Source organism: Chitinophaga sancti (genome assembly GCF_034087045.1).
Lineage (GTDB): Bacteria > Bacteroidota > Bacteroidia > Chitinophagales > Chitinophagaceae > Chitinophaga > Chitinophaga sancti_B.
The window spans coordinates 2183015-2239211 of sequence record NZ_CP139247.1 but is presented as its reverse complement, the minus strand read 5'-3'; the positions used below and the strand labels follow the sequence as shown (position 1 = coordinate 2239211).

Here is a 56197-nt window from a genome sequence, read left to right as displayed (position 1 = left end):
ACCATTAACTGGTACTACTGCTGAAAAACATGACTCTTTCTTCACCCTGAAGAGTGATGGTACCCCGCTGGAAACATTTGACGGCGACGCTCTGGTACAACAGGAGCCTGATGCTTCTTCATTCCCTAATGGTGGTCTGCGTGCTACATTCGAAGCGCGTGGTTACACTGCATGGGATCCTTCCTCCCCTCCATTCATCCTGGAACAGGGATTTGGTAAGACACTCTGCATTCCTACTATATTCGTTTCATACACCGGTGAATCACTGGACTACAAAGCACCTCTGCTGAAAGCATTATCTGCTATCGACAAAGCTGCTGTAGACGTATGTAACTATTTCGATAAAAACGTTACCAAAGTTACTCCTACCCTCGGTTGGGAACAGGAATACTTCCTGGTTGACGAAAACCTGGCTAACGCTCGTCCTGACCTGGTTATGACTGGCCGTACCGTAGTTGGTCATGCACCATCCAAAGGTCAGCAGCTGGAAGACCATTACTTTGGTTCTATCCCAGAGCGTGCTTACGCTTTCATGCGTGATTTCGAACTGGAATCATACAAACTGGGTATTCCTTTGAGAACCCGTCACAACGAGGTAGCTCCTTCTCAGTTTGAGTGTGCGCCTATCTTCGAAGAAGTGAACATCGCAGTTGACCACAACTCCCTGCTCATGGACGTGATGAACAAGGTTGCTAAACGTCACAAACTGAAATGCCTGCTGCACGAGAAACCATTTGCTGGTATCAACGGTTCAGGTAAACACAATAACTGGTCTATGGCTACCGACACCGGCGTTAACCTGCTGGCTCCTGGTAAGACTCCAAAGACCAACCTGATGTTCCTGACTTTCTTCGTTAATACGATCAAGGCTGTTCATGACTACGCTGACCTGATGAGAGCTTCTATCGCTTCTCCAAGCAACGATTTCCGTCTGGGCGCTAACGAAGCACCTCCGGCAATCATCTCCGTATTCTCAGGTAAATACCTGTACGATGTACTGCAGGAAGTGAAAACCCGCGTAAGCAACAAGTTCGATGAGCAGGATGAAGCTATCCTGAAACTCGACTTGCACCGTCACATTCCAGAACTGATGCTGGACAACACCGACCGTAACCGTACTTCTCCGTTTGCCTTCACTGGTAACAAGTTCGAGTTCCGTGCTGTAGGTTCTTCTGCTAACTGTGCTTCTGCAATGACAGTGCTGAATACTATCGTGGCTAAAACCCTCGCTACCTTCAAGGTTGAAGTGGATGCCCTGATTGAAAAAGGTGAGAAAAAAGAGATTGCGATTATGCAAACTCTTAGAAAATATATTGTAGATTCGGAAAAAGTTTTATTCGAAGGCGACGGTTATAGCGAAGAGTGGGAAAAAGAAGCCGAGAAGAGAGGTTTACCAAATGTAAAAACTACTCCTCAGGCCCTGGATGCTTTCGTAACTGAGAAATCTACTAAACTGTTCACAGAAGTAGGTATCTACACAGAGAAGGAACTGCATGCACGTCATGAAATCCTCCTCGAAGACTATGTGAAGAAGGTACAGATCGAAGCCCGTGTTATAGGCGACCTGGCTACCAACACGATCCTGCCTTCAGCAATCACCTATATGAATAGTTTGATCACTAACATCCGTGGTCTGAAAGAAATAGGTTTAGGCGATGCAGCTGTTAAGGCGCAAACGCAGATTGCTAACAAAATAGCCGAACATGTTAACGTCATCAGTGAGAATGTACAGGCTATGATTGAAGCGCGCAAAGTAGCTAACAAAGTTACTGACAGCCGCCAGAAAGCTATAGATTATTGTGAAAAAATTAAGCCGTACTTTGATGTGATCAGATACCACTCCGATAAACTGGAGTTCCTGGTAGATGACAAACAATGGGCATTGCCTAAGTACAGAGAGCTGCTTTTCTTGCGATAAAACCGTAAGATTGTTTTGGTGTATGATTAGCCCCGGGTATTTACCCGGGGCTTTGTGTTTTAAGGAGGTTGGGGGGCATAAAAAAATCCCGGCAGTTTGTACTACCGGGACCTGGCTAATAAAAATATATTACACTAACTTAAACGTCTCTGTAAACTTAGTTGTAAAGTTACCTTTTCTGAAATTCTCATCTCTCATCAGCTGCTGATGGAATGGAATGGTTGTCTTCACCCCTTCAATCACAAACTCACTCAGTGCTCTTTCCATGGTGCTGATCGCTTCTTCTCTCGTCTGTGCGATCGTAATCAGCTTAGCTACCATTGAATCATAATAAGGAGGAATTACATAGCCTGCATAGATATGAGAATCTACTCTCACACCATGACCACCTGGAATATGCAATACGGTGATCTTACCAGGAGAAGGACGGAAATCATTGTATGGATCTTCCGCATTGATACGACACTCAATTACGTGCATCTCCGGCATATAGTTCTTCCCTGAAATAGGAATACCAGCTGCAATCTTGATCTGCTCTTTAATCAGGTCGAAATTGATCACCTCTTCAGTTACACCATGTTCTACCTGGATACGGGTATTCATTTCCATGAAGTAGAAATTCCTGTGCTTATCCACCAGGAACTCAATGGTACCTACGCTCTCGTAATTGATCGCTGATGCAGCTTTGATAGCCGCTTCACCCATCTTCTCACGCAGCTCAGGCGTCATGAACGGAGAAGGAGACTCTTCTACCAGCTTCTGGTGACGACGCTGAATAGAACAGTCACGCTCACTCAGGTGACATACTTTACCATACTGGTCACCAGCTACCTGGATCTCAATATGTCTTGGCTCTTCCACGAATTTCTCCATGTAGATACCATCGTTATTAAATGCCGCACGGGCCTCATTTTTTGCCATGTTGTAGGCATTCTCCAGCTCTTCGTCTTTCCAAACTACACGCATACCTTTACCACCCCCACCAGCAGTTGCTTTCAGGATGATAGGAAGGCCCATTTCTTTAGCCAGTGTTCTTGCTTCTTCCAGGCTTTGTAATAACCCGCCGGAACCCGGAATAACAGGTACACCTGCTGCAATCATGGTTTCTTTAGCAGTCATTTTATCTCCCATCTTACGGATCATCTCCGGAGTAGGTCCGATAAATTTAATGCCGTGTTCTCCACAGATCTCTGCAAAACGTGCATTTTCTGCCAAAAATCCATAACCCGGATGGATTGCATCCGCATTAGTGATCTCAGCTGCCGCCATTAAGTGAGGGATATTCAGATATGATTCACTGCTCTGCGGCTTGCCTATACATACCGCCTCATCCGCGAACTTCACATGAAGACTATCCTTGTCAGCAGTAGAATAAACAGCCACCGTTTTGATGCCCATTTCCTTACAGGTACGTATAATACGCAAGGCGATCTCTCCACGGTTGGCAATCAATATTTTCTTAAACATGTTTTTTCGATAGGTTAAAGAAAAAAGTTAATAAGCCTAAAAGGTTGGAACAATATGAAGCAGGGGAATCCCTACAATACCTCATAATATTCCAACCTTTTAACTAACAATTTTATGGTTCTACCAGGTACAGAGGCTGATCGTATTCTACAGGAGATGCATCATCTACCAGTATTTTCACGATTTTACCACTTACCTCACTTTCAATCTCGTTGAAAAGCTTCATTGCCTCAATGATACATACCACTTTACCTGCGGATACCTCATCACCTACATTTACAAAGAAAGGTTTATCAGGACCAGGGCTGCGGTAGAAAGTACCGATCATAGGAGACTTAATGGTTACCAGGTTGTCTGCTTTTACATCAGCAGCTGGTTTTGGCGCGTCAGCAGCCGGAGCTGATACAGGAACCTGCGCAGCAGCAACTGCCTGAGGAACTGCCTGTACAGGTGCTGCCATAGTTGGCACTGCAATCACCTGCTGAGTTTCGTTATCCTTTTGCTTTATTGTAATCTTAAACTTGTCCTGCTCAATGCTCAGTTCGCTGATGTTGGATTTGTTGACCATCTTGACCAGCTCCTGAATCTGTTTAAAATCCATGTAGACAGTTTTTGGTTTAGAAATGCTTGAAGTAGATATATAATTGGATGGACTAAAACTATTCTTTTACACGCTCAATGTAATCACCCGTTTTGGTGTTTACTCTGATCAGTTCTCCCTCATTTACGAACAAAGGAACATTCACGGTTGCACCACCTTCTACAGTAGCAGGTTTCAGCGTACGAGTAGCTGTATCCCCCTTCAAACCTGGCTCAGAATACGTTACTTTCACCACGATTTTATCCGGTAATTCCACACTCATTGGCTGGTCGGTTTCCGTATTAATACTAACTCCTACTTCCTGGCCTTCTTTCAGGAACTGAGGTGCATCGATAATACTTGCTGGTAAAGCAATCTGCTCGAATGTCTCGTTATCCATGAAATTGTAACCACTATCGTCCTGATATAAGTATTGGAATGCTTTCTTCTCAACACGCACAGGGTAGATAGTATCACCGGAGTTCCAGGTATGCTCGATGGAACGGCTGTTATCAACACCCTTCAGTTTTGCCCAAACTTTAGCAGCGGCACGGGCTGTTTTGTTCTGACCAAACTCTACAACAGAATAAAGGCTGTTTTCCAGCTTTATTATCAATCCTGTTCTGATATCTGCAGTGGTAGCCATAAAAAGGATACTTAATTTAAAGTTAAAAATTTACGTTAAGGATTGCAAAAGTAATCATTCTGGCAAAACCCAAAACCCGTTGCTTCCTAATTTGTTTTAGTGTATTTAGAGACCTACTGTTACCTATTATTTTTTTTAGGAATGCAAACATAGTGTAAGGGAAGGTAATCTAGTAATTTTTTTATAAAAAAGTGGAAAAGTAAGCGTTTTGAGTCCTTTTTAAGCCAATTTAAGGCCAGAATAACATTGATTTCAGTGTATGAGGCTGGTTCTTCCAGTCATGTAAATGGCACTTTTACGTATGCTTAAATTCGATACCTTTAGCTGTAATATTTTTTCAAATCAAAGAGTTATATGAAGCACTATCTGATCGTACTATTGTTATGTCTGCCAGCCTTGATGAATGCACAATCCAACAAAACTACCGCTACTGCAGCCAAGGACCAACCTCCTTACCTGCAGTTTCCAACACCACCCGCCTTTGAGTTTACCCTCCCTGACGGAAAGGTAATAACTAAAAAGAACCTGAAAAAGAACGTCAAAACCCTGATTTTTGTTTTCAGTGTAGACTGTGACCATTGCAAGCACCTGACAGAAGAAATGCTCAAAAACATCGACAAGTTCAAAAAAGCTCAGATCCTGATGGTGACCCCGTTCAAACGGGAATTGATGAAAGAATATTATGACCATTATAATATTAAGAACTACCCGAACATTACGATGGGCAGCGAACCCACCCGCCAGATCATGTATTTCTACAACCTCCACTACTTCCCCGGCCTCTTCGTATATGATAAGAAAGGTCAGTTTGTAAAAGGTTTTGAAGGTACCGCGAAGATCGAAGAACTCGCCGAGCTCCTGAAGTAGCCTGCAAATCTGCTTCAGCGGGCATTAGTTACATTTATTCATCCTCATATTCTTCACCAAAATAAAAAGTATACGATGAAAGTTACTGTTGTAGGAGCTGGCAATGTAGGTGCAACCTGCGCTAATGTGCTGGCCCACAGAGATTTTTTACAGGAAGTCGTGTTATTGGACATTAAGGAGGGAACAGCTGAAGGGAAGGCGCTCGATACATGGCAGCAGTCGCCCATTGACTATTACAGCACCAGGATATCGGGGGTGACGAATGACTATGAGAAGACAGCCGGTAGCGATGTGGTGGTGATTACGTCGGGACTCCCCCGTAAACCAGGAATGAGTCGCGACGACCTGATCAACACCAATGCCAATATCGTAAAGTCTGTAACAGAGAATATCTCCCAGTATTCCCCTGATGCAATTATCATCGTAGTTAGCAACCCACTCGATGTAATGACGTATTGCGCTTACCTCACTGCCGGCAAAGACAGCAGCAAAGTATTCGGTATGGCCGGTATCCTCGATACCGCCCGCTACCGTGCCTTCCTCGCCGAAGAAATTGGCTGCTCTCCCAAAGACATTCAAGCTATCCTCATGGGCGGTCATGGCGATACTATGGTTCCCCTACCCCGCTACACCACTGTAGCAGGCATTCCTGTCACTGAACTGGTAGCCCCCGACAAACTCGAAGCCATCATCCAGCGCACCAAAGTAGGTGGTGGCGAAATCGTAAACCTACTGGGTACCTCCGCATGGTACGCACCCGGCGCCGCAGCCGCCCAGATGGTAGAAGCTATACTGAAAGACGAAAAACGCATCTTTCCTTGCTGCGCATGGCTCTCCGGACAATATGGCCTCAAAGATATCTATCTCGGTGTACCCGTGATACTGGGTAAAAATGGTATCGAAAAAATTATAGAGCTACAGTTGGACCCAGACGAAACAAATTTGCTTAAAACCTCCGCTGATCACGTAAAAGAAGTGATGGATGTACTTGACAATATGAAAGTTGTAGCCTGATTCCACTTATTAACATCTTAAAATTGGCCTTCCGCCAAAACCACAAATCATCAACGAGGCCGTATCTTAAGTAAGATACGGCCTCGTTTTTATTCGTCGGGTACCTAATGGAGATAGGTCATCCTTTAATCCCTTCTGAGGAGGTTTATTTATTTTTGATACGCTCTCTCTATTTTTAACTACTCAATTAAGTGCCCCCGTTTATTTTCCATTCCCTATACATAATTGAATTATCGTATTTTTAAGCCGATATACGCGCACTTATGTCAAATATAGAAAAACTGATCTCGCAAAAAAGTTGGTCCAGCGAGTATAACAAAGGGTTAATAGGTCTCATCTTCGTAGGTAACTGGCTGGTTTCCCGTCACCAGCACTTCTTTAAAAAGTTTGACATCACCATGCAGCAGTATAACATCCTTCGCATTTTGCGGGGACAATATCCTAAAGCGGCCAATATCAATACTTTGAAAGAAAGGATGCTGGACAAAATGAGCGACGTTTCCCGCCTCGTGGAACGCCTAAGAAAAGCTGGCCTGGTAGAAAGAAAAGCAAGCGAAATTGACCGTCGTGCTGTAGATGTCATGATCACTCCCAAAGGGCTCTCACTGCTCGATGAAGTCGATGTAGACCTTCCCGCCCTGGAAGATTCTCTGAACCTGTCGCTTACTGAAGAAGAAGCGAAACAACTGAACTTACTGTTAGATAAGATCCTGATGAGGTATTAAAAATGAAAAAAGCCCGGATGAGTGAGTATTGATACTCAGTACATCCGGACTTTTTTTTATCAACTAATCTTGTTTTAGATGGTCTCCATGTAATTTAAATCCTTTCCAAATGTCTCCGGCACCAGGTAAGATGCCAGTAACCCTAAGCCTATCGTAATCAGGCCCACGATTCCTGCACTGGTCAGATAACTGAAAGAATGCTGTAACCAGCCAAAAAGTATCGTGATCAACACCAGCATCCCCCTCGCAAAGTTAGGCACCGTAATCGCTACCGTGGCCCGCAGGTTCGTACCAAAACTCTCTGCCGCTATCGTTACGAATATCGCCCAGAACCCGACACTGAAGCCAAGTAAGAAACAAATCGTGAAGAAGAATGTCTGGCTGGTGCCCGATTGATGGAGGTAGACAGCCGTAAAAACGATGGTGAGTAACAGGAACAGGATCATGACCTTTCGCCGGCTTTTCCACAACTGACTCACCCAGCCCGTGACAAAGTCGCCCAATACCAGGCCCGCATAACAAAAGGCAATAGCATCGCCAGGCGCTATCGGGTCCTTCACCCCCATTTCTACCGCAAACTTATTGGAATAAGCTATCAATACCCCTACCACAAACCAGGTGGGTGTTCCCAGCATGATACATTTCAGGTATTTAATAAACCGCTCCCGGTTGTTAATCAGCGCAAATATATTCCCTCTCTTTACCGAATTGTCCGTAGCTGCCGCATGAAACATACCAGATTCCATCACACTGATTCTCAGTAATAACAACACTAATCCCAACCCTCCACCAATGAAATAACAATACCGCCAGTCAGGTACCAGCTTTGCAATCAGATTTGCTGCTATTGCACCGGAAACCCCAACGGTTGCTACGATCATCGTACCATAGCCTCTTTTTTCCTTGGGCAGGATTTCTGCTACCAGGGTTATACCAGCTCCCAGTTCACCAGCCAGACCTACCCCAGCTACAAACCTCCAGAAGGAATACGCCGTTGTAGTCTGTACAAAGCCATTGGCAATATTGGCCACTGAATACAAAAGAATAGAACCGAATAATACCCGGAGCCGTCCTCTCTTATCAGCAATGATGCCCCACATGATACCGCCTAACAGCAGCCCTATCATCTGGATATTCATCAGCCACACGCCGATACCTTTGTCAATCTCATCCTGTGGAACACCCAGTGATTTCAGGCTGGGCACCCGTACTATGGTAAATAGTAATAAGTCGTAGATATCTACGAAATAACCCAATGATGCCACCAATACGGCAACATTGAAGATGGTGGAATTTTTCGAGTCTGGTTTCATGAGGATTTTAAAGATAATTATTCATTCACATCCGCATGCGGTGGCGCATGGTGCTTCGTTTTACCGAAAAATAATTTTATTAAAACAGGCAATGTGGTAATAAGTATAAGTATAATAATGATCAGTTCCAGGTGCTTCTGTAGCCCAGGGAATGCTTTACCCAGGTAATGACCCGCCAGCATCATGGAAAACACCCATACAAATGAACTGACGATGTTGTAAAACATGAATTTCTTCTTGTCCATCTGTACAATACCCCCAACTATCGGAGCAAATGTGCGGACAATCGGCATAAAGCGGGCAAGGAAAATAGCCCCGCCGCCATGCTTGTCATACAATTCCTTGGCCTGGTATAAGTGCTTCTTTTTAAAGAAGAGGGTATCTTTTCTACTAAATAACAAAGGTCCCGATTTCCGGCCAATCCAGAAACCAACCGCATTTCCTAATATACCGGCAACCGCCACCATCGTCATTATCACAACCAAAGGCGTATTATAAAAACTATCGCTCAACATAGTACCGTAAAATCCGGCAAGGAATAACAGTGAATCGCCGGGAAGGAAGAATCCTACAAACAGGCCCGTTTCTGCAAAAATGATAATCAATAACAGGTACAATCCACCATGCTCAATGATCCATGCCGGGTTAATAAGGTGCTTGAATAGTTCTAAAAACTGGTCCATATGTTTTGTATAATCTCCACTAATTTAAGGTCTTGCCCTGCGGAATCGCCGCGGAAGCAAAATAAGGATTTAAACGTTATCTCTATGTTATAGTTAAGGATTAGTTCCTGGCTCCGCCAGTGCACCCTCCCATTTTGATACTACGCCAGTCGCCATCGCATTTCCAATTACATTGGTAGCAGAACGGCCCATATCCAGCAGGTGGTCTACTCCCAGCAGCAGCAATAATCCCTCGTCCGGAATCTTAAACATAGACAGGGTGCCTGCTATCACTACCAGCGACGCCCTTGGGACACCGGCTATCCCTTTACTGGTGATCATCAATACCAGCAACATAGAAAACTGCTGCTCGATGCCCAGGTGCATATCATAGGCCTGTGCAATAAAGAGACTAGCAAAGGTCATATACATCATAGAACCATCCAGGTTGAAAGAATAACCCAATGGCAATACAAAGCTCACAATACGATTGTCAGCACCAAACCCTTCCAGTTCTTCCATCACCTTAGGATACGCAGCCTCACTGCTGGCAGTACTGAACGCCAGCAATACCGGATTCTTGATTCTTTTCAGGAGATCCAAACCACGCTTACCCAATATCAGGCAACCTACCCCTGCCAATACAAGCCACAGGGTTCCAAGCCCCAAATAGAACTCACCGATAAATATACCGTAGGTTTTTAGTATCCCGGCCCCCTTCTCTGCAATCGTGGCAGCCATAGCGCCAAATACGGCAAATGGTGCAAAGTTCATTACATACCCGGTTACCTTGAGCATGATATGTGCTACGCTATCCAGGAACTTGATCACAATCTGGCCCAGTTCCCCTACTGCTGCTGTAGCCACACCAAAGAACAATGCAAATATTACAATCTGCAGGATCTCGTTATGTGCCATTGCATTTACTACGCTATCCGGAAACACATGCTCGAAGAAACCTCTCAGGGTCATATCTGCCGCTTTAATACCGGTATCCGCATGTTTATCTACCAGGTGCATGTCAACACCAGGTTTCAATATGTTTACCAGGATCAATCCCAGAAACAGGGAAACGAAAGTAGCTGTAATAAACCATAACATGGTCTTTCCTCCAATACGGCCTACGGCCTTAATATCCCCTAACTTGGCGATTCCTACTACCAGCGTGGTAAATACCAGCGGAGCAATAATCATTTTAACCAGGCGGAGGAAAACACTGGTCAGTATCGATATGTTTTCTACGAACTTTCCAATAGTAGCTTGCCCACCATCTTTACCCGAATAAGCAATATTCACCAAATAACCTGTCAATATCCCCAGTACCATTGCTAAAAAAATATACAAGGTAAGGCGGTTGGTTTTCTTCATGAAGCGGTGCTTTTTGTATTAGTAAATTATTTAAAGTGATAAAAATCCCTCAAAAATAACGCTGTTCATCTAAAGTTGTGTGTCATTTTATAAAATTGATGCCTATATTTGGCGATCTGTAATGATTTGAAACAACAAATTACTAAACCATTCAAACGTCAACCACAATAGACATACAGTATGGGCAAACTTTTTGTAAAAAAGCCTCTCTCCATTTTATTATCAGAAGCATCTGAATCGGACAAAGGACTTAAACGCACGCTGGGTGCAGGTTCCCTGATTGCATTGGGCATTGGCGCCATCATTGGAGCAGGCCTTTTTGTAAGAACTGCTGCTGCTGCCGGACAACACGCCGGACCTGCAGTAATCTTCTCTTTTATTATTGCAGCTGCAGGTTGTGCATTAGCAGGTTTATGCTATGCAGAATTTGCATCTATGATCCCTATCGCCGGAAGTGCTTACACCTATTCTTATGCTACCATGGGTGAATTTGTCGCCTGGATCATCGGATGGGATCTTGTGCTGGAATATGCACTTGGAGCCGCTACCGTAGCCATAGGATGGGCGCAATACCTGAATAAGCTATTGGAAAAGACAGTCGGATGGACCATTCCTTACGAATGGTGTCACAGTCCATTCGAAGTTTCTGATGCGGGAGCACATGGTATCATGAACCTCCCTGCTATATTCATATTACTGCTCCTGAGCTTATTGCTCATACGGGGTATCGAAGGTTCTGCCATGGTGAATAACATTATCGTTATCGCTAAGGTAGCCATCGTAATCCTGATCATCATTCTTGGCTGGCAGTTCATCAACCCGGCTAACCATACGCCATTCATGATCCCTGCTGATGCCGGTACCGTTACCATGCACAATGGTACAGTGATCGATTATTCTGCTTACGGGTTCCACGGTATATCAGGGGTTCTTCGGGGTGCTGGTGTTGTATTCTTTGCTTTCATTGGTTTTGATGCGGTATCTACTGCTGCACAGGAAACAGTCAATCCTAAGCGCAATATGCCAATAGGTATCCTGGTTTCCCTGTTCGTATGTACAGCCTTATATATCCTCTTCTCTTACGTGCTGACAGGTATCGCTCCTTATCAGGACTTCGTGAAAGAAGGTGGTGAAGCCTCTGTAGCTTACGTAATTGACAAATACATGATTGGGTACGGCTGGCTGTCTACATTTGTAACAGTGGCAATCCTGGCTGGTTTCTCCTCAGTTATCCTCGTTATGCTGCTTGGTCAGACCCGTGTATTCTACTCCATGGCCAACGATGGTCTGGTACCAAAAGTTTTTGCTGAACTGCATCCTAAATACCGTACACCGTACAGGTCACAGGCTATGTTCTTTGTTTTCGTATCCCTGTTCGCAGCATTCGTTCCGGATAGCGTAGTAGGTGATATGACAAGTATCGGTACCCTGTTTGCCTTCGTACTCGTATGCTTTGGGGTGATCGTAATGCGTAAAACAGATCCTGATCAGCCCCGTGAATTCAAAACTCCATGGGTACCGGTTGTGCCTATCGTGGGTGCGTTGTTCTGCCTGGCTATGATTTTCAGCCTTGGCTGGGAAAACTGGTTACGACTGCTGGTATGGCTGTTGATTGGCTTCATTATCTATTTCGGATATAGTGTCAAGAACAGCAACATCAGAAAAATGTAGTAATAAAATATTCTCCAAGTATAAGCAGGAAGGGGCCGGGAAATTCAGTTTTTCCGGCCTTTTCCATTAAATTTGCGTCTCTATTCTTAATAACTAATTACATTACCCAATATGGGAAGGATATTTGAAGTAAGAAAACATACCATGTTTGCCCGCTGGGACAGGATGGCAAAGCAGTTTACCAGGATAGGCAAGGAAATCGCGATAGCCGTAAAAGCGGGAGGTCCTGATCCTGATAATAATCCAGCCCTCCGCAGGTGCTTCGCGAATGCGAAGGGTGTAAACATGCCCAAAGACCGCGTAGAAGCTGCCATCAAGCGCGCGATGGGGAAAGATAAAACTGACTACGAAGAAGTTGTATACGAAGGATATGCACCGCACGGGGTGGCTGTAATGATAGAAACTGCTACAGACAACCCAACCCGTACCGTAGCTAACGTACGTATGCACTTCAACAAATTAGGCGGCTCCCTCGGCAACAGTGGTTCCGTAGGATTCCTCTTCAACCGTGTGGGTGAATTCAAAATTAAAAACGAAGGGCAGAACCTGGAAGACCTGGAGCTGGAACTGATTGATGCCGGACTGGAAGAAATCGGTGAAGACAGTGAGGGAAATATCATTCTGCGTACTCCATTCACTGAATTTGGGAACATGTCCAAAGCACTGGAAGATAGAAATATCATTCCTATCAGTGCTGAATTAAAACGACTCCCTACCACTACTACCGAGCTGAATGAAGAGCAGGCGAAAGAAGTGCTGGAACTGATTGACAGGCTGGAGCAGGATGATGATGTTCAGCAGGTGTTTCACACACTGAAATAATTGCAATCTTTGCATAAAATGAAAAGGGTCTCTCGTAGCAGACCCTTTTCATTTTTTAAAGCTTTTCAGCAACCTTTTCTGGTTCGGTCAGTAACCTTAACCCTTTCCCGTGTATGGTTTCCAGTTTAATGGTACCATCCAGCTTAAAATGCTTCCTGATACGCGTCAGGTATACATCCATGCTTCTGCCGGTGAAAAAGTCGTCATTTCCCCACACACTGAGCAGAATTCCTTCTCTCTTCAGCTTCTTATTCGCATTTTCACAGAGATACTTGAGCAGCTCAGCCTCCTTAGGCGGTAAATTGATATTGGTATTGGTTGGTTGATGATATATTTTGAATTCGCTGTAATTAAACATGAGCGAACCAAGGGTGAACACCACCTGCTTGTCATGCTGTAACAGACGGCTCCGCTTCATAAACACTTCCATACGGCAGAGCAACTCTTCCATATTGAAAGGTTTCACGAGGTAGTCGTCTCCACCAGCTTCAAAGCCATTCAGCTTATCCTGCTCCATATATCTGGAGGAAGCAAAAATGATTGGTACGTTCTCATCCTTGTCGCGGATTTCCCGGCACAGGGTAAACCCATCCATGCCTGGCATAATCACATCCAACAGACAGATGTCAAAGGGCTTTTCCTGAAAAGTTGCCCAGCCCTCTTCGCCATTGGCACAATGTGTCACATCATACCCGGCTTTTTCTAAATGGCTTTTTACCACTTTGGCAAAAAACAAATCGTCTTCAACTAACAGTACTCCTGCTTTCATAAATGGATTTGGGTTGATAATTAAATAATTTAATTACTATTAACCTATCGTAACGTGGTGCTTGTTCAATTCGCCCTCTAAAAAAATACAATACAATTTATATCCTGCGCGCTGATTTTCAAACATTCATTTTATTCATTCCTGATGACTAAGAAAAAATCAATGTCTAATATATTAAGTATCACTCACTACAGAATTATAACATACTTACAGAAAAAAATGTTTAAACATTAGTAATCCTAACTTAATTGTCCTGTTTCGCTCAATTAGGAATTTCTTTTGCCGGAATAATAAATATTATAAAACTATTTATCATATTTGTACCTGTACTACTTGTCATTTCTTAAACCTACAACGATACCAAACAAAAACGCAAGGCCTTTTACTGCCTTGCGTTCGTATTTTAAGCTCAATTACTTTATTTATTCAGCCACCATTTCCAGCACTACTCTCACTACATCTTCCACATTTGGCTTGGAGAAGTAATCCCCATCAGAGCCATATGCAGGGCGGTGGGCCTGTGCGCTCAATGTACGTGGGGCCACATCCAGCCAGCGGTAAGCACCCTGACCTTCAATTACCTGCTGGAACATATAAGCGGTACCACCACCTGGTACATCTTCGTCTACAAACAGGATCCTGTTCGTCTTCTTCAGTGATTCCAGGATCTTATGATTGATATCAAAAGGTAGCAATGTCTGTACATCCACCAGTTCAACTGATACTTCCAGCTGTTCCAGTGTCTGCATCGCTTCTTCTACAATACGCAAAGTAGAGCCGTAAGACACGATGGTGATATCTGTCCCTTCTTTTATCACTTCCGGTACGCCCAATGGTACGGTAAACTCACCCAGGTTGTTAGGCAGTTTTTCCTTCAGGCGGTAGCCATTAAGAGATTCGATCATCAGGGCCGGCTCATTTGCCTGCAGCAGGGTATTGTACATACCTGCCGCCTGCACCATGTTACGTGGTACACACATGTGCATACCTCTCAGGGCACCCATGATCATGCTCATTGGTGAACCGGAGTGCCAGATGCCTTCCAGTCTGTGACCACGGGTACGAACGATGATAGGACATGCCTGAATTCCTTTTGTACGGTATTGCAGACTGGCTACATCATCACTCAATGGTTGCAGGCCATAGAGCAGGTAATCGAGGTACTGGATTTCAGCAATAGGTCGTAAACCACGCAATGCCATTCCTATACCCTGCCCCATGATCGTTAACTCACGAATACCGGTATCAAAGATCCGCTTATTGCCATGTTTTGCCTGTAAACCGGCGAAACCCTGATTTACATCACCAATTTTACCTACGTCTTCACCAAAGGCAAAAACTTTAGGATTACTACCAATCAGCTGATCGAAATATCTGTTCAGGATCTCGTATCCGTTTATGCTTACCGCATCTTCATCATACACTGCCGGTACTGTAGGTACATTCAGTGCAGAATTCACGCCTGTAGCATGCAGGAAGGAGTTGTAATTTTCTTTTTCGCGGCTCAGCAGGTCCTCATAGTAAGTTTTCAGGGCAGCGATAGCCGGTGCCTTGATATTCCTATGACGGAACAGGATGTTAGCAGCAGTTCTCAGGATGTCCTTTCTCCAGGGCTCCCTGTTATTCTGCAACTCCTGCAGCAGGTTATTCACAATTGCTGTATCTGCCTGTGGCAATGCAGCTACTGCCTGACCAAATCCCAACATGGTCTGTACCTCTTTGCGGATAGGCGCGATGTACTTTTCCCATGCACTCTTACGGGATTCCTGTGCAAAAGATTTGGCTTTCGCCTCTATTTCTGCCAGGGTAGCTTCGTCAGAGAGTGCGTTTTCCAGTATCCACAGGCGCATCTGGTGATTACAGTCAAATTCTTTTTCCCAGGTTAGTCGCTCCTTGCTTTTATAACGCTCGTGCGAACCACTGGTAGAGTGGCCCTGTGGCTGAGTCAGCTCCTCCACATGGAATAAGGCAGGAATGTGAGTTTCCCTGATCTTACGGATCCCCGCTTCAAATACTTCACACATGGCGGCATAATCCCACCCTTTTACATTATATATATCAAAGCCGTTGGAGTCTTCTGTTTTACGGAAGCCTTCCAGCGCAACGCTGATGGAGTCTTTAGTCGTTTGGTACTTACGTTGTACGGAAATACCATACCCGTCATCCCATACAAATACCGCTAACGGTACCTGCAATACACCTGCCGCATTCATGGTCTCCCAGAAGTGGCCTTCTGATGTGGATGCATCACCGATTGTAGCAAAACATACCTCATTTCCATTCTTTGACAACCCTTCCATATTCTTCAGGCTTTCTACATCCCTGAATAATTTGGAGGCAAATGCCAAACCAAGGGCCCGTGGCATCTGGGCTGCAGTTGGCGACATGTCTGTTGCGGTGTTCTTTGTTTCTGTCAGATTCAACCAATTTCCATCCTTACCAAGGTTAGGCGTGGTAAAATGCGAGTTCATTTGTCGGCCTCCCGAAAATGGCTCATTGGCCAGGTCGGGATCTGCATACATCTGTGAGAAGAACTGCTCAGGAGTGGCAATACCACTGGCGAAAGCAAACGTCTGATCACGGTAGTAACCGGAGCGGAAATCTCCTGGCTGGAAATATTTGGCCATGGCTACCTGAGCCACTTCCTTTCCATCTCCGAATATACCGAACTTGGCCTTACCTGTAAGGACTTCCTTACGGGCCAGCAGACTAACTTCTCTGCTTTCGCAGGCCAGGCGGTAATCCTCAAGTACTTCTTTCCGAAATTCCTCGAATGACAGCCGGCTTTCCGTATTCATAGTTAGTTCATTGTTTTCTATCATGCCTCGTTGTATATGTCACAAAAGTAAGGTATAAAATACAAGTGAGAAATGATTGTAAATGTATCAGGTAAAATAATTAGAATTTTTTTAATAAGATTTTAATAAATTCTCTATTGAAGCGTTATTTTTGGCTGTAAATTTGTTACTTACGAAACGGTGATCATTTTTTAACCAATCGTCTTAAACCACATTATATCAAATGAAAAAGTTTATCTTATCCCTATTTGCGAGCATGTTGTTAACTACTGCTCTTTGGGCTCAATCTCAGACTACTACACCAGCAAATCCTGTTGATGGTAAAGTGAAATTTGCGAAAGAAACCATTGACTTCGGTAAAACTAAGTTCAACAAACCAGTTTCCGTTGATTTCGAATTCACCAACGTCAGCAAAGAACCAGTTATCATTGAAACTGCACGTGCAAGCTGTGGTTGTACTACTCCAACCTGGACCAAAGAACCAATCCTGCCTGGTAAAAAAGGTAAGATTACTGCAGGTTACAGCGCAAATAGTGTAGGTACACAGAACAAAACTATCTGGGTAAAAGTTAAGGGAGTAGATCAGGATAAAGAACTGCACCTGACAGGCCAAGTTGAAAACTAATTTGTACTGCCATTGCAACGGCCCCCGTTGTATAACTTATTAAGCCTTACAGTTTTTAAAATTGTAAGGCTTTTTTTTTGCTGCCAGGCTCTATCTGCATACCATATTTTTATCCAACCATCAGCATCTGCGAATCCACTACCTTTGTATACGCAATCAAACACAATATATGCCTACCATTAGCAAGAGAGGTGAGGAAATGCCTGCTTCTCCCATCCGAAAACTTGTCCCTTACGCAGAAACTGCTAAGAAAAAAGGGACCAGGGTATTCCACCTGAATATCGGCCAACCCGATATTGAAACACCAAAACAGGTTCTGGATGCGGTACGCCATTCAGACTTCAAAATTCTTGAATACAGTCACAGCGCGGGAAACGAAAGCTACCGCCGCAAACTCGTGACTTATTATGAACGATTTGGTATTGATCTAAACCATCAGCAGATTATTGTCACCACAGGTGGCTCTGAAGCCATTATGTTCGCATTTATGGCCTGCCTGGATGCGGGCGATGAAGTACTGGTACCTGAACCTTTCTATGCAAACTACAATGGTTTTGCTACAGAAGCAGGTGTAACAGTCACTACCATCACATCTTCCATCGAATCCGGTTTCGCACTGCCAGCCATGGAGGAATTCGAAAAAGCCATCACGCCTCGCACCAAAGCGCTGATGATCTGTAATCCCAACAACCCCACCGGCTATCTTTACAGCCATGAAGAACTGAACGTACTGAAACAACTGTGTTTGAAGTATGACCTGTACCTCTTTTCTGACGAAGCATACAGGGAGTTCTGCTATGTAGGAGATCATTTCTCCGCCATGATGCTGGAGGGGCTGGAGCAACATGTCATCCTGATGGATACCATATCCAAGCGTTATAGCGCCTGCGGCGGCCGTATTGGCGCCCTGGTAACTAAAAACCAACGGGTATTGGATTCAGTTATGAAATTCGCTCAGGCAAGATTAAGCCCTCCTTCCTTTGCGCAGATTGCAGGTGAAGCTGCCGTAGACCTGCCACTCAACTACTTCTGGGAGATTAAGGCAGAATACCTTCGCCGAAGAGATCTGCTGGTGAGCATGCTCAACGAGATCCCAGGCGTGTTTTGCCCTAATCCGGGAGGCGCATTTTACGCCATGGCCCGCCTGCCGATCGATAACAGCGATAAATTCTGCCAGTGGCTGCTGGAAAGCTTCGATTACGAAGGCAAAACACTGATGCTGGCACCAGCTACCGGTTTTTATGCAACCCCAGGTTTAGGCCGTAATGAGGTAAGACTCGCCTATGTCATTAATACCGATGATATCCGTCAGGCGATGATCTGTTTAAGAAAAGCCCTGGAAATTTATCCAGGTCGCACCGAAGTCGCACAGGAAACAATGGCTGAAGCCAGGCAATAGATATATTATATAAAATTCTATATAATAGAATTTCTTTTCACAAATAGAAAAAGAGGCCCAAACAGCCTCTTTTTTACATTAAGAAAAAATATATGTACACTTTTTTAAACAGAATGTGCAATATTTCTATAAAAAATGTTGGATTCTTCAATTTAGTTCGTATATTTGAATTGTGAACGACGGGATAGAGAAAGAAAGTAGAGGATAGTGAAACTCGTGGTTTAGCATAAATTTAACCTTAGAAATTTTTCCGAACGTTTTTATCAACCGAACTTTACTCCGTCAACATAAAGGTGTTGCGACTACAGAAAAAAGAAATTTTCAGATTTCTGTAAAAAAGTTTGAAGAAAACTAAAACGTTTTAGCAAAATACCGTATTTTTGTATCAGTTTTTCATAACGTGGAATTTATAAAGGCAAACGGCTCCGTTCACGGAGCCGTATTTTTTTGTCCTATATCCATTTAAACTATTGATAATCAATACTATTTATATCTCACTCAATAAAAAGGGGCTTTTGCATGGTGCAAAAGCCCCTTTCTTTTCAACCAGTATTTTAGCACAAATAGAAACGGCCCGGACATAGCCGGACCGCCTTTTGGTCATATTCTACATACAAACTAATCTTACATGTGCTTCTTAATCATGGTAAAGAAGTCATCGAACAGGTAACGGCTGTCATACGGACCAGGAGTTGACTCCGGATGGTACTGTACGGAGAATGCAGGTTTGTTCTTAATCCTGATACCTTCGATTGACTCGTCGTTCAGGTTTACGTGTGTTACCTCTACATGCTCGCTGGCAGCTATTGCCTTAGGATCTACCGCAAAACCGTGGTTCTGGGTAGTGATTTCGCAACGACCGGTCGCCAGGTTCTTTACCGGATGGTTCAGACCGCGGTGACCGTGGTGCATTTTATAAGTAGGGATGTCGTTGGCCAGTGCCAGCAACTGATGTCCCAGACAGATACCAAACATTGGTTTTTCTGCTGCCAGAATTTTCTTCACTGTATCCACTGCATATTTCAGCGGCGCCGGATCACCAGGACCGTTGGATACAAAGTAAGCATTCGGCTTGAATTTTTCGCACTCTTCAAATGGAGTATCTGTAGGGAATACCTGTAGGTAAGCACCTTTGTCAGACAGGCATTTCAGCATATTACGCTTTACACCATTGTCCAGTACTGCTATACGGATATCAGCGTTAGGATCGCCTACATTATAAGCCTCTTTGGTAGACACTTCCTTGCAGAGGGCCTGACCTTCCATTGAAGGTACTTCCTTCAGCTTAGCTTTCAGCTGATCTACGTCAAGTATTTCGGAAGAAATGATACAGTTCATTGCACCCTGGCTACGGATGTGTGATACCAGCGCACGGGTATCTACATCGTAAATAGCAACCAGGTTATTCTCATTCAGGAAATTCTCCAGAGAACCATCCGCCATTGGACGGGAGTAATTGTATGCAATGTTCTTAGCGATCAAGCCATTAATTTTCACACTTTCACTCTCTACATCATCCTTTTTCACCCCATAATTACCGATATAGCAATTATTCATGATAAGGACCTGCCCTTTATAGGAAGGATCGGTAAATACTTCCTGATATCCCGTCATACCAGTATTAAAACACAGCTCACCGGAAGCGGTGCCTATTTTACCAAAAGCTTTTCCCTGAAATACTGTTCCATCTTCTAACAGTAATATCGCAGGCTGGATTGATCTTGTCTGAGGCATTGCTTATTATTCTTTTTTAAAAAATCGTGCAAAGTTATTGAATAATAGCTTAAGAATTGCGAAAAACACGGATTAATTCTTAGCCCACCTCAGCAGTTACTTAATATGTATCGATTTTATGATACGTAATGCGGCCGTAGATGCATTTTTATCATCATCGCGGTACCTAATTCCAATTTCCCAACGGTGTTGTCCACGGTTCACCAGCAGGTCATAAAATGCGAGTCGAAGGGAACCTTTGTAGTTATAGGTACCCTGCAGCAACAATGCATCCATACCACTTTGTGTAATGTGGCTGGTCGTATATTTCAGATCAGAGATAGCGTCTTCTTTCTGCATTTCATTCGCAGCGGTAGTAGCTGCAAGTTCCAGATCGTTCGAAATGTTAGTCCGGAAGCTGAACATGTTTACCATAACCTGCATCCCTTCCTCCGAGCGGTTACGGTAGCTTTTGGCATATTCGACCAGCGGAGCCAGTTCAGGAGTCAGTGGCTGGTCGCTGACACCCAGGTGCATTGGCGTACTGATTTCGACCGCCTGGCGGCCAATAACAACAGTTTCCCAGGTCGAATAGAGCCATGACTTATCTATTTTAGGGTAGATGATGCTTATGACCATTTTCTTGCCGAAATAGCCCCCGGCTACTGCAGCAAGACCTATTACGAGAATCAGGGATACAAGCGCTCCCCGCCTGCCGGCCCATTTGATATATCTTTCTTTGAGGCTTTCTTTGGGTTCTTCTTCCTTCACATAGATGCCAACTTCCTGTTGGAATGCTTCAAAATCCCCTTCCGGACGTTTTTGTTTCCAGTTAGAGAAACAGTTCTCTATCTTTTTGCCACATTTTTCGCAAAATGTAAGGAATTCAGAGCGTGACGGGTTGTGGTGAGCACAGGCGTTGCACTTTAAATAAATCATAGGTTTCTGAGATTATGGTTAGTTGTCCTGTTAGCAATATTACAAAATAATTTAATTAATTAATTGAATAATACGACAGCTGCCAGAGGTCGTCCCCTATTCTACAAATGAAAAAATCCCGGGATTACTCCCGGGACTCTTTCATTATCTTCAGATACTATATGCTAATTACTCAGCAGTTTTCTCTTCAGTTGCAGTTGCCGCTGCATCATTCTTCTTAGCACCGCCGGCACGACGGGTTTTCTTCGCAGGAGCTGCTTTTTCTTCCACTTTACCACCGTAGATTTCGTTGAAATCAACCAGTTCGATCAGTGCAGTTTCAGCATTATCGCCCACACGTTTGCCAAGCTTGATGATACGGGTATAACCACCTGGGCGGTTTGCGATTTTCTCGCTTACTGCACCAAAGATTTCCTTGATCGCTTCTTTGTTCTGCAGGTAGCTGAACACAATTCTACGGTTGTGGGTAGAATCGTCCTTTGCTCTTGTCAGCAGAGGTTCAACATAAACACGCAGCGCCTTAGCTTTCGCCAGGGTGGTGGTGATACGTTTGTGATTGATCAATTCGATAGCCAGGTTAGATAACAGGGCTTTACGATGAGAAGCAGTTCTGCTTAAGTGGTTCACTTTATTACCGTGACGCATGACATTGTGATTTTAGATTCCTCTGTACCGTGTCAGGAATTACAGAGTACTTATGTTATAAAGTAGTTTAGACTATTCTTCGTCCAGTTTCAGTTTGGAAAGATCCATACCGAAATGCAGACCTCTTTCGTTCAGTACCTGCTCGATTTCGCTCAGGGATTTCTGACCAAAGTTTCTGAACTTCATCAGCTCTTCCTGTTCGTACTGTACCAGTTCGCTCAGGGAGTTGATCTTAGCAGCTTTCAGACAGTTGAAAGCACGTACGCTCAGATCCAGATCTTCCAGTGGTGTCTTCAGGATCTTACGCAGTTGCAGTGTTTGTTCATCAACCACATCTTCTTTCTCAGTATCCTTCGTATCAAAGCTGATATTTTCATCAGTGATGATCATCAGGTGCTGGATCAGGATGCGGGAAGCTTGTTTAACAGCTTCTTCCGGGTGGATGGTACCATCAGTGATCACTTCCATGATCAGTTTCTCGTAGTCAGTCTTCTGCTCCACACGGGTATTTTCAATGCTATACTTTACATTCTTAATAGGTGTAAAGATAGAGTCGATGGCGATGTAGCCGAATACTGCATCCTTTGGTTTGTTTTCCTCAGCAGGCACATAACCACGGCCTTTACCGATAGTCAGTTCGATATCCAGCTTTGAGGATGGATCGAGTGTGCAGATGAGTAACTCAGGATTCATAATCTGGAAAGCACTGGTAGCTTTCTCGATCATATCAGCACGGAACTCGGTCTTACCTTTGATAGAGATCTGGATCTTTTCGTTGCTCACTTCATTCTCTACGATCCTTTTGAAACGAACCTGTTTCAGGTTCAGGATGATCTCAGTTACGTCTTCGGTAATTCCTTTTAAAGTTGCAAACTCGTGGTCTGCTCCTTCTATCTTTATTCCCACAATGGCATAACCCTCCAGTGATGACAACAGGACACGACGAAGCGCGTTACCTACAGTCACCCCATAACCCGGTTCTAACGGCCGGAATTCGAATTGAGCTTCAAAGTCTGTTGACTTTTGCAAAACGATCTTATCAGGCTTTTGGAAATTCAGAATTGCCATTGATATGTTAAGTTTAAATGTTTATGTAAAACTGCCAATAGCCGTCAGCAGGCAATCATTAGATACCAATATAAGAAACTTATATTGATAACCGACGATGCTTCGCTAACGGCTAAAGTATTGTTATTATTTAGAGTACAATTCTACGATCAGCTGTTCCTTGATATTCTCAGGAACTGCTTCCCTTTCAGGATAGGCGATGAAAGTACCTTTCAGTTCTTTCTCGTTCCAATCCAACCAGCTAAACTTAGGGTTTTTACCACGAATGTTGCTGGTGATTGCGGTGTTAGTTGCAGCAGATTCTTTCAGTCCGATGATATCACCTGGTTGCAGTTGATAAGAAGGGATGTTCATTACCTGACCGTTTACAGTGATGTGCTTGTGAGACACCAGCTGACGTGCAGCAGGACGGGAAGGAGCAATACCCATACGGAATACTGCATTATCCAGACGAGCTTCCAGTAATTTGATCAATACTTCACCGGTAACGCCTTTACGACGGTTTGCCTCAACGAACAGGTTAGCGAACTGACGCTCTAATACACCATAAGTGTATTTAGCTTTCTGTTTTTCACGCAGCTGCAGTGCGTATTCACCCAGCTGTTTACGCTTACGGGTTGCACCATGCTGACCCGGAGGGTTACTGTTCTTTCCTAAATACTTACCGTTACCTAAAATCGGCTCTCCAAAAATTCTGGAGATCTTGGTCTTTGGTCCTGTGTACCTTGCCATTTTGTTACTAGATTTTTTAGTTACGATATATGATCTTTAAAAAATCTTAAACACGATCATATACCCACTTGTTTGTTAAAACTTCTGAATTAGAAAATCGAAAGTGGGCAGTGAGAGTTTCCTCTCAGCTATCCACTTTCGAAAATCTTCAGTATATTATATAGATACTATACTCTTCTCTTCTTAGGAGGACGGCAACCATTGTGTGGCAGCGGAGTCACATCCTTGATCATAGTCACTTCGATACCGGAGTTAGCGATTGCACGGATTGCGCTCTCACGTCCTGCTCCTGGACCTTTTACAAAAACATCTGCTCTTTTCAGACCAGCATCCAGTGCTACTTTAGCAGCATCGGAAGCAGCCAGCTGGGCAGCATATGGAGTGTTCTTCTTAGAACCCTTGAAGCCCATTTTACCAGCAGTAGACCAGGAGATTACCTGTCCTTGCTTGTTGGTAATGCTGATGATAATGTTGTTGAAACTAGCAGAAATGTGAACATCACCGTAGTTATCTACTTTAACTACCCTTTTCTTGCTAGCTGCAGCTTTTGTATTTTGTGCTTTTGCCATAATTATATAAAATTCCAGGTTCCAGGTTCCAGATACACCACGTCATCTTTACGACAATTGGAAACTGGAACTTGTTATTTGTATTATCAAGATTATTTCTTAGGCGCTTTTTTCTTACCTGCAACCGTCTTACGTTTACCTTTACGGGTACGGCTGTTAGTACGAGTACGCTGGCCTCTGAGCGGTAAGCCCTTTCTGTGGCGAAGACCACGGTAACAAGCGATATCCAGCAGACGCTTAATATTCATTTGTACTTCAGAACGCAGCTGACCTTCTACCTTAAACTCACCATTGATGATGTTACGGATAGTTGTCTGCTCATCATCGTTCCAGTCTTTTACTTTCTTGTTAAAGTCAATTCCTGACTTTTCCAGAATGTACTGAGCGGTAGAACGGCCAATACCATAGATATAGGTCAGACCAATTTCTCCTCTTTTATTCTTAGGTAGATCGATACCGGCTATACGTGCCATATTTGAATTAAATTTTCTAGTTTATTTAATATGATTAACCCTGACGTTGTTTAAAACGAGGATTCTTCTTGTTGATCACCAACAATTTACCCTTCCTGCGCACGATCTTACAATCTGCACTTCTTTTTTTTATGGAAGCTCTTACCTTCATAAGTTATGAGTTATAAGTCTATGTGTTTATTTATATCTGAATATGATCCTTCCTCTGCTCAAATCATATGGGCTCATCTCGACCCCTACCTTATCTCCAGGAAGGATGCGGATATAGTGCATTCTCATTTTGCCAGAAATGGTGGCCAAAATCTCATGCCCATTTTCCAATTTCACCCGGAACATAGCGTTAGACAAGGCTTCTAGTATTATTCCATCCTGTTTAATGAGTGCCTGTTTTGCCATAAAAATTTTTAGGACTGCAAAGATAGCGAAATCTTCGTAAAAAATAAAATTCTAAAAATAAACCTGAATAATTGTCTGAGAAAACGAATTATAATCGCCCTTACTCATTAACTATCAATACGTTGCGGTTAATGCAGGATTTTCCGCCTCTGCCTTCTCGATACCGGCAAATGACGATAAAAGGTCTGCTTTCCCTTTCATTACTGCCACATTGTGCTCAAAGTGAACGGAAGGTTTTTCGTCGCGGGTGATCACTGTCCACCCATCTTCCATATACTCCACGTCTTTTGTGCCCAGGTTGATCATCGGTTCGATCGCAATCACCAGTCCTTCTTTCATGATAGGACCACTGCCTCTCTTACCGTAATTAGGCACCTGAGGATCTTCGTGCAGGTGACGACCCAGACCATGACCTACCAGCTCACGTACCACGCCATAACCCCTCTCTTTCTCGGTATATTCCTGAATAGCGTGGGCGATGTCACCAATCCGGTTACCTGCCACAGCTTTCTCTATACCTTTATACAAAGCAGCCTTGGTCGCCTTCATTAACTGTAGTACTTCCGGTTTTACATTACCTACCGCAAAGGTGTAGGCACTATCCCCATGGAAGCCGTTCAGCAATACCCCTACGTCTACGCTCACGATGTCGCCATCCTGTACCACGTAGCTGTTAGGAATGCCATGTACTACTTCTGCATTCACAGAGATACAGCAGCTCTTAGGGAACCCTTTATAGTTCTTGAAGGAAGGTACGGCGCCGTTGGCTACGATGAAGTCTTCAACGATCTTGTCGATATCATCAGTAGTCATACCCGGTTTCAGCTTCTTAGCTACCTCTTCCAATGTTGCGCTCACTAATAATGCGCTTTTGCGCATCAATTCGATTTCTTCTTTAGTCTTATAATGCACCATAGTAAAAACGGGTTAGACTTGTGTCTTTTAAACAGTGAAGCCACCAAGCATAAAGCCTGCAGCAGGGTTAACTGCTGTCTGCTTTATGCTTCTGTGGCTACTTACGACCCAGCTGTCTAATGGGAATTAAACATTTGCCGGAGCAGTTCTGCCTTTGATACGGCCAGTGCTCATCAGGCCATCGTAATGGCGCATCAGGAGCTGGCTTTCGATCTGCTGCAGCGTATCCAGAATAACACCCACCATGATCAGCAGTGAAGTACCACCGAAGAAGGTTGCGAAGTTACTATTGATATGCACGGCAGCAGCTACACCCGGCAGGATACCCACCATTGCCAGGAAGAATGCACCTGGAAGGGTGATGCGGTCCATAACTGCACCAATATAATCTGCAGTTGCAGTACCAGGTTTAACACCTGGGATGAAACCATTGTTACGTTTCATTTCTTCGGCCATCTGGGTTGGATTGAAGATCAATGCAGTGTAGAAGTACGTGAATACAATTACCAATACTGCATAGATCACATTATACCAACCATTGGTATGGTCACTGAAGATACGGATGAATCCGGAAGCACTGTCACTGGTAGCAAAACCAATAACGGTAGCCGGGATAAACATGATAGCCTGGGCAAAGATGATTGGCATTACACCTGCTGCATTCACCTTGAGAGGAATGAACTGGCGTACACCACCATATTGTTTGTTACCCACTATACGTTTAGCATAGTTCACCGGTACCTTGCGGGTACCTTGTACCAGCAGGATCAGACCGATAGTAATGAATATGAATACTGCCAGTTCTATCAGGAAGACCAGCAATCCGCCGCCGGCTTCCGCAGTTCTGGAGGTAAATTCCTGAATCAGCGCCTGAGGAAGGCGGGCAAGGATACCCACCATGATGATGATGGATGTACCGTTACCGATACCTTTATCAGTGATTTTTTCACCCAGCCACATTACAAAGAGGGTACCTGCAGTCAGTACGATTGTGGTAGTGAGCCAGAAGAAGAAGGTACCATATTCAGCGATAATAGCTCCGCTGGATTGGCCTCTCAGAAAGGCAACATACGCACTCGCCTGAAAACCGGTCACCACTACCGTAAGGATACGGGTGAACTGATTGATTTTCTTTCTGCCACTCTCTCCTTCTTTCTGGAGTTTCTGGAAATAAGGTACAGCTATGGTCAACAGTTGTATGGCGATAGAGGCAGAGATAAAAGGCATGATCCCCAGCGCAAAGATGGACGCTCTTGAGAAAGAACCTCCGGCAAACATATTAAACAGTCCGAGGATACCCTGATTGGATTTCTCTGAGAACTGATGCAACAGGTTGGCATCGATACCGGGTAACACGATATAGGATCCTACACGATAAATGAGGACAAGAAGCAGGGTTGTCAGGATTCTGCTACGCAGATCCTCGATGCTCCAGATATTCTTAATCGTTTCGATAAATTTCTTCACAGGAAGATGAATGTTTAATATTCAAAATTTCATCCCGGTTGTGGCGGGACCAAATTCCAAACCTGCAATTAGCTGCTCTTCAGTAACTCTGGCCGGGATTTGTGATGTATTATTTCGCTGGCTGAATAAAAGATGAAAAGACGCACTACTCCGTAGGCGTCTCTCCAGTCGTGAAAACTTACACCAGTTCAACTGAACCACCAGCTGCTTCGATCAGCTGCTTGGCCTTTTCACTGATAGCGTTCACTCTTACAGTAACCTTAGCCTTCAGTTCGCCCTGACCCAGTACTTTTACTTTTGCAGTGCGGCTGATTAAGCCGTTCATGTACAGATTTTCCAGAGAGAAATCCTGTAAACCGTATTTTTCTACCAGGGTGTCAAGCTGACCGATGTTGAATACTACATAGGTAGTAGGATCCAGGCTCTTGAAACCACGTTTTGGCATACGACGCTGAATTGGCATCTGACCACCTTCGTGACCTCTTTTGCTGGAGTAACCAGCACGGGACTGACCACCTTTATTACCTTTTGTAGCTGTTCCACCTTTACCGGATGCTTCACCACGACCGAGGCGTTTTTCTTTATGTACGGAACCTTGTGCAGGTTGTAACGTGTGCAGATTCATTGAGTTAATTTTTTTTACTTACGCGGAAATTAACCGCTCGCATTAAATGTATAATGTTATTTGCAAATAATCCACTATAAATGTAGCATTTTTTTCCAGAGGAACGGCAAAAGCCTTAACCCTGTACTTCTTCTACCTTTACCAGATGATTTACTTTACGCACCATCCCAAGGATCTGGGGAGTGGCTTCCACCTCAACGGTGTTGTGCATTTTGTTCAGACCCAGGGCCTTCAGCGTCAGTTTCTGACGTTCTGGACGGTCTATACCACTTTTTACCTGAGTGACTTTAATCTTTGCCATTGTTATTTTGAATTAGCACCTTACAATTACAGGAGCTGCTGCGGTGCAGCAGTCCCTTCACCATAGGGTGTTATTATCCATTAAATACTTTCTTCAGAGATACGCTTCTGGTTTTTGCGATCTGTATCGGCTCACGCAGCAGGCCTAAAGCTTTGAATGTAGCTTTTACCACGTTGTGAGGGTTTGCAGAACCAAGAGATTTTGCCAGAACGTCAGTGATACCTGCGCTTTCCAGCACGGCACGCATAGAACCTCCGGCGATTACACCAGTACCATGAGCGGCTGGTTTGATCAGCACCTTAGCAGCGCCTTCTTTAGCCAGCTGGTCGTGAGGAATAGTACCATGCATTACAGGAACCTTGATCAGGTTTTTCTTGGCATCATCGATACCTTTAGTGATTGCTTCCTGTACTTCTTTGGCTTTACCCAGGCCATGACCTACTACACCGTGTTCGTTACCTACAACTACCAGGGCAGAAAAACTGAAAGTACGACCGCCTTTGGTGGTTTTGGTAACACGGTTGATAGCTACCACTTTTTCTTTCAGCTCCAGGTCACCCGCCTTAACTTTATTAAATGTATTCTTTGCCATTTTATTATTTGCGAATTACGATTTAATCAATTTCGATTATTAGAATTGGAGACCAGCTTCTCTTGCACCATCAGCTACGCTCTTCACACGACCATGGTACAGATAACCACCACGATCGAATACTACTGCTGTAATACCCAGTGAGGTTGCTTTAGTAGCCACAGCTGCACCTACCAATTTAGATTTCTCGATTTTGGTACCTTTCTGTGCTTTGATATCCTTATCGCGGGAAGATGCAGCAGCCAGTGTAGTACCGTTTGCATCATCGATCAATTGCACGTAAATATCGCTATTGCTGCGGAATACAGATAATCTTGGTCTCTGAGCGCTACCAACCACTTTCTTACGGATGCGGTAACGGATTTTCTGTCTGCTATTAACTGCTTTTGTGCTCATTTCTATGTTTAATTTATATATTCCGATGCTGCCGGAATATTGTTGAATTAGCTAACCAGTAAAGGATACCGGTTAGCCAATTAAAATTATTTACCTGCAGATTTACCTGCTTTCTTACGAACCACTTCATCGCTGTAGCGAACACCTTTACCTTTGTAAGGCTCTGGTTTACGTAGGCTACGGATTTTAGCAGCTACCTGACCTAACAGCTGGTTGTCAATACCTTCCAGTGTGATTTTAGGGTTAGCACCCTTTTCAGTCAATGTAGTTACTTTCAGTTCTTTAGGGATTTCAATCACGATATTGTGAGAGTAACCCAGAGACAGGTCCAGCAGCTGACCAGCGTTGGCAGCCTTGTAACCCACACCCACCAGCTCAAGCTTTTTGGTGAAGCCTTCTGTAACACCAACCACCATATTGTTGATCAGTGCACGGTACAGACCATGCAGTGCACGGTGACGGATCTGTTCAGTAGGACGAACTACTGTCAGTACACCATCAGCTACTTCTATTTTGATATCCCTGTCGATGTTCTTTTTCAGTTCACCTTTAGGGCCCTTTACTGTCAGTTCATTAGTAGCGGATACAGTTACTGTAACACCTGCTGCTAATTTGATAGGAGCTTTACCTATACGAGACATAATTGCAGTTTTTTACTGTTATGTGTTTTCGATCCCTCAGTGTTCAGCCACCGTATAGAAAGGCTTAATTCTGAAACGGACCATTTATTGGTGTGATCTGCACAAGCCACTGACAAACGCCAGAAGGTCCTGTGCGGACCTTAATATATTAATAAACGTAGCAAACAACTTCGCCACCCACGTTCTGTACTTTCGCTTCTTTATCAGTCATTACACCTTTAGATGTAGACACGATAGCGACACCCAGACCATTCTTGATACGTTTGAAATCAGCAGGTTTGGAGTATTGACGAAGACCAGGACGGCTGATACGCTGCAGATCAGTGATTGCAGGTACTTTAGTCTGAGGATCATACTTCAGAGCTATTTTGATCAGACCCTGTTTATTGTCTTCTTCAAATTTGTACTTCAGGATATAACCTTTGTCGTACAGTATCTCAGTGATACGTTTTTTCAGTTTGGAGGCAGGAATTTCCACAATCCTGTGGTTGGCCATTTGAGCATTCCGGATTCTGGTCAGGAAGTCTGCTATTGGATCAGTAACCATTGTTTCTAATAATTTTAAAAACTTTTTACAATGCGATATCCAAATCGTGTAGATAGGAAAATCAAGATCTTTAACGAATATAAAAAGGGGGAAAAAGGACAATTACTATTCGTCGGGGGATAATTGTCCATCCCATGAGTGGTGATTACCAGCTAGCTTTTCTTACACCAGGGATCTTACCAGCGAGCGCCAGGTCACGGAACATATTACGGCAAAGACCGAAATGACGCATGTAACCTTTTGGACGACCGGAAAGCTGACATCTGTTGTGCAGGCGAACAGGAGAAGCGTTTCTAGGCAGCTGATCCAGTGCTTCGTAGTTACCTTCAGCTTTGAGGGCAGCACGTTTTTCAGCGAACTTAGCAACCATGGCTTCTCTTTTCCTTTGTCTAGCCTTTATGGATTCTTTTGCCATAATTAGAGTTTATAATTCCAGTTTATAAATGTCAAATTCCAAAACCCGGAAGGGATTTGGAATTTGAGATCAAATATTATTGTTGATCTTTCTTGATGTTCTTGAACGGCATACCCAATTCTTTCAGGAGCTCGTAAGCTTCTTCATTGGTGTTTGCCGTAGTAACGAAAGTGATATCCATACCGGAGATCTTTGTTACTTTATCGATGTCGATCTCAGGGAAGATGATCTGCTCATTGATACCCAGGGTATAGTTACCGCGGCCATCGAAAGCTTTTTCATTGATACCCTTGAAGTCACGTACACGAGGCAGTGATACAGCGATCAGACGATCCAGGAATTCGTACATGTTATAACCACGCAGTGTTACACGAGCACCGATTGGCATGTTCTTCCTGAGTTTGAAATTGGAAATATCCTTTTTGGATAAAGTAGCGATAGCTTTCTGACCGGAGATACGGGTCATTTCATCCACAGCAATATCTACCAGTTTCTTATCACCTACAGCACCATTGATACCCTGGTTCAGACAGATCTTCACCAGGCGAGGTACCTGCATTACGCTTTTGTAGTTGAATTTTTTGTGCAGAGTATTAACTACTTCAGTACGGTATTTAGTCTGCAGTCTGGGTGTATATGTAGTGTTTGCCATTATTTGATTGCCTCCCCTGATTTTTTAGCTATACGAACTAATTTACCATTTTCACGCTGACGGTTTACCTTGGTAGGTTTACCAGCCTTAGCATCCCACAACATTACGTTAGAAATGGCGATAGGAGCTTCCTGCTTAACGATACCACCTTTGGTATTTTGAGCAGTTGGTTTGGTATGTTTGGTGATGATGTTCACACCTTCTACCAGTACGCGCGCCTTGTCAGGGATCACTTCCAGCACCTGACGGGGCTTGGTCCTGTCCTTATCATCGCCGGCAATCACTACAACGGTGTCGCCTTTCTTAATGTTGAACTTAGGCTTGAATCTCGTTTTCATTATTTGTTTATTTATAAACGCCAAGCGAAACATCGGTTCCGCTTGATTAATATTCGTTTTAGAAACGGGCAGCAAAGATATGCATTTATGCTGAAAGCACAAAGCAATAAGCTTTTTTTACTTTTTGCTTTATGCTTTCAGCGAACGCATTGAATATCTTTACAATACTTCGGGAGCCAGAGAGATAATCTTCATGTATCCCTTATCGCGCAGCTCACGGGCAACTGGTCCGAAGATACGGGTACCGCGTGGCTCGTCAGAGTTGTTCAGTAATACAACGGCATTATCGTCGAAACGGATATAAGATCCGTCTTTACGGCGCAGCTTGTTTTTAGTTCTTACGATAACAGCTTTGTGCACTGTACCTTTTTTCACACCACCACCTGCGATCGCGTCTTTTACAGTAACAACGATCTTGTCACCTACTTTTGCGTAGTCCTGGCCGGAGTTGCCTAACACTCTAATACACAGTACTTCCTTGGCACCACTGTTATCAGCTACATTCAGCCTTGATTCTTGTTGTATCATCTTTTTATAAGATTTGTATTTGTTTAATCAGCGGCTGCATCCAGGAACGCTGCATGCAGCTTGAAACAATAATAAATTATTTTACCTTTTCGATCACCTCTATCAATCTCCAGCACTTATTCTTGCTCAACGGACGGGTTTCCATTATTCTAACGGTATCGCCGATGCTGCACTGGTTCAGCTCGTCATGAGCCATGAACTTGGTGGTTTTTTTTACGAATTTACCATAGATCGGGTGCTTCACTTTACGCTCAACGCTAACGCTGATTGTTTTTTCCGCTTTGTTGCTGGAAACGACACCAATTCTGGTTTTTCTTAATTTTCTTTCGCTCATTGTTGAAAGTATTTATTACCCAGACCGCTCCTTACGGACCGATGAATGAATTTATTTTTAAGGCTTAGAAGCCCAGTTCTCTTTTGCGCAGCTCAGTTTTCAGCTGTGCGATCTGACGCCTGAGAGAGCGGATGCTCATTGGATTCTCAATTGGCGTAATTGCGTGACTGAATGTAATTTTCTTCAGGCGTAATTGCTCTTCGGAGATTTTCTCTTTCAGCTCCTGTTCGCTTAAACCTTTCAGATCCAGCTTTTCGTTTGCCATTGTATTTATTATTTCTGGTTTATCGTTTATAGTTTATCCCGGTTGCTTTAGCAATTATGCTTCAGCGTAATCGCGACGTACTACAAATTTCACTTTAATAGGCAGTTTCTGTGCAGCCAGCTCCATTGCAGCTTTAGCTACTTCCAGAGGTACGCCGTCCGCTTCGAACAACATACGACCTGGCTTAACTACAGCAGCCCAATGGTCAGGAGCACCTTTACCTTTACCCATTCTGACTTCCAAAGGCTTGGCTGTGATGGATTTGTCAGGGAATATACGGATCCACACGTTACCCTCACGTTTCATTGCTCTTGTCAGAGCCACACGAGCAGCTTCGATCTGCCTGTCTGTGATCCACTTAGGTTCTAATGCTTTCAAGCCGAAACTACCAAAGGAGATATCCGCACCACGTTTTGCGTTCCCCTTGATGCGGCCTTTATGCATCTTCCTGTGTTTCGTTCTCTTGGGCTGTAACATCTTAGTATATGTTAAATGTTAATGTTAATTGTTAAAAAGATTATCTACGGCCACCACCACGGTTATCACCACCTCTTCTGTCGCCGCCGCGGTTATCGCCACCTCTTCTGTCGCCACCGCCTCTTCTTTCTCCACCACGATGACCATGACCTTCACCACCTGTGCGGCCTTCGCCATCCTTACCGGAAATAGCATTTGGATTCAGATCGCGCTCACCCAGTACTTCACCTTTACAGATCCATACTTTGATCCCGATCTTACCATATACTGTTTGTGCAAACAGAGAAGAATAGTCGATATCCATACGGAAGGTGTGCAAAGGTACACGACCTTGCTTCATCTCTTCTGAACGTGCGATTTCGGCACCACCCAGACGACCACCAACTTTAACCTTGATACCTTCAGCACCCATTCTCATTGCAGTAGCAATCGCCATCTTGATAGCACGTTTGTAGTTGATACGGCTTTCAATCTGTTTTGCGATAGTTTCAGCTACGATATTGGCATCTATTTCAGGACGACGGATCTCCAGAATGTTGATCTGTACGTCTTCTTTAGAAGTCAGTTTCTTTATTTCTTCCTTGATGCGGTCTACCTCTCCACCACCTTTACCTATGATGATACCAGGCTTGGATGTATGGATGGTGATGATCAGTTTACCTAAAGTTCTCTCGATCACTACCCTGGAAATGCCACCTTTGTTGATACGGGCATTCAGGTAAGTTCTGATCTTGTTATCTTCGATCAGTTTGGTAGCATAATCTTTTTTGCCACCATACCAATTAGAGTCCCAACCTCTGATGATACCTAACCTGTTACCAATAGGATTTGTTTTCTGACCCATGTTCTGGTTTATTTGTCTATTAGATAAATAGTTTAGTTTCTTTTATTTAGCCTCAGCCACTTTGCTGTCAACTGCAAGGGTTACGTGGTTGCTTCTTTTGCGAACACGGTAACCTCTACCCTGTGGAGCCGGACGCATTCTTTTCAGGATACGACCACCATCAACGAAAATGGTTTTAACGATCAGATTCGCATCTTCAACGCGTACACCTTCGTTCTTTACTTTCCAGTTCGCAACAGCTGACAACAGCAGTTTTTCCAGAGGTACACTTGGGTGCTTAGGATGGAACTTTAATACATTCAGCGCTTTCTCAACTTCCATACCACGGATCAGGTCTGCCAGCAGACGCATTTTGCGGGTAGATGTTGGATTATTATTAAGCTTAGCTACTGCTTCCATTGTAATTATAAATTTGAATGTTTGAGGTCCGAAGTCCCGGGTTCGAGGTATATTATGCTGCAAACCTCGAGCTTAAAACTTCAAACGAATGACTACATTTTCTTGTTAGCGTGTCCTTTAAAGTTGCGGGTTGGTGCAAATTCTCCCAGTTTATGACCTACCATAAACTCAGTAACGTATACCGGAATGAACTTGTTACCATTGTGTACCGCAAATGTATGGCCCACAAAATCAGGTGTGATGGTAGAACGACGGCTCCACGTCTTGATTACAGTACGCTTGGTGCCTTCATTCATTTTATCTACTTTCTTTCCTAATTTCTGGTCAACGTAAGGACCTTTTCTAATGGAACGACCCATGTCTTTTTATTTTTATTCTACTTTAACCGTTCCGCTTCTGGCTATCCACCCGAAGCGGAACTGGTAAAAGCTTTATGAATTATAATTTTTTGCCGTTTTTCCTGCTGATGATCAGTTTATCAGAGCTCTTATGCTTACGAGTCTTCAGACCTTTCGCATATTTACCTGTCCTGGATCTAGGGTGACCTCCGGAAGATCTACCTTCACCACCACCCATCGGGTGATCTACAGGGTTCATGGCTACACCACGGTTACGTGGCTTGATACCTCTCCAACGGTTAGCACCCGCTTTACCAATTGATTGCAGTGCGTGGTCAGAGTTAGAAACTGTACCTACAGTAGCAGCACAAGTGATCAACACTTTACGCAGCTCACCAGAAGGCATTTTCATTACGGCATATTTTTCTTCCTTGTTGCTCAGCTGTGCATAAGTACCGGCACTTCTAGCGATTGCACCACCTCTACCAGGCTGCAGTTCGATATTGTGTACAACAGTACCCAGTGGCATGTTTCTCAGCGGCAGGGAGTTACCTACTTCAGGAGCAGCATCAGGACCGCTCACTACTGTAGCACCCACCTGTAAACCCTGAGGAGCCAGGATGTAACGTTTTTCACCATCTGCATAGTTCAGCAGTGCGATGAATGCGCTACGGTTTGGATCGTACTCAATGCTCTTTACAGTAGCAGGAATACTATGTTTGTCACGTTTGAAGTCTATGATACGGTAATGTTGCTTGTGTCCACCACCGATGTAGCGCATAGATCTTCTACCCTGTACGTTTCTACCGCCGGTTTTGGACTTAGCCTCCAGCAGGCTCTTTTCAGGAGTATCCGTGGTCAGCTCAGCGAACGCGTTGCCAATTTTCCAACGGGTACCGGCTGTCATCGGTTTAAATTTCTTCAGTGCCATGATCTAGTAATTGTTTAACTAGTTGCTTTATTTATAAATGTGATCTGCATATACATCCATCATGCCGCGTTGCCGCAGCTATGAGCACTATATGTTAGCATACAGATCTATAGATTCTCCTGCAGCCAGGGTTACAATTGCTTTCTTGTAAGAAGGTTTCTTACCAGCAATGAAACCAGCTTTAGTAAAGCGGAATTTTGCTTTACCCGGCATAACGGCAGTGTTCACTTCTGATACTGCAACGCCATAGAACTCTTCAACTGCTTTCTTGATTTCCAGTTTGTTGGATTTCTTGTCTACGATGAAGTAGTAACGGTTGAATTTATCAGTGGCTTTGTTCACTTTTTCACTTACTACCGGTCTGATTAAAACGTCTGAAAGTTTCATCTTTTATCGCTTTGAGTGGCAGGCTTTCCCGCCAGCTGTGTGATTTAAATTTGACAATTAAGCTTCTACCGGCTCTTCAGTGAAGATTTTAGCAGCACTCTCAGTGATGATCAGGGTATTGCTATTCATGATATCATAAGTATTGATATCGCTCAGCATTACGCTATCTACTGTAGGGATGTTGCGCAGAGACAGGTACACATTATCATTGTATTCAGGCAGTACAACCAAAGTCTTACGGCCATTTACATTCAGGTTCAGTTTCGCCAGGATACCCGCAAACTGTGAAGTTTTAGGAGTAGCCAGGTTCAGATCTTCCAGAACGATGATACTGTTTTCTTTAGCTTTTACAGACAGTGCAGAAATCTTAGCGAGATCTTTTACTTTCCTGTTCAGCTTAATGTCATATTTGTGCGGTTTTGGACCGAAGATGGTACCACCACCTTTATACAGTGGGTTACGGATGTTACCTTTACGGGAACCACCAGTACCTTTTTGCTTGTGCAGTTTACGGGAAGCACCTTTCACTTCAGCACGGGTCTTTACCTTGTGGGTACCCTGGCGCTGAGCAGCGAGGTATTGTTTAACAGCCAGGTAGATCACGTGGTTGTTAGGCTCCACTCCGAAAATTTCTTCAGGGAGCTCAATAGTTCTTCCTGTTTTCTTACCTTCTATATTTAAAATATCAAGTTGCATATTACTTCTGGATTAAAACGATTGAACCAATGTGGCCGGGAACGGAACCACTTACCAGGATATAATTTTTCTCAGCGAAAATCTTAACGATCTTAAGACCTTTAACTTTCACCTGCTCATTACCGGTTTGACCAGCCATACGCATACCCTTGAATACGCGGGAAGGATAAGAGGATCCACCCACGGAACCAGGAGCTCTGCTTCTGTCGTGCTGACCGTGTGTAGCTTCGCCCACACCGCTAAATCCATGGCGTTTAACAACACCCTGGAAGCCTTTACCTTTTGAGGTACCGACTACGTCAATTGTTTCTCCTTCTGCAAATATTTCGGTGGTAATGGTTTCACCAAGAGCTTTTTGTACATCCGGGTTGCGGAACTCTTTTACAAATCGTTTGGGGGAGGTGCTTGCTTTCGCGAAGTGATTGATTTGTGCTTTGGTAGCGTTCTTTTCTTTTTTCTCGCCAAATGCTACCTGAATAGCGTTGTAACCGTCAGTCTCTTGAGATTTAACCTGAGTTACTACGCACGGACCGGCCTCGATGATGGTCACAGCAGTCTGCTTACCATTCGGTTCGAAGATGCTGGTCATGCCGATCTTTTTGCCAATAATACCTTTCATGTTATTATATATTATACCCAGCGCCTGGGGGTGGATCTAGCTATCCCCAGGATAGGCGGTTTAAATGCTTTATTGGGCGGCCACCCAGAAGGCGTGACCTATATTTTAATTTGTGGCGTTTACACGCTGGCAAACGGAGATTACTTTCCCCTGTGAGATTGTACACCTCACTGCCAGCAAAACAGCAGTCATAAGATTAAATCAAACCAGGCAGGCCTTTTGCCTACCTGCTGATGTCCTACGCTTTGATTTCTACTTCCACACCGGAAGGCAGATCTAACTTACTCAAGGCGTCTACAGTCCTGGAAGAAGAGGTGTAGATATCCAGTAAGCGCTTGTGTGTGCACAACTGGAACTGCTCACGAGCTTTCTTGTTAACGTGCGGTGAACGCAGCACCGTAAAAATTTTCTTTTCAGTTGGCAAAGGTATTGGACCTGTTACCACGGCACCAGTGTTACGCACTGTTTTAACGATCTTCTCAGCAGACTTATCTACCAGATTATGATCGTAGGACTTCAGCTTGATTCTAATTCTCTGAGACATATGCAATGAACTTCTACTTTTTTCCCTTTACAATTTGGGAGGGCAAAGGTAATCAGTATTTTTGTATTCCCCAACAATACCGGGGAAAAATAAATGTCTTTTTTAGTTAAATGTAGAATGACAGCGGGTTTGGGGCAAATGTTAATTTGTGTAAAAGTCTAATTCAGGCAGGAAAATAGCTATTTATAGGAAAATTGGCACACTGTTGGCTTCGCTGCCTCCCATCCCCCCCCTAAAAAAAACAAGCCGCCGGAAAACCGGCAGCAAGTCCTGTCTGGGAATGCAATAAGCAATATTTCTAGACCTGTCAGCTTCAGAGAGGTAACTTACCCAACAATTGCTGAATCAGACCAAGAACTAAAGCCAATACCTGGTTCAATAAATCCATAGATGTTTTTGAAGGCTTTTCATAAGGTTATGCCTACTCTGTTACTTGGTTTTCGGCAATCCCAAATGCTCCTAATACAAGGAACATTGGATTAAAATTAGCCGCAGGGAATCAATTTGTAATAGTTCATTTCATTCATTTTCAGCTGCTTGTTCATTTCGTTCAGTAAAGCAAAATGGCCCGTTCATTTTCTTTTAACTAATACTCCTGAATACGCTGATTCCCCCTTCAAACCCTGGCCCATTCTCCATGAGATAGCTCGTTCATTATAAAAAAAGCCTCCCCGGCTCGCACCAGGAAGGCAATAAGTTGGAAAATGTCTTTTTTGTTGCGTGGCATTTTCCGTGGAATCAGGGGCGTAATAAATTACAGACCACCCAGCAGAGATTGCAACAGCGTTAAGAGTGTTGCCAATAATTGGTTCAGCAGATCCATAGTTATGGTTTTTCACTGGTTACGCCTACTCTAATAATGGTTTTCGGCAATCCCATTTTTCTAAAATTAGTAAGTAGAAGGAATACTACCATCGTTCATTTCATTCATTTTCAACCAGTTCGGTATATTTCGTTCAGTAAATCCTGTTCAGTATTATTCCCCACATAAAAAAGGTCCCGGTTATTACCAGGACCTTCAAAAGCTTGTCAATGTTTCGGGGATTTACAGGCTACCGAACAGAGTATACAAGAACTTTGTCAATGCTGCGAGAATAGTTGCGGTCATTTTTCTTAGTTTCAGAGGGTAAACGCCTACTCTTTTAATTAACTGGTTTTCGGCAATCCCAGCAACGCCCGTGGCGGCGTCTTACTTATATAAAGATAATAGTCACTCCCCTTATTACAACCATTCATTATGTTCATTATCAACCAGTTCATTCAAAGTGTTCAAAACAGAAAAAGGCCACCCACAGACCAAAATGATCCGTAAGCGGCCCCTCATTATTTTTCTAATGCCTATTTCATATTACGCTTCTCCTCGTTGTAGATCTCCTTCGCCTTCGCTCCAGGCAGGAAAATCTGGAAACCTACACCCAGGTTCAACTGCTGTGCCGTAGTTGAGTTACCACCACCAACAATAATATTGTACTTCAACAGCGTTTCCAACGCCACATTAGGTGTAATGAAGTAAGAAATACCAGGGCCTACACCCAACTCTACCCCATTCGTAGATGCGCCACTCGCAGGATTTGTACCACCAAAACCAGCATTACCCTCTACAAAAAACCTTGCACGCTTGGAAAACTCCAGCTTCTGCACATTCTTGTCTGTCGGATAATAACGCGCCAGGGCACCAATACCATAACTTACATCAGAACCTGCTCCATTACTGGTCGACAACCCGAAATTCACATATCCACCCACTGCCAACCCATCACTGATAAACCAGGCTGCTTTAGGGTTCAGATTAAAACTAAACTGGGTACTGGATTTTTGAAAATTCAACCCAATGTCTGTAATGTCAGATCCAATCAAAATATTTCCTTTCTGGGTCTGCGCAAATGCCGTGGTGCTAAAAAACAATACTGTAATCAGGGCCAGGGTTAATGCTTGGAATTTTTTCATTTTCAGTTGTTTGATTTTATTGATTAATACTTGCCATCGGGACAATGCCCTACCGAACGAAGAAATACATGCAATCTGTAATTGTGTCTCATTTTGCTAATGGAACCTGAGGCAATAAGATAAGAGGATAAATAAGGAGGGATGGGGGGACAAATGGGGTATTCCAAATTCAGTGCCAGACATCAACAATATAATTGCGAATATACTGGAAATGAATTAAATAAGTATAAAGAAAATGAGAGTAAATGAAGCGGGTATTGCAATCGATGGCTATTACTCGTCTGTAAGCTGTTCCTGCAGCCACTCAATATGGGGGATAAACTGACCTTTGCGTTGCAGATAACCCAGCACGCTGTCCAATCGCTCCGCCAATCTGGGGCCGGTAGCACGCGAAATGGGGTGTACACTTAATTCCCAACTATGAAAACGTATTGAAATAACAGGTTGACGGCCTAAAAAGAGTTTCGTGATCCACAACGGAGGCATAGACTCCGCATAAATCTCATAGCAATCCCCCTCTATGGTCATAGGACGTACCTGCTGACCACCGGAGTGGTATAAGTACCCGGCTGCCCTCAGCGAGCTATAATCGGGCTTTATGGATGCCCCCATGCGACAACCGTATAAACGGTTACCAATGATCTGCTCCAGTACTTCTTTATCAAAAGCACCATGTGAGGCTACTTCGTGCTTACGGGTTAACTGACGGACCACTTCCGGATAGGCCTGCGCCCAAGAGGAGGTAATAAAAAAAGTAGCTCTTACCTGGTACTTGTCCAGTAAGGTGATTGTTTTTTCCAAACCATCCAGTGAAATCTGCTGCCTTTCTTCCAGGCTCATCTCCTGGCCATTATTATTGGCTGTCAGCTCCAACTCTTCCAGATCGATACTGATCAAAATTCGGGGGATGTTCATTTCGGTTAAAGTCGGCTTTTGTATAGAGACAATTTTGGATGTATACTATCCTTATAGAAGAACCAAAATCTTGAGGATAAAACGTTGCAGAGAGAGAGATGTTACAAATTGCCCCAAACAAAAGTCCCGTTCCGGAGTAACCGGAACGGGACCATATTCAATCAGATACTAATCATGATTATGCATTCACTTTACCTTTTGCCTTTGCCATTTCTTCTTCAGCAACAGCATTTGGAGCAGGAGAGTAGTGAGAGAACTCCATGATGGAAGTAGCACGACCGGAAGACAGGGAGCGCAGCTGAGTTACATATCCGAACATTTCTTTCAGAGGTACTTTAGCTTTGATTACCTGTACACCGTTTCTCATTTCCATACCTTCCAGCATACCACGACGACGGTTCAGGTCACCTGTTACGTCACCCATGTATTGGTCTGGGGTCTGAACTTCTACTTTCATGATTGGTTCCAGCAGAACTGGTTTTGCTTTACGACCTGCTTCACGGAAAGCTGATCTTGCAGCCAATTCGAAGGATACTGCATCGGAGTCAACCTGGTGGAATGAACCATCATACAGGCGAACTCTCAGGTTATCCAGCGGGTAGCCAGCCAGTACACCCTGGTTCATAGCAGACTCAAAGCCTTTCTGTACCGGAGCAACGAATTCTTTAGGGATGGAACCACCAAAGATATCGTTGATGAACTGGAATTGTTTACCGTCGTTCTCTTTCAGCCATTCTGGATCAGCAGGGCCGAGTTCGATCTGGATGTCTGCGAATTTACCGCGACCACCAGTTTGTTTCTTATAAACCTCACGGTGTTCAACCTTCAGTGTGAATGCTTCCTTGAAAGCAACCTGAGGTGCACCCTGGTTAACTTCTACCTTGAACTCGCGACGCATACGGTCAACGATGATTTCCAGGTGAAGCTCACCCATACCGCTCAATACGGTCTGGCCGGTTTCTTCATCAGTTTTAGCTTTCAGAGTAGGATCTTCTTCTACCAGTTTAGCGATAGCCAGACCCATTTTGTCCATATCCGCCTGGGTTTTAGGCTCGATAGCGATGTGGATAACTGGTTCAGGGAAGGTCATAGATTCCAGTACGATAGGATTTTTCTCATCGCACAGGGTATCACCTGTTTTGATATCTTTAAAACCTACAGCAGCACCGATATCACCAGCTTCGATGAAGTCGATTGGATTCTGCTTGTTGGCGTGCATCTGCATGATACGGCTGATACGCTCATTTTTACCTGTACGGGTGTTCAGTACATAAGAACCAGCATCCAGGTGACCGGAATAAGCCCGGAAGAACGCCAGACGACCTACGAATGGATCGGTCATGATTTTGAACGCCAATGCTGCGAATGGTTCTTTTGCATCTGGCTTACGCTCGATCTCATTACCATTGTCAGGATCAGTACCTTTAACCGCTTCGATATCTACTGGTGAAGGCAGGTAACGACATACGGCATCCAGCATTTTCTGTACACCTTTATTTTTGAATGAAGAACCGCACAGCATTGGGATGATAGCGATATCGATCGTTGCTTTACGGATAGCTTCGTGAATTTCATCTTCAGAGATAGTGTTAGGATCTTCGAAGAATTTCTCCATGAGTTTGTCATCGTATTCAGCAACAGCTTCTACGAGTTTAGCTCTCCATTCTTCAGCCTCATCCTTCATATCAGCAGGAATTTCGATTTCCTGGTAGGTAGCACCTTTACCTTCTTCGTCCCAGATGATACCCTTCATGGTGATCAGGTCAACCACGCCTTTGAAAGTATCTTCAGCGCCGATAGGCAGCATCAGTGGAACCGGATTTGCACCCAGCATTTCCTTCACCTGTTTTACCACGTTCAGGAAGTCAGCACCGGCACGGTCCATTTTGTTTACGAAACCTACACGTGGTACACGGTAGCGGTTAGCCTGGCGCCAAACGGTTTCAGACTGTGGTTCAACGCCGGATACAGCGCAGAACAAAGCCACCAGACCATCCAGTACACGCAGGGAACGTTCAACCTCAACGGTGAAATCCACGTGACCTGGAGTATCGATGATGTTAAATTTGTATTCTTTTGTATCTGGCTGGAGCTTTCCCTGGGTGGTTGGGAATTTCCAGAAACAGGTAGTAGCAGCAGATGTGATGGTAATACCTCTCTCCTGCTCCTGCGCCATCCAGTCCATGGTGGCGGCACCTTCGTGCACTTCCCCTATCTTATGGGATTTACCTGTGTAGTACAGGATACGCTCTGTGGTAGTGGTTTTACCCGCATCAATGTGCGCCGCAATACCAAAGTTTCTCTGAAATCTTAAGTCTGCCATAATATTAAAATGACTGTATAATAATGCAATTTGGGGGGCAAAGGTAATTCATTTTTGCTAATAAATAAAACCGGCAACTTTGCCAAATTGTTATTTCAGTAGCAGAATACTTACGCGACCCTTTAGTTACAAGGTTTAAAAAATTGGTATATATGAGAAAAGGAAAAACATCCCCCAGTATAGCCCAGAGGATGTTTCCCTTATATCTTTATAAACCATCTACCGTAAAACGGCAGTAGATTTAGATCCTGAAGTGAGAGAATGCCTTGTTAGCTTCAGCCATACGGTGAGTATCTTCTTTCTTTTTGAAAGCAGCACCTTCACCTTTTGCAGCAGCTACGATTTCAGCAGCCAGCTTTTCAGCCATGCTCTTACCATTCCTTTCACCTGCGAAACGGATCAACCATTTCATAGACAGGGAGATCTTTCTGTCAGGACGAACCTCAGAAGGGATCTGGAAGGTAGCACCACCGATACGACGGCTTCTAACTTCAACGGCAGGAGTTACGTTTGTGATCGCTTTCTTCCACACTTCGTAACCATTATCGTTAGTGATCGTGCTCACTCTGTCGATCGCATCGTAAAATATCCTAAAGGCAATGCTCTTTTTGCCCTGCTCCATCACGTTATTAACAAACCGGGTAACCTGTTTGTCGTTAAAGCGAGGATCCGGAGCCAAAGGCATCTTTTTCGCGGCTTGCTTTCTCATTTATTTGGAAAATTTCAAATAGTTATTATAAATTATTTCTTAGCCTTTTCCTTTTTGGTACCATACTTGGAACGGCTCTGCTTTCTGTCTTTCACACCAGCAGTATCGAGGGAACCACGAACGATGTGGTAACGAACACCCGGTAAATCTTTTACCCTACCACCACGGATCAGTACGATAGAGTGCTCCTGCAGGTTGTGTCCTTCACCAGGGATATAAGCGATCACCTCTACTTTGTTGGTCAAACGCACCTTTGCTACCTTACGCAGTGCAGAGTTTGGCTTCTTAGGGGTGGTTGTGTACACACGGGTACAAACACCACGGCGCTGTGGACAGCTATCTAAAGCCCTGGACTTGGACTTAGCCCGGATAATTTCTCTTCCTTTTCTTACTAATTGTTGTATAGTAGGCATTCTACCTAAGTTTTTTTTTCTGTCGGTTTACAATGACATCCAAATCACCCAGAATGGGAATTTGGGAGGGCAAAGGTAACACGAACCTTGTTAATAACAAAATGTTTTGAACATTTTTTTGAAGGAAATCATGTCATGTACTGATTAATTCCGTGACAATATCCGTCCATTCCATGTCCAGCGTAGATTCCGGCATACTTCTTCCCGCTCTGTTGTACCAATACCGGGCGTTTCCCCGGTCGCCTTCTTTCCTGTGGAGGTAGGCATGCACCCAGGCAGCCGTATCATTATCCATATGCTCGATAATGTCGTGTGCCTGTTGCCAGTTCCCTTTACCATCCCACCACAAAGCCTTCAAATAAGGTGAAATCTCCCCAGGAGGAGCGGCATGATCCAACGACGCGATGAAAGATACCATGGTCATAGGGCGCAAAGGTACTAAATAGCTTTGTGTTTCCATCGTGCGGTTGGTGAAAATAAAAGCTAACCCGTCTGTATGCCGTACATAACCCGTAGATATCCCGCCTCTTTATAGATACGGGATATCTACGGGTTATGTACGGGATATAGGCGGCTTATAGGCGGCTTATCTCCCTTAGAGACTTAAGGATGTCTTACCGGATAAGTATTTCAGCCGACATATATAAATAAAGCCGTCTTTGTGCAAAGACGGCTTTATATAAAAGAGAAAGACCATCTACTCGCGCAGATGGCCTTTCAATTCAACACAACTAAGACTATTTTGAGTAAGTTCCTACTTTGTAATTCCAGTGACGGGTATCTTCCGCTTTACCCGTACGGATCGCATCCAGCCTTTCCAGCAACTCATCTCCTACCTCATATTTGGTAGTATCCAGTCTGATCTGGTGCTCTTTGTAATCCAACTCCTGTACATAAGCTACACTGGCAGCTGTACCGGTACCAAATACCTCGCGGAGGGTACCCGCTTCATTCGCAGTTACCAGCTCCTCGATCGATACCGGCCTCTCCTCTACTGTCAAGCCCATATCTTCTAATACAGACATTACAGCAGCGCGTGTTACCCCAGCCAGAATCGTGCCTTGATTCAAATCCGGCGTTATGGCAGTGTTCCCTATTATGGCAAACACATTCATTGTACCGCATTCCTGTAAGTATTTGAATTCCAATCCATCCACCCACAGTATCTGATCGTAACCCTGCTTGCGTGCCTGCATGGTTGGGTACATTACCCCGCCATAGTTACCTGCTGCTTTGGCAGCACCTACACCACCAGGAAAAGCACGAATATATTTGTCCTGTACCAGCAATTTAATCGGTTTATTAAAATACGGACCGGACGGCGAGTTAATAATAACAAATTTATACGTATCTGAAGGCCTTACACCAATAAATTCATCAGCGGCAATCATAAAAGGACGTAAATACAGGGAACAACCATCATTAGTCGGTACCCAATTCCTGTCCAGATCGATCAAAAGTTCCATCCCCCCTATAAAAAGCCACTCCGGCACTTCAGGCATCCCCATACGCTCTGCAGAACTGTTAAAGCGTGCATAATTATCGTATGGACGGAAAATCATCGGATTGCCCTCCTGATCTTTGTAGGCTTTGATGCCTTCAAAAATAGCCTGGCCATAGTGCCATGCAGCATTGGAAGGACTCACTGACAGGTGGCCGAAAGGCAGGATCTCTGCATTCTTCCACTCTTTCCCATCAAAATCTGCTACCAACATATGGTCGGCATATTGCTTCCCGAAGATAAGGTTATTGAAGTCTATTTCCCCAATCCTTGAGTTCTTTGTGCGGGTTACCTTAATTTTTTTTAAGGCTTCTTCCCCTACCCTGTTTTCTGTTTGTTTATCTACTCCCATCATAATAAAGTGCTGTTAATTTGTTTTGGATGTATGAAAGGAAGGCGAAATCTACAATCGGAAATCGCGCATCTGAAAATGAATAGACTTAAATTTGCTCAATTCGTCAAATGCAAATAAAGCAAATTTTTCCCCAAAGGGGGCCTTTACATTCAATTTAAACTATATATGCATGTCTTTTGATCAAGTACAGCTGGATCCATACTTTCTGGCCAGGATCTTCACCCAGCCTATCATACCGGGGGAAAAAGCACCTGTTGCCACCACTCCTGCTGTCATTCCGGACGTGAAATTTTTAGGTGAAAATCAAAAAAACATTGCGCTATTCATACAAAATGAGGGGGGAGCGTACTTAAACGAAGAATTATTTAACCTCCTCACCAATATTTTAAATGCCTGTAAACTGGGTATGCAGGATATAGCACTGATAAATATAGCCCATTACCCTGCCATGGCCTTTACATCCTGGCAATCGGCCGTAAAAATGAAGCAGGCTGTGTTTTTTGGCATCCCTCCTGCTACCATGGGTCTGGAAGATTTCCCTGTTTACCAGATGATCTCCGCCAATGGCTGCCAGTTATTGCATTCAGACGATCTGCAGCTCATCGCACAGGATAAGATGTTGAAAGGAAAGCTGTGGGGAGGCCTGAAACAATTGCTGGGGATATAAATCTGTAACTTACATTCATGAAGCTAGTATTCGCTACCAACAACGAAAATAAAATAAAGGAAATCCGCTCCATGCTGGGCGACGCGTTCGAGATCATCACCCTACAGGAAGCCGGTATCGACATTGATATTCCGGAACCACACGATACCCTGGAAGAGAATGCCCGGGAAAAATCAGTGACCATCCACAATATGACTCACCAGAACTGCTTCTCTGAAGATACAGGGCTGGAAGTATTTGCATTGAATGGCGCCCCCGGTGTACTATCCGCCCGCTATGCAGGCGAGCAGAAATCTGCCGAAGACAATATTGAGAAGGTGCTGCATGAAATGAATGGCAAATCCGACCGCCGTGCTCATTTCAGAACCGTCATCTCCCTTATTCTCGATAACAAAGAATACCAGTTCGAAGGTATCTGCCCCGGCACTATCCTCACCGAACGCAGAGGTGGCAAAGGCTTTGGCTACGATCCTATCTTCGTTCCTGATGGTTCTGCCCTCGCATTTGCCGAAATGGACATGGCCGGCAAAAATGTTTTTAGCCACAGAGCCAAAGCATTCCAGAAACTGATTGCCTTCCTCAAGGCTCACTGATAATATACATAAATGGCCAGAGTAAAAATTGAGCTTCCCGAACAAATGGATTTTCACACCCAACTCCCTGTAAGGATTGGGGATATTAACTATGGCGGTCACGTAGGTAACGATGCCATTCTCTCTATCATTCACGAAGCACGTCTTCGCTTCCTTGCCAGTTTCGGGTATGGTGAACTGGACAAAGATGGTCAGGCAGGCCTTATCATGGCCGATGCCGCCCTCGTATATAAAGGTGAAGGCTTCCACGGCGATATATTTGACATCGCTGTAGGCGCCGCCGATTTCACCCCTTTTGGCTTTGATCTTTACTACCGTATTACCACTATCCGCGGGGATAAAACCATCCTGATCGCAGAAGCCAAATCCGGTATGATTTACTTTGATTACAAAACCAGAAAAGTAGCCCGCCTGCCCGAAGAGTGGAAACAAACTCTTTCACCCGTTAAATAAATATCGCGCATGGACTTTGATCAATTGAAGAGCATTATCACTACCCGTCGGAATATCAAGCCGTTTTCTATGAATGGCAAACACATTCCGGACGAACAAATTCAGGCTCTCCTTGAACTGGCTGACTGGGCCCCTACTCATGGTTATACTGAACCATGGTACTTTCCGGTGTTTAGCGGCGATGCCGTAAAACGCTTTTGTACAGCTCACGCTGAGCTATACAAAGCCAATACCGCCCCTGATAAATTTATCCCGGGCAACTACGAAAAATTGAAAACACAGGGCGACCTGGCCTCTCACGTAATCGTACTTTGTATGAAGAGAGGCAACAAACCAGGTATTCCTGAAATTGAAGAGATTGCTGCCGTTTCCTGTGCTGTTCAAAACCTGTGGCTGGGTGCTACCGCCCTGGGACTGGCTGGCTACTGGGGCTCCGGTGGTATGACCTTCTCTCCCGCCATGAAAGATTACCTTTCTCTGGGCCAGGAAGACAAGGTACTCGGTATCTTTTACCTCGGTTATTCCGATGAACCCCTACCTGAAGGCAGACGCTTAAAGCCAATGTCTGAAAAAGTGAAGTGGGAAAAATAAAAATCCGGTACTTTTATTGATATGGCTTTGGGTGCTCACAACTTACTCAAAGCCATATTCTTTTTAATCTGCTAATACATGAAGGTCAGATTAACCTTACTCCTGCTATTCTTGTGTCATGTAGTATTGCTGCACGCACAAACCCCTGCTTCCAAGCCCCTGGACAGCGCGACCCTGAGCAAAATCATTTCACAACAGGTGAAAGACAGCTCTTCAGGTAAATCTAAACTACACCTTTCTGATACCTCTGTGGCTGTGCTGATCACCCGACTGGAAAGTTATACCCTCATGCTTAATGAGGTAATGAGCATACTGAAACGAGGGATGGATACCTCTGAGATCAGTGAACGACTCCCTCTGATCGATTCTTCTCTGAATGTAGTGAAGCGGGATATTACCGCCCTTGGGAGTACCCCGAATGTAATGGACCTATATACAAACAGGGTCTTACTCGTTCAATTGGAATGGCGGCTGGATAACTGGCAAAGCCAGTTATTCAAATACTATGATAAATTAGTAAACATTACAGATACCCTACAGCAATTGCGAAAGGATACCACCATGAGAGATATACCTGCGGAAGATGAACTGCGGGATATTTATGTGGGGCAAATGGCCACACTGATCACCAAATGGAGACAGGTGGACAGTGCGAACAAGCGCAATTTATTGTTCCTGGGATTATTACAGAATAAAGTGGCGAAGCGGTACCTGGAATCCACCAACCTGCTAGAGGATATGGATTTCCAGTTGTCGAGGTATAGTGTGCGGATGTTCGATAAAGATTTCAGTTATCTGTGGGAACCGCCGCTGCCAGGGAAAAAGGGACCGACTTTCCCACACGTACTACAGCGATCACTGGCGAAAAATATACATGTGTTGCAGATCTTTTTTGCTATCAGAAGACCGATGATCCTATTCTGGTTCCTGGCGGCAGTAGGGTTTGCATGGTGGGTGATGTCGAATATAAGACGGATCAGAAGAGATCATACCGGTCCGGAAGCGGAGACCATACTGCAACAGATCAGGTATGTAATTGTGCATCCGATAGCGGGCACATTGTTGTTGATGGCCACCCTGTCGGCCATGCTGAATATTCAATACCCAATATTATTTTCGGAAATTACATGGGGTATAGCGGTGATTTGCGCTGCTGTTATTATTAGAAAGTACCTGCCAGGACATTTGTTCAGAAGATGGTTCCTGCTCGTATGTTTGTTAGCGTTATACTGTGTGAATAACCTGTTGATACAGGTCACATTTACAGAGCAGTGGGGCATCTTTACTGGTGGCATACTCGGTATGATCTTAGGTTATTACCTGTTACATAGCATTGAGCAAACCAAACTGCCATTCCCGAAATATGCAAAACATGCGGTGTGGATCTTTATGATGATGAGTGGATTGTCATTGTTCCTGGTGATCATTGCGCGGGTCACTGCGGCAAAGATCTTTGGTGCGGCGGGTGTGGTGAGTATTACCATTTCACTGGCGATTGTGTTGACGGTGGAGATACTGATGGAGGCCATTTACCTGCATGTGGAAGCGAATAAACATTCCAGTACGTTTGTATCTTTCCTCGATTATCAGCATATCAAGGCAAGGCTGAAATCGATCCTGTATGTAATAGCAACAGTGGGATACCTGACGCTGATAGCCAGGAACCTGTACATATATGACGCCTTGTATGAACTGGTAGCAGATATACTGGTGGCAGAACGGAAGATAGGCAGTTTTGCTTTTTCTTTTGGAGGGGTGATTGTGTTCCTGTTGATTATATGGGTGTCTTCGGTAGTGAGTCAGTTATTAACATTCTTATTGGGATATACCGGCAATAATGTACCGACCCGCAAAGGCTGGGGTTCTTACATGTTGTTACTACGACTGGCTGTTTTAGGTGCAGGTGTATTGCTGGCGTTTGCAGCTTCGGGGATACCGTTGGATAAGCTGGCGATTGTCGTGGGGGCATTGGGTGTAGGTATTGGTTTTGGATTACAGAATATTGTAAATAACCTCGTGTCGGGGATTATACTGGCTTTTGAAAAACCAATTGAGGTGGGTGATACCATTGAATTGGGAACCCGTACAGGTGTGGTAAAGGAGATTGGTATCAGGTCCAGCAGGATTTCGGCGGGTGATGGATCGGAGGTGATCGTGCCGAATGGAGAACTGATTGCGCAACAGCTGGTGAACTGGACATTGAGTAACCGTTCACGGAGAGTAGATATCAGTGTAGGTGTGACGTATGGTGCGGATATTAAAAAGGTGATATTGGTGATGAAACAATGTCTGCAACAGCATGAAGGGGTCATGGCGGCGCCGGAGCCCACAGTGCTACTAAGTAACTTCAGAGATGGGGCAATGGATTTTCAGGCATTCTTCTGGATCAACGATCTGGGTCAGGCAGGGAGTATGAAAAGTGCGGTGCTGACGTCAATATATGCTTCCCTGCAGGAAGCGGGCATTACGATTGCACATCCTACACCACAGCAGGTGCAGATAAATATGGATCCCATGTTCTGGCAACAACAGCACCCCAATCCACCAACACCATAGTTTCTGAAAGCGTATTCACGCTTTCAGAAACAAAATGATGAAAACCTGCCACGGGAAAATCGGGTAATATCCATTAAATGTCTTCACTATAACGCAAGGTAGCATCTGGCACACTGTATGATGTATCAGTATATAAAGCTAAGATTATGAAAAACTTACAACTTGCGTTACTGGGTTTTGCCATCATGCTGTTAAGCAGCTGCGAAGTAGTAGGCGGTATTTTTAAAGCCGGTGTTTGGACAGGGATCATTGCGGTAGCAGTTGTGGTGTTCCTGATCATATTTCTGATATCCCGTGGACGGAAGTAACAGAGCCACTGATATATCCGTTGGCATAAAACTCCTCCTTGATGCGGGACCATATCCACGCACGGCCCTTGCCTGATTTAAGCAGCCATTCATGTTTCATTGCGGAGATCTTATCCTCAAAGTTTTGCATATAGATGACCTCCCATGGCCTGTACTGCAGGGTACCTTTCTGGCGCCCATGCACATTGTGAAAGTGAAATCTTTTAACAAGATCAGTCGTGTGTCCGGTATAGATTTTCTGGTACCTCCGGGAAAAAAGGATATAAACGGTATACATATTAATGGTTAAGCCATGAAACACAAAAGGTTACCCTGTGTCGGAGGTAACCTTTTGTATTCCTGTATTTCATAGAGAAGCAAAGATACTTATTTTATCCGGGCAAGGCGGGCATAAATTTCCATCATACCCGTTTGTCCTAATAAATCTTTGTCCGTCTTACGGCCTACCAATCCTCTTTCATCACTTTCGGTAGTCCATACCTTGTCGGCATCTTCCTGCATTGCATTGATATACTGTCGGTTACCATCCACAGCATACAGTGCTTCGTACCCTCTGAGCAGGACAGCATTGAACCAATAGGAATATGGAAACCTGCCCTGGTGGAAAAAGTGAGCATAACTGCCGGCTGCTATGTGTTGTGCAGCTTCCAGGTAATGCTTATCCTTTGTAATATGATATAGTTTGACATTGGCTTCCAGCATCGTGCCCGCATTGTAGGTGTAAGTAGCGGAGTCGATTTTTAACGATGGCACATGGATCATGTCGTAATAAAAACCTTCGGGCGCCTGCAGGTATTTGTTAACCCAATTGTACAACAGCAGCGCCGTATCGAGATAGCTTTTCTGGTGGGTAGCCTGATATAACTGTAAGGCTACCAATACGCCTGGGCCATTGGAGCAGGTGTTTTTACCACCTTTATCTCCCTCTTTCCAGTATAAACCACCACCGGAAATGGTATCAAAGCCCGTCATCATAAATTTATAAATTTCCGTGGCTTTTTCAAGATACCATTTCTTCTTTGTGCGCTTATACGCATCCAGGTAAGCGATGGCAATCCACTGATTGTCGTCATAAAACCTGTCTCCGCCCTTTTCTTTCACAACATAGGAGTCATAACCCGGTGCGGGGGCTTTCTTGTCGTAATAGGCATTAATGGCTGTAATAACGGTGGGCATGTAGTTTTTGCCCGGGTGAATGGCTTCCATTTCGTTGGCTGCCTGGATCAAACCACACAAAGGCCAGAGATAGGAATGTGGGTTTTCTCTCTTTTCCTTGTCGGTGGTTTCGTAATAGAGTTTGTTTTGCGCGTCATACAGATTCCTGGTGACTGCTGACCAGAGTGTGTCTGCGTGAGTTTTGTTGGCAGATGACTGCGCGAAAATGCTGCTATGAACGCATAGCAGCATCATGAGACCTGAGTATTTAAGCATGCTTGTGGATTTTTATATCTCCGGCCGAAGCCGGAGATATAAAATTAGTCAATCAATTCCAGTTCTTTTAGCCTGGCTACAGCTTCTATCAACATAGATCCGCTGAGCTGGGTAGTCAGATCTGTAGTAGTTGCTGTAGTTGTCCAGCTGGTATTAAAGATTACCTGTGGACGGGTAGTACCCTGCAACCACATGGTTTGTGCATTCAGCAATAAGGAATTGGCAAATTTCGCCTGGTCGGTGCTGGAAATACTCCCATCTGTAATAAGCAGCATCAGGTACCGAACCAGGATCCCTTTGAACAGACCACCATCGCCCCCACCCTCGTCTTTGAAGATGTTGTTGGTGGTGAACTCACTACCCAGGGAATTATTCGCCGTTCTCAAGGCATCAGAGAGGTAAGTATTATCACCTGTGAGTTTGTACAACTCTACTGCTGCACCTATGAACACACCCTGGTTGTAGGTAAACTTCCAGGCCTTGTTCGTACCACTGGCATCCAGGCCATCCCAAACCAGCCCTGTAGTTGGGTCTACAAGATTATCTTTTTGCCATTGATAGATCTTCTTAGCCCATGCCAGGTCATCGCCTTTATGGTCCAACTGGTAAAAGCGGGAGGCGATGATGCTGGCGGGCGCATTGGCGGGCGTATTCTTATTTTGACGGTCCTTGTTCCAATAAATACCGCCACCAAAGGTTTCATCCCACCCACCTTTGATGTCTTCCCACAGGGTGGTAGCGGCAGTTTTGTATCGCGCATCACTGGTGGCTTCGTATGCACGCAGGCAAGCCAGCGTCATCCATTCCATATCATCATAGAAGTGATTGATGATGGTATTGCCATTTTTCACCTGTGCACCATCCAGCAATTTATCCATACGTGCTTTGATGGCCACATCACCTGTACGCAGGTATGCATCTACCAGTAGATCCAGTGCATGCGCATTGGGCCAGTAGTTGAAAGTCTGGTCACTGCTATTGTTCTTGTTAAAGTAATTGCCACTCTGATTGTACCAGCCGCTGATCAGTGAATTCTCTGTAGAATCAGCGATAGCAGGCCAGTTATATACATAGCTCACAGCGCCTGCGCCAGGCCCGGGACCATCGTCCACAGGCTCTTTCAGGCAGGAAGTAAATCCTGTAATGAGTAAGGTGCCAACAATTATCAATTTGTGCATAATCCAATAATTTATTTAATGATTACTTCATGCGTATACGTCTTGTCTGGAGAGAAGTATACATTCACATCACAGTTTTTAGTGTCTACATCACCGTTAAATTTGAAACAGTAGTTGTACTGATCGCTGTTGCTGATCAGGTGTAGTTCCCAGAAAGACAGTGGTGTGGCAGAAGTAGGACGGTTGTTGTCGGCATTAGAAGAACCCCACCATTCGTAACCTGTCGTACCATCGGCAGCAGTGACACTCAGGCGGAATTTATAACGTTCATCACGCCCCCATGATTCCTGGTGGAAGGTGATCGGCTGGTTTTTGAAAGACCATACACCATTGCTGGTATAATCCAGGTTGTACATAATTTTGTTTTCAGGTGCGAACCACAGACCTATCGCGGTAATTTCTGTTACAGTAGCTGCAGCATTGTTGAAGTCCAGTTGCAGACGGTAAATTTTTGTGCCACCTGCCTGTGTACTTTCGCCATCTTGTTTTACAGCTCCCCCATCAATATAGTAGGTGGTCGGTGTACCGGTATTTCTGTCTGTGAAATGGTAAGTACCATTTTTCAGGGAAGTATAAATTTCAAATACACCTGCAGAAGTTGATTTCATTTTCAGGGCAGCAGCCAGGTTATCACCCCCTTCAGTAGCAGCACCGGTCAGGAATACATCAACAGGGATTTCTGCAAATCCGTTTGGTCTTTCTACTTCGATAGTACGGGTTTCAGCAGCTTTCTGAATATTGTACCCTTTAGATGAGTTGACGGTCCATTTCAGTTTGCCTACAGCAAGAGAAGCGATGCCCGCTTTGGCAGCGATAGTGTTCAGATCTTTGTGAGACAGTGTCAACTTGTTATTCACTCCACCACCATCAGATGCAATGGTAGCCAATGGTGCAGAGAAGTCGCCGTCTTCCTTGTCGAACACTACTTCGTACAGTACCAGTGAACCATCTTCGGCACGAGCCTGCTCCCATTCGAATGATACGGAAGCGCTGGTAGTAGGTTGCAGTTTGATATACTTATCATCTACCGGTGCACTCAGCGCTGGTACCGGCTTCATGTTCGTATTGAGTTTGTAATCGTCCTTTTTACAGCTCACGGCCAGCAGGGACATGATGGCTAATATATGCAGGAAGTATGTTTTCATGTGTTGCAGCATTTTTTAAATAAGTGGAAATTCTACCAACCCTGGTTTTGTCCGAGGTGGCTGTTTTGGTCACGTTCGAATGTAGGCACCGGCCAGAGGTAATGCTTTGGATTGTTGAAAAGCCTGTTTTCCACAATGATATATCCATTTGCATCTTTGTTAAAAGCACCTCCGGTTACCTTGATCCCTCTTACTGGTCTGGCCATTACCTGGTCAGCTATTTTCCAGCGACGGATATCGAAAGGACGGATACCTTCGAATACCAGTTCTGCGCGTCTTTCACGGCGTACGATGGTCCTGAGCTGATCGGTAGTGGCTGAAGGATATTCAGTTGCACCAGCATCAGTAAATCCAGCACGTACACGCAATGCACGAACAGTGGTATTCCATACGTTTGCATCCAGTTGTCCCAATTCATTCTTTGCTTCTGCATACATCAACAATACTTCTGCATAGCGGATCATGATCAGATTCAGACTGGAGTTATAATTGCTGGCGGTTGGATCGTAATATTTGTAGAAGTAATAACCGGTGGGAGAAGCGCCCTGGTCATCCACACTATTGGTAGCAGGATTAGAACCTGGCTGTGTGAGAATCGTTTGTACCGTACCGTTAAAGTCAGTGATGGTAGAACCATCATGCAGGATGGTAGCTTCAAAACGAGGATCCCTGTTGGTGTAAG

65 protein-coding genes and 1 pseudogene (2 of these 66 cut by a window edge) are annotated in these 56197 nt (G+C 44.3%); 14 read left to right on the top strand and 52 right to left on the bottom strand.

What is annotated here, in order from left to right; genetic code table 11:
* Positions 1–1918: the 3' portion of a glutamine synthetase III gene (locus tag SIO70_RS09475; protein ID WP_320580640.1), read on the top strand. 281 nt of this gene lie to the left of the window's left edge; only the last 1918 of its 2199 coding nucleotides appear in the window; its start codon lies beyond the left edge, outside the window; it ends in the stop codon at positions 1916–1918.
* 129 nt (positions 1919–2047) lie between these two features.
* Here SIO70_RS09475 and accC read toward each other — a convergent pair whose 3' ends face one another.
* The 3 genes from accC to efp all read right to left on the bottom strand — a co-directional run bounded on the left by accC (position 2048) and on the right by efp (position 4611).
* Complete coding sequence (gene accC / locus SIO70_RS09470; protein ID WP_083720959.1) at positions 2048–3385, bottom strand: acetyl-CoA carboxylase biotin carboxylase subunit; 1338 nt, start codon at positions 3383–3385, stop codon at positions 2048–2050.
* 112 nt (positions 3386–3497) lie between these two features.
* Positions 3498–3986 carry an acetyl-CoA carboxylase biotin carboxyl carrier protein gene (accB, locus tag SIO70_RS09465; RefSeq protein WP_320580639.1) on the bottom strand — a complete coding sequence of 163 codons (489 nt, stop codon included), beginning with the start codon at positions 3984–3986 and terminating at the stop codon, positions 3498–3500.
* Between the two features lie 58 nt (positions 3987–4044).
* A complete protein-coding gene (gene efp / locus SIO70_RS09460) occupies positions 4045–4611 on the bottom strand; it encodes an elongation factor P (protein WP_320580638.1) in 567 nt (188 codons plus the stop codon).
* Positions 4612–4965: 354 nt separating this feature from the next.
* Between efp and SIO70_RS09455 the strand changes: the two genes are divergently transcribed.
* From SIO70_RS09455 to SIO70_RS09445, 3 genes are all read left to right on the top strand, one after another.
* Positions 4966–5478, top strand: a complete 513-nt coding sequence (locus SIO70_RS09455; protein ID WP_320580637.1) for a TlpA family protein disulfide reductase — start codon at positions 4966–4968, stop codon at positions 5476–5478.
* 75 nt (positions 5479–5553) lie between these two features.
* Complete coding sequence (mdh, locus tag SIO70_RS09450) at positions 5554–6492, top strand: malate dehydrogenase (RefSeq protein ID WP_320580636.1); 939 nt, start codon at positions 5554–5556, stop codon at positions 6490–6492.
* Positions 6493–6755: 263 nt separating this feature from the next.
* Positions 6756–7217 carry a MarR family winged helix-turn-helix transcriptional regulator gene (locus SIO70_RS09445; protein WP_320580635.1) on the top strand — a complete coding sequence of 154 codons (462 nt, stop codon included), beginning with the start codon at positions 6756–6758 and terminating at the stop codon, positions 7215–7217.
* Positions 7218–7291: 74 nt separating this feature from the next.
* Here the strand turns inward: SIO70_RS09445 and SIO70_RS09440 are convergent, their stop codons facing one another.
* The 3 genes from SIO70_RS09440 to SIO70_RS09430 all read right to left on the bottom strand — a co-directional run bounded on the left by SIO70_RS09440 (position 7292) and on the right by SIO70_RS09430 (position 10560).
* On the bottom strand, positions 7292–8530 hold the full coding sequence (locus SIO70_RS09440) for an MFS transporter (protein WP_320580634.1): 1239 nt from the start codon (positions 8528–8530) through the stop codon (positions 7292–7294).
* A gap of 17 nt (positions 8531–8547) precedes the next feature.
* Positions 8548–9213 carry a DedA family protein gene (locus SIO70_RS09435; RefSeq protein WP_320580633.1) on the bottom strand — a complete coding sequence of 222 codons (666 nt, stop codon included), beginning with the start codon at positions 9211–9213 and terminating at the stop codon, positions 8548–8550.
* Between the two features lie 93 nt (positions 9214–9306).
* A complete protein-coding gene (locus SIO70_RS09430; protein ID WP_320580632.1) occupies positions 9307–10560 on the bottom strand; it encodes a dicarboxylate/amino acid:cation symporter in 1254 nt (417 codons plus the stop codon).
* 180 nt (positions 10561–10740) lie between these two features.
* On the opposite strand from SIO70_RS09430, the gene SIO70_RS09425 reads away from it, so the two are divergent.
* Together SIO70_RS09425 and SIO70_RS09420 are read left to right on the top strand one after the other, a co-directional pair.
* A complete protein-coding gene (locus tag SIO70_RS09425; protein WP_320580631.1) occupies positions 10741–12231 on the top strand; it encodes an amino acid permease in 1491 nt (496 codons plus the stop codon).
* Positions 12232–12342: 111 nt separating this feature from the next.
* Complete coding sequence (locus SIO70_RS09420) at positions 12343–13053, top strand: YebC/PmpR family DNA-binding transcriptional regulator (RefSeq protein WP_083720982.1); 711 nt, start codon at positions 12343–12345, stop codon at positions 13051–13053.
* A 55-nt stretch (positions 13054–13108) separates the two neighbouring features.
* Here SIO70_RS09420 and SIO70_RS09415 read toward each other — a convergent pair whose 3' ends face one another.
* Both SIO70_RS09415 and SIO70_RS09410 read right to left on the bottom strand, forming a co-directional pair.
* The gene (locus tag SIO70_RS09415; protein ID WP_320580630.1) at positions 13109–13822 is read right to left on the bottom strand and encodes a response regulator transcription factor; all 714 of its coding nucleotides are present in this window, start codon (positions 13820–13822) and stop codon (positions 13109–13111) included.
* A gap of 422 nt (positions 13823–14244) precedes the next feature.
* On the bottom strand, positions 14245–16644 hold the full coding sequence (locus SIO70_RS09410; RefSeq protein ID WP_320580629.1) for a thiamine pyrophosphate-dependent enzyme: 2400 nt from the start codon (positions 16642–16644) through the stop codon (positions 14245–14247).
* A 199-nt stretch (positions 16645–16843) separates the two neighbouring features.
* Here SIO70_RS09410 and SIO70_RS09405 point away from each other — a divergent pair, with 199 nt between their 5' ends.
* Positions 16844–17245 (top strand): DUF1573 domain-containing protein, encoded by a 402-nt coding sequence (locus SIO70_RS09405; protein WP_083720988.1) that lies wholly within the window; start codon positions 16844–16846, stop codon positions 17243–17245.
* 169 nt (positions 17246–17414) lie between these two features.
* Entirely contained in the window at positions 17415–18644 is a 1230-nt protein-coding gene (locus SIO70_RS09400) for a pyridoxal phosphate-dependent aminotransferase (RefSeq protein ID WP_320580628.1), read from the top strand.
* Between the two features lie 624 nt (positions 18645–19268).
* On the opposite strand, the gene carA is transcribed toward SIO70_RS09400, so the two are convergent.
* From carA to SIO70_RS09205, 39 genes and pseudogenes are all read right to left on the bottom strand, one after another.
* A complete protein-coding gene (carA, locus tag SIO70_RS09395) occupies positions 19269–20378 on the bottom strand; it encodes a glutamine-hydrolyzing carbamoyl-phosphate synthase small subunit (RefSeq protein WP_320580627.1) in 1110 nt (369 codons plus the stop codon).
* A 96-nt stretch (positions 20379–20474) separates the two neighbouring features.
* The gene (locus SIO70_RS09390) at positions 20475–21296 is read right to left on the bottom strand and encodes a hypothetical protein (protein ID WP_320580626.1); all 822 of its coding nucleotides are present in this window, start codon (positions 21294–21296) and stop codon (positions 20475–20477) included.
* Positions 21297–21560: 264 nt separating this feature from the next.
* Positions 21561–21941 (bottom strand): annotated as a pseudogene (rplQ, locus tag SIO70_RS09385) (50S ribosomal protein L17); the annotation flags it as partial.
* Between the two features lie 72 nt (positions 21942–22013).
* A complete protein-coding gene (locus SIO70_RS09380; RefSeq protein ID WP_083720999.1) occupies positions 22014–23009 on the bottom strand; it encodes a DNA-directed RNA polymerase subunit alpha in 996 nt (331 codons plus the stop codon).
* Between the two features lie 126 nt (positions 23010–23135).
* Entirely contained in the window at positions 23136–23741 is a 606-nt protein-coding gene (gene rpsD, locus SIO70_RS09375) for a 30S ribosomal protein S4 (RefSeq protein WP_083721001.1), read from the bottom strand.
* A gap of 167 nt (positions 23742–23908) precedes the next feature.
* Positions 23909–24310, bottom strand: coding sequence for a 30S ribosomal protein S11 (gene rpsK / locus SIO70_RS09370; protein ID WP_072360630.1), 402 nt, complete (start codon positions 24308–24310; stop codon positions 23909–23911).
* Between the two features lie 92 nt (positions 24311–24402).
* Complete coding sequence (gene rpsM / locus SIO70_RS09365; protein WP_072360628.1) at positions 24403–24783, bottom strand: 30S ribosomal protein S13; 381 nt, start codon at positions 24781–24783, stop codon at positions 24403–24405.
* A 34-nt stretch (positions 24784–24817) separates the two neighbouring features.
* Entirely contained in the window at positions 24818–24934 is a 117-nt protein-coding gene (gene rpmJ, locus SIO70_RS09360) for a 50S ribosomal protein L36 (protein ID WP_072360626.1), read from the bottom strand.
* Positions 24935–24960: 26 nt separating this feature from the next.
* Positions 24961–25179, bottom strand: coding sequence for a translation initiation factor IF-1 (infA, locus tag SIO70_RS09355; protein ID WP_012789309.1), 219 nt, complete (start codon positions 25177–25179; stop codon positions 24961–24963).
* A gap of 114 nt (positions 25180–25293) precedes the next feature.
* Positions 25294–26094, bottom strand: coding sequence for a type I methionyl aminopeptidase (gene map / locus SIO70_RS09350; RefSeq protein ID WP_320580625.1), 801 nt, complete (start codon positions 26092–26094; stop codon positions 25294–25296).
* Positions 26095–26220: 126 nt separating this feature from the next.
* Positions 26221–27561 carry a preprotein translocase subunit SecY gene (gene secY / locus SIO70_RS09345; protein WP_083721005.1) on the bottom strand — a complete coding sequence of 447 codons (1341 nt, stop codon included), beginning with the start codon at positions 27559–27561 and terminating at the stop codon, positions 26221–26223.
* 178 nt (positions 27562–27739) lie between these two features.
* A complete protein-coding gene (gene rplO, locus SIO70_RS09340; protein ID WP_320580624.1) occupies positions 27740–28186 on the bottom strand; it encodes a 50S ribosomal protein L15 in 447 nt (148 codons plus the stop codon).
* Between the two features lie 115 nt (positions 28187–28301).
* The gene (rpmD, locus tag SIO70_RS09335; RefSeq protein ID WP_083721009.1) at positions 28302–28487 is read right to left on the bottom strand and encodes a 50S ribosomal protein L30; all 186 of its coding nucleotides are present in this window, start codon (positions 28485–28487) and stop codon (positions 28302–28304) included.
* 73 nt (positions 28488–28560) lie between these two features.
* Positions 28561–29079, bottom strand: a complete 519-nt coding sequence (rpsE, locus tag SIO70_RS09330) for a 30S ribosomal protein S5 (protein ID WP_072360615.1) — start codon at positions 29077–29079, stop codon at positions 28561–28563.
* A 39-nt stretch (positions 29080–29118) separates the two neighbouring features.
* Positions 29119–29475, bottom strand: a complete 357-nt coding sequence (gene rplR / locus SIO70_RS09325; protein WP_320580623.1) for a 50S ribosomal protein L18 — start codon at positions 29473–29475, stop codon at positions 29119–29121.
* A gap of 86 nt (positions 29476–29561) precedes the next feature.
* The gene (gene rplF, locus SIO70_RS09320) at positions 29562–30116 is read right to left on the bottom strand and encodes a 50S ribosomal protein L6 (RefSeq protein WP_320580622.1); all 555 of its coding nucleotides are present in this window, start codon (positions 30114–30116) and stop codon (positions 29562–29564) included.
* Between the two features lie 148 nt (positions 30117–30264).
* Positions 30265–30663, bottom strand: coding sequence for a 30S ribosomal protein S8 (gene rpsH / locus SIO70_RS09315; RefSeq protein WP_083721016.1), 399 nt, complete (start codon positions 30661–30663; stop codon positions 30265–30267).
* 145 nt (positions 30664–30808) lie between these two features.
* Complete coding sequence (gene rpsN / locus SIO70_RS09310) at positions 30809–31078, bottom strand: 30S ribosomal protein S14 (RefSeq protein ID WP_083721018.1); 270 nt, start codon at positions 31076–31078, stop codon at positions 30809–30811.
* A 76-nt stretch (positions 31079–31154) separates the two neighbouring features.
* Positions 31155–31730: a 50S ribosomal protein L5 gene (gene rplE, locus SIO70_RS09305; protein WP_083721020.1), complete on the bottom strand. Its 576-nt coding sequence runs from the start codon at positions 31728–31730 to the stop codon at positions 31155–31157.
* On the bottom strand, positions 31730–32068 hold the full coding sequence (rplX, locus tag SIO70_RS09300; protein ID WP_083721263.1) for a 50S ribosomal protein L24: 339 nt from the start codon (positions 32066–32068) through the stop codon (positions 31730–31732). The genes rplE and rplX overlap by 1 nt, the downstream gene beginning before the upstream one ends.
* Positions 32069–32227: 159 nt before the next feature.
* Positions 32228–32596 (bottom strand): 50S ribosomal protein L14, encoded by a 369-nt coding sequence (rplN, locus tag SIO70_RS09295; RefSeq protein WP_072360601.1) that lies wholly within the window; start codon positions 32594–32596, stop codon positions 32228–32230.
* A gap of 76 nt (positions 32597–32672) precedes the next feature.
* Entirely contained in the window at positions 32673–32930 is a 258-nt protein-coding gene (rpsQ, locus tag SIO70_RS09290; RefSeq protein WP_083721022.1) for a 30S ribosomal protein S17, read from the bottom strand.
* 64 nt (positions 32931–32994) lie between these two features.
* Positions 32995–33195, bottom strand: a complete 201-nt coding sequence (gene rpmC, locus SIO70_RS09285; protein ID WP_072360597.1) for a 50S ribosomal protein L29 — start codon at positions 33193–33195, stop codon at positions 32995–32997.
* Positions 33196–33249: 54 nt separating this feature from the next.
* The gene (rplP, locus tag SIO70_RS09280) at positions 33250–33672 is read right to left on the bottom strand and encodes a 50S ribosomal protein L16 (RefSeq protein ID WP_083721025.1); all 423 of its coding nucleotides are present in this window, start codon (positions 33670–33672) and stop codon (positions 33250–33252) included.
* Between the two features lie 40 nt (positions 33673–33712).
* Positions 33713–34516: a 30S ribosomal protein S3 gene (gene rpsC, locus SIO70_RS09275; RefSeq protein WP_083721027.1), complete on the bottom strand. Its 804-nt coding sequence runs from the start codon at positions 34514–34516 to the stop codon at positions 33713–33715.
* 42 nt (positions 34517–34558) lie between these two features.
* Positions 34559–34915: a 50S ribosomal protein L22 gene (gene rplV, locus SIO70_RS09270; protein ID WP_083721029.1), complete on the bottom strand. Its 357-nt coding sequence runs from the start codon at positions 34913–34915 to the stop codon at positions 34559–34561.
* Positions 34916–35007: 92 nt separating this feature from the next.
* On the bottom strand, positions 35008–35274 hold the full coding sequence (gene rpsS / locus SIO70_RS09265; RefSeq protein WP_072360589.1) for a 30S ribosomal protein S19: 267 nt from the start codon (positions 35272–35274) through the stop codon (positions 35008–35010).
* Positions 35275–35353: 79 nt separating this feature from the next.
* On the bottom strand, positions 35354–36184 hold the full coding sequence (gene rplB / locus SIO70_RS09260) for a 50S ribosomal protein L2 (protein WP_083721031.1): 831 nt from the start codon (positions 36182–36184) through the stop codon (positions 35354–35356).
* A gap of 87 nt (positions 36185–36271) precedes the next feature.
* On the bottom strand, positions 36272–36571 hold the full coding sequence (rplW, locus tag SIO70_RS09255; protein ID WP_320580620.1) for a 50S ribosomal protein L23: 300 nt from the start codon (positions 36569–36571) through the stop codon (positions 36272–36274).
* Between the two features lie 57 nt (positions 36572–36628).
* A complete protein-coding gene (gene rplD, locus SIO70_RS09250; protein ID WP_083721035.1) occupies positions 36629–37267 on the bottom strand; it encodes a 50S ribosomal protein L4 in 639 nt (212 codons plus the stop codon).
* A 1-nt stretch (position 37268) separates the two neighbouring features.
* The gene (gene rplC, locus SIO70_RS09245; protein WP_320580619.1) at positions 37269–37886 is read right to left on the bottom strand and encodes a 50S ribosomal protein L3; all 618 of its coding nucleotides are present in this window, start codon (positions 37884–37886) and stop codon (positions 37269–37271) included.
* A gap of 238 nt (positions 37887–38124) precedes the next feature.
* Positions 38125–38430 (bottom strand): 30S ribosomal protein S10, encoded by a 306-nt coding sequence (gene rpsJ / locus SIO70_RS09240; RefSeq protein WP_012789286.1) that lies wholly within the window; start codon positions 38428–38430, stop codon positions 38125–38127.
* Between the two features lie 1338 nt (positions 38431–39768).
* Positions 39769–40377, bottom strand: a complete 609-nt coding sequence (locus SIO70_RS09235) for a hypothetical protein (RefSeq protein WP_320580618.1) — start codon at positions 40375–40377, stop codon at positions 39769–39771.
* Between the two features lie 273 nt (positions 40378–40650).
* The gene (locus tag SIO70_RS09230; protein WP_320580617.1) at positions 40651–41292 is read right to left on the bottom strand and encodes a polysaccharide deacetylase family protein; all 642 of its coding nucleotides are present in this window, start codon (positions 41290–41292) and stop codon (positions 40651–40653) included.
* Positions 41293–41470: 178 nt separating this feature from the next.
* The gene (gene fusA / locus SIO70_RS09225) at positions 41471–43615 is read right to left on the bottom strand and encodes an elongation factor G (protein ID WP_320580616.1); all 2145 of its coding nucleotides are present in this window, start codon (positions 43613–43615) and stop codon (positions 41471–41473) included.
* Between the two features lie 241 nt (positions 43616–43856).
* Positions 43857–44324, bottom strand: coding sequence for a 30S ribosomal protein S7 (gene rpsG / locus SIO70_RS09220; protein WP_320580615.1), 468 nt, complete (start codon positions 44322–44324; stop codon positions 43857–43859).
* Between the two features lie 32 nt (positions 44325–44356).
* Positions 44357–44737: a 30S ribosomal protein S12 gene (gene rpsL, locus SIO70_RS09215; protein WP_012789278.1), complete on the bottom strand. Its 381-nt coding sequence runs from the start codon at positions 44735–44737 to the stop codon at positions 44357–44359.
* Between the two features lie 133 nt (positions 44738–44870).
* On the bottom strand, positions 44871–45197 hold the full coding sequence (locus SIO70_RS09210) for a hypothetical protein (protein WP_320580614.1): 327 nt from the start codon (positions 45195–45197) through the stop codon (positions 44871–44873).
* A gap of 277 nt (positions 45198–45474) precedes the next feature.
* Entirely contained in the window at positions 45475–46593 is a 1119-nt protein-coding gene (locus tag SIO70_RS09205; RefSeq protein WP_320580613.1) for a branched-chain amino acid aminotransferase, read from the bottom strand.
* A 169-nt stretch (positions 46594–46762) separates the two neighbouring features.
* Between SIO70_RS09205 and SIO70_RS09200 the strand changes: the two genes are divergently transcribed.
* From SIO70_RS09200 to SIO70_RS09175, 6 genes are all read left to right on the top strand, one after another.
* On the top strand, positions 46763–47260 hold the full coding sequence (locus SIO70_RS09200) for a hypothetical protein (RefSeq protein WP_320580612.1): 498 nt from the start codon (positions 46763–46765) through the stop codon (positions 47258–47260).
* 17 nt (positions 47261–47277) lie between these two features.
* A complete protein-coding gene (gene rdgB, locus SIO70_RS09195; protein ID WP_320580611.1) occupies positions 47278–47853 on the top strand; it encodes an RdgB/HAM1 family non-canonical purine NTP pyrophosphatase in 576 nt (191 codons plus the stop codon).
* Positions 47854–47865: 12 nt separating this feature from the next.
* Complete coding sequence (locus tag SIO70_RS09190; protein ID WP_320580610.1) at positions 47866–48306, top strand: thioesterase family protein; 441 nt, start codon at positions 47866–47868, stop codon at positions 48304–48306.
* Positions 48307–48315: 9 nt separating this feature from the next.
* Positions 48316–48897 carry a nitroreductase gene (locus tag SIO70_RS09185; RefSeq protein ID WP_320580609.1) on the top strand — a complete coding sequence of 194 codons (582 nt, stop codon included), beginning with the start codon at positions 48316–48318 and terminating at the stop codon, positions 48895–48897.
* 78 nt (positions 48898–48975) lie between these two features.
* Positions 48976–51453: a mechanosensitive ion channel family protein gene (locus SIO70_RS09180; RefSeq protein WP_320580608.1), complete on the top strand. Its 2478-nt coding sequence runs from the start codon at positions 48976–48978 to the stop codon at positions 51451–51453.
* Positions 51454–51599: 146 nt separating this feature from the next.
* Positions 51600–51761, top strand: a complete 162-nt coding sequence (locus SIO70_RS09175; RefSeq protein ID WP_083721056.1) for a phosphatidate cytidylyltransferase — start codon at positions 51600–51602, stop codon at positions 51759–51761.
* Here the strand turns inward: SIO70_RS09175 and SIO70_RS33390 are convergent.
* The 5 genes from SIO70_RS33390 to SIO70_RS09150 all read right to left on the bottom strand — a co-directional run.
* Positions 51730–52038: a GIY-YIG nuclease family protein gene (locus SIO70_RS33390; protein WP_414017915.1), complete on the bottom strand. Its 309-nt coding sequence runs from the start codon at positions 52036–52038 to the stop codon at positions 51730–51732. The genes SIO70_RS09175 and SIO70_RS33390 overlap by 32 nt on opposite strands.
* A gap of 89 nt (positions 52039–52127) precedes the next feature.
* A complete protein-coding gene (locus SIO70_RS09165) occupies positions 52128–53192 on the bottom strand; it encodes a glycoside hydrolase family 76 protein (protein ID WP_320580606.1) in 1065 nt (354 codons plus the stop codon).
* Between the two features lie 44 nt (positions 53193–53236).
* Complete coding sequence (locus SIO70_RS09160; protein ID WP_320580605.1) at positions 53237–54370, bottom strand: glycoside hydrolase family 76 protein; 1134 nt, start codon at positions 54368–54370, stop codon at positions 53237–53239.
* Positions 54371–54381: 11 nt separating this feature from the next.
* Positions 54382–55515, bottom strand: coding sequence for a SusE domain-containing protein (locus SIO70_RS09155; protein ID WP_320580604.1), 1134 nt, complete (start codon positions 55513–55515; stop codon positions 54382–54384).
* A 32-nt stretch (positions 55516–55547) separates the two neighbouring features.
* Positions 55548–56197, bottom strand: the 3' portion of a protein-coding gene (locus tag SIO70_RS09150) for a RagB/SusD family nutrient uptake outer membrane protein (protein ID WP_320580603.1). 955 nt of this gene lie beyond the right edge of the window; the window shows 650 of its 1605 coding nt (coding positions 956–1605); its start codon lies beyond the right edge, outside the window; it ends in the stop codon at positions 55548–55550.

Excerpts from the sequence above, each read along its gene's own strand:
- accC (WP_083720959.1), bottom strand. The coding sequence starts at position 3,385 with ATGTTTAAGAAAATATTGATTGCCAACCGTGGAGAGATCGCCTTGCGT.
- accB (WP_320580639.1), bottom strand. The coding sequence starts at position 3,986 with ATGGATTTTAAACAGATTCAGGAGCTGGTCAAGATGGTCAACAAATCC.
- efp (WP_320580638.1), bottom strand. The coding sequence starts at position 4,611 with ATGGCTACCACTGCAGATATCAGAACAGGATTGATAATAAAGCTGGAA.
- SIO70_RS09455 (WP_320580637.1), top strand. The coding sequence starts at position 4,966 with ATGAAGCACTATCTGATCGTACTATTGTTATGTCTGCCAGCCTTGATG.
- mdh (WP_320580636.1), top strand. The coding sequence starts at position 5,554 with ATGAAAGTTACTGTTGTAGGAGCTGGCAATGTAGGTGCAACCTGCGCT.
- SIO70_RS09445 (WP_320580635.1), top strand. The coding sequence starts at position 6,756 with ATGTCAAATATAGAAAAACTGATCTCGCAAAAAAGTTGGTCCAGCGAG.
- SIO70_RS09440 (WP_320580634.1), bottom strand. The coding sequence starts at position 8,530 with ATGAAACCAGACTCGAAAAATTCCACCATCTTCAATGTTGCCGTATTG.
- SIO70_RS09435 (WP_320580633.1), bottom strand. The coding sequence starts at position 9,213 with ATGGACCAGTTTTTAGAACTATTCAAGCACCTTATTAACCCGGCATGG.
- SIO70_RS09430 (WP_320580632.1), bottom strand. The coding sequence starts at position 10,560 with ATGAAGAAAACCAACCGCCTTACCTTGTATATTTTTTTAGCAATGGTA.
- SIO70_RS09425 (WP_320580631.1), top strand. The coding sequence starts at position 10,741 with ATGGGCAAACTTTTTGTAAAAAAGCCTCTCTCCATTTTATTATCAGAA.
- SIO70_RS09420 (WP_083720982.1), top strand. The coding sequence starts at position 12,343 with ATGGGAAGGATATTTGAAGTAAGAAAACATACCATGTTTGCCCGCTGG.
- SIO70_RS09415 (WP_320580630.1), bottom strand. The coding sequence starts at position 13,822 with ATGAAAGCAGGAGTACTGTTAGTTGAAGACGATTTGTTTTTTGCCAAA.
- SIO70_RS09410 (WP_320580629.1), bottom strand. The coding sequence starts at position 16,644 with ATGATAGAAAACAATGAACTAACTATGAATACGGAAAGCCGGCTGTCA.
- SIO70_RS09405 (WP_083720988.1), top strand. The coding sequence starts at position 16,844 with ATGAAAAAGTTTATCTTATCCCTATTTGCGAGCATGTTGTTAACTACT.
- SIO70_RS09400 (WP_320580628.1), top strand. The coding sequence starts at position 17,415 with ATGCCTACCATTAGCAAGAGAGGTGAGGAAATGCCTGCTTCTCCCATC.
- carA (WP_320580627.1), bottom strand. The coding sequence starts at position 20,378 with ATGCCTCAGACAAGATCAATCCAGCCTGCGATATTACTGTTAGAAGAT.
- SIO70_RS09390 (WP_320580626.1), bottom strand. The coding sequence starts at position 21,296 with ATGATTTATTTAAAGTGCAACGCCTGTGCTCACCACAACCCGTCACGC.
- SIO70_RS09380 (WP_083720999.1), bottom strand. The coding sequence starts at position 23,009 with ATGGCAATTCTGAATTTCCAAAAGCCTGATAAGATCGTTTTGCAAAAG.
- rpsD (WP_083721001.1), bottom strand. The coding sequence starts at position 23,741 with ATGGCAAGGTACACAGGACCAAAGACCAAGATCTCCAGAATTTTTGGA.
- rpsK (WP_072360630.1), bottom strand. The coding sequence starts at position 24,310 with ATGGCAAAAGCACAAAATACAAAAGCTGCAGCTAGCAAGAAAAGGGTA.
- rpsM (WP_072360628.1), bottom strand. The coding sequence starts at position 24,783 with ATGGCACGTATAGCCGGTATCGATCTACCTAAGAATAAAAGAGGAGAA.
- rpmJ (WP_072360626.1), bottom strand. The coding sequence starts at position 24,934 with ATGAAGGTAAGAGCTTCCATAAAAAAAAGAAGTGCAGATTGTAAGATC.
- infA (WP_012789309.1), bottom strand. The coding sequence starts at position 25,179 with ATGGCAAAACAGGCACTCATTAAACAGGATGGAATAATACTAGAAGCC.
- map (WP_320580625.1), bottom strand. The coding sequence starts at position 26,094 with ATGGTGCATTATAAGACTAAAGAAGAAATCGAATTGATGCGCAAAAGC.
- rplO (WP_320580624.1), bottom strand. The coding sequence starts at position 28,186 with ATGAATCTGCACACGTTACAACCTGCACAAGGTTCCGTACATAAAGAA.
- rpmD (WP_083721009.1), bottom strand. The coding sequence starts at position 28,487 with ATGGCAAAGATTAAAGTCACTCAGGTAAAAAGTGGTATAGACCGTCCA.
- rpsE (WP_072360615.1), bottom strand. The coding sequence starts at position 29,079 with ATGGCAAAGAATACATTTAATAAAGTTAAGGCGGGTGACCTGGAGCTG.
- rplR (WP_320580623.1), bottom strand. The coding sequence starts at position 29,475 with ATGAGCACAAAAGCAGTTAATAGCAGACAGAAAATCCGTTACCGCATC.
- rplF (WP_320580622.1), bottom strand. The coding sequence starts at position 30,116 with ATGTCTCGTATAGGTAAAGCTCCTATCAAATTAGCAGCAGGTGTTACA.
- rpsH (WP_083721016.1), bottom strand. The coding sequence starts at position 30,663 with ATGGTTACTGATCCAATAGCAGACTTCCTGACCAGAATCCGGAATGCT.
- rpsN (WP_083721018.1), bottom strand. The coding sequence starts at position 31,078 with ATGGCAAAAGAATCCATAAAGGCTAGACAAAGGAAAAGAGAAGCCATG.
- rplE (WP_083721020.1), bottom strand. The coding sequence starts at position 31,730 with ATGGCAAACACTACATATACACCCAGACTGCAGACTAAATACCGTACT.
- rplX (WP_083721263.1), bottom strand. The coding sequence starts at position 32,068 with ATGAAAACGAGATTCAAGCCTAAGTTCAACATTAAGAAAGGCGACACC.
- rplN (WP_072360601.1), bottom strand. The coding sequence starts at position 32,596 with ATGATACAACAAGAATCAAGGCTGAATGTAGCTGATAACAGTGGTGCC.
- rpsQ (WP_083721022.1), bottom strand. The coding sequence starts at position 32,930 with ATGAGCGAAAGAAAATTAAGAAAAACCAGAATTGGTGTCGTTTCCAGC.
- rpmC (WP_072360597.1), bottom strand. The coding sequence starts at position 33,195 with ATGGCAAACGAAAAGCTGGATCTGAAAGGTTTAAGCGAACAGGAGCTG.
- rplP (WP_083721025.1), bottom strand. The coding sequence starts at position 33,672 with ATGTTACAGCCCAAGAGAACGAAACACAGGAAGATGCATAAAGGCCGC.
- rpsC (WP_083721027.1), bottom strand. The coding sequence starts at position 34,516 with ATGGGTCAGAAAACAAATCCTATTGGTAACAGGTTAGGTATCATCAGA.
- rplV (WP_083721029.1), bottom strand. The coding sequence starts at position 34,915 with ATGGAAGCAGTAGCTAAGCTTAATAATAATCCAACATCTACCCGCAAA.
- rpsS (WP_072360589.1), bottom strand. The coding sequence starts at position 35,274 with ATGGGTCGTTCCATTAGAAAAGGTCCTTACGTTGACCAGAAATTAGGA.
- rplB (WP_083721031.1), bottom strand. The coding sequence starts at position 36,184 with ATGGCACTGAAGAAATTTAAACCGATGACAGCCGGTACCCGTTGGAAA.
- rplW (WP_320580620.1), bottom strand. The coding sequence starts at position 36,571 with ATGAAACTTTCAGACGTTTTAATCAGACCGGTAGTAAGTGAAAAAGTG.
- rplD (WP_083721035.1), bottom strand. The coding sequence starts at position 37,267 with ATGCAACTTGATATTTTAAATATAGAAGGTAAGAAAACAGGAAGAACT.
- rplC (WP_320580619.1), bottom strand. The coding sequence starts at position 37,886 with ATGAAAGGTATTATTGGCAAAAAGATCGGCATGACCAGCATCTTCGAA.
- rpsJ (WP_012789286.1), bottom strand. The coding sequence starts at position 38,430 with ATGTCTCAGAGAATTAGAATCAAGCTGAAGTCCTACGATCATAATCTG.
- SIO70_RS09235 (WP_320580618.1), bottom strand. The coding sequence starts at position 40,377 with ATGAAAAAATTCCAAGCATTAACCCTGGCCCTGATTACAGTATTGTTT.
- SIO70_RS09230 (WP_320580617.1), bottom strand. The coding sequence starts at position 41,292 with ATGAACATCCCCCGAATTTTGATCAGTATCGATCTGGAAGAGTTGGAG.
- fusA (WP_320580616.1), bottom strand. The coding sequence starts at position 43,615 with ATGGCAGACTTAAGATTTCAGAGAAACTTTGGTATTGCGGCGCACATT.
- rpsG (WP_320580615.1), bottom strand. The coding sequence starts at position 44,324 with ATGAGAAAGCAAGCCGCGAAAAAGATGCCTTTGGCTCCGGATCCTCGC.
- rpsL (WP_012789278.1), bottom strand. The coding sequence starts at position 44,737 with ATGCCTACTATACAACAATTAGTAAGAAAAGGAAGAGAAATTATCCGG.
- SIO70_RS09210 (WP_320580614.1), bottom strand. The coding sequence starts at position 45,197 with ATGGAAACACAAAGCTATTTAGTACCTTTGCGCCCTATGACCATGGTA.
- SIO70_RS09205 (WP_320580613.1), bottom strand. The coding sequence starts at position 46,593 with ATGATGGGAGTAGATAAACAAACAGAAAACAGGGTAGGGGAAGAAGCC.
- SIO70_RS09200 (WP_320580612.1), top strand. The coding sequence starts at position 46,763 with ATGTCTTTTGATCAAGTACAGCTGGATCCATACTTTCTGGCCAGGATC.
- rdgB (WP_320580611.1), top strand. The coding sequence starts at position 47,278 with ATGAAGCTAGTATTCGCTACCAACAACGAAAATAAAATAAAGGAAATC.
- SIO70_RS09190 (WP_320580610.1), top strand. The coding sequence starts at position 47,866 with ATGGCCAGAGTAAAAATTGAGCTTCCCGAACAAATGGATTTTCACACC.
- SIO70_RS09185 (WP_320580609.1), top strand. The coding sequence starts at position 48,316 with ATGGACTTTGATCAATTGAAGAGCATTATCACTACCCGTCGGAATATC.
- SIO70_RS09180 (WP_320580608.1), top strand. The coding sequence starts at position 48,976 with ATGAAGGTCAGATTAACCTTACTCCTGCTATTCTTGTGTCATGTAGTA.
- SIO70_RS09175 (WP_083721056.1), top strand. The coding sequence starts at position 51,600 with ATGAAAAACTTACAACTTGCGTTACTGGGTTTTGCCATCATGCTGTTA.
- SIO70_RS33390 (WP_414017915.1), bottom strand. The coding sequence starts at position 52,038 with ATGTATACCGTTTATATCCTTTTTTCCCGGAGGTACCAGAAAATCTAT.
- SIO70_RS09165 (WP_320580606.1), bottom strand. The coding sequence starts at position 53,192 with ATGCTTAAATACTCAGGTCTCATGATGCTGCTATGCGTTCATAGCAGC.
- SIO70_RS09160 (WP_320580605.1), bottom strand. The coding sequence starts at position 54,370 with ATGCACAAATTGATAATTGTTGGCACCTTACTCATTACAGGATTTACT.
- SIO70_RS09155 (WP_320580604.1), bottom strand. The coding sequence starts at position 55,515 with ATGAAAACATACTTCCTGCATATATTAGCCATCATGTCCCTGCTGGCC.